General features: G+C 70.0%; 53 protein-coding genes, 2 tRNA genes and 1 riboswitch (2 of these 56 cut by a window edge). Of the genes, 30 read left to right on the top strand and 25 right to left on the bottom strand.

The window, feature by feature from the left end; translation table 11 throughout:
* A protein-coding gene (locus IH68_RS0105440) for a mycoredoxin (protein WP_030929162.1) crosses the window boundary here: on the bottom strand, positions 1-119 show its 5' end (the start). The gene continues 124 nt to the left of window position 1, outside the view; 119 of the gene's 243 nt are visible here — the first part of the coding sequence; it begins with the start codon at positions 117-119; its stop codon lies off the left edge, out of view.
* 183 nt (positions 120-302) lie between these two features.
* Here IH68_RS0105440 and IH68_RS0105435 point away from each other — a divergent pair, with 183 nt between their 5' ends.
* The 5 genes from IH68_RS0105435 to IH68_RS57830 all read left to right on the top strand — a co-directional run bounded on the left by IH68_RS0105435 (position 303) and on the right by IH68_RS57830 (position 4,218).
* The gene (locus IH68_RS0105435) at positions 303-2,525 is read left to right on the top strand and encodes an ATP-dependent DNA helicase UvrD2 (RefSeq protein WP_420718974.1); all 2,223 of its coding nucleotides are present in this window, start codon (positions 303-305) and stop codon (positions 2,523-2,525) included.
* Between the two features lie 166 nt (positions 2,526-2,691).
* Positions 2,692-3,009: a hypothetical protein gene (locus IH68_RS0105430; protein ID WP_420718973.1), complete on the top strand. Its 318-nt coding sequence runs from the start codon at positions 2,692-2,694 to the stop codon at positions 3,007-3,009.
* Between the two features lie 175 nt (positions 3,010-3,184).
* The gene (locus tag IH68_RS0105425; RefSeq protein WP_010984500.1) at positions 3,185-3,553 is read left to right on the top strand and encodes a WhiB family transcriptional regulator; all 369 of its coding nucleotides are present in this window, start codon (positions 3,185-3,187) and stop codon (positions 3,551-3,553) included.
* Positions 3,550-3,873: a hypothetical protein gene (locus IH68_RS0105420; protein ID WP_030929151.1), complete on the top strand. Its 324-nt coding sequence runs from the start codon at positions 3,550-3,552 to the stop codon at positions 3,871-3,873. Before IH68_RS0105425 ends, IH68_RS0105420 begins: the two co-directional genes overlap by 4 nt.
* A gap of 135 nt (positions 3,874-4,008) precedes the next feature.
* Positions 4,009-4,218 carry a hypothetical protein gene (locus IH68_RS57830; protein WP_078912325.1) on the top strand — a complete coding sequence of 70 codons (210 nt, stop codon included), beginning with the start codon at positions 4,009-4,011 and terminating at the stop codon, positions 4,216-4,218.
* A 151-nt stretch (positions 4,219-4,369) separates the two neighbouring features.
* Here the strand turns inward: IH68_RS57830 and IH68_RS0105415 are convergent, their stop codons facing one another.
* Together IH68_RS0105415 and IH68_RS0105410 are read right to left on the bottom strand one after the other, a co-directional pair.
* Positions 4,370-5,734, bottom strand: coding sequence for an ABC1 kinase family protein (locus IH68_RS0105415; RefSeq protein ID WP_030929148.1), 1,365 nt, complete (start codon positions 5,732-5,734; stop codon positions 4,370-4,372).
* Entirely contained in the window at positions 5,727-6,950 is a 1,224-nt protein-coding gene (locus IH68_RS0105410; RefSeq protein WP_037884622.1) for a TOMM precursor leader peptide-binding protein, read from the bottom strand. Before IH68_RS0105410 ends, IH68_RS0105415 begins: the two co-directional genes overlap by 8 nt.
* A gap of 261 nt (positions 6,951-7,211) precedes the next feature.
* Here IH68_RS0105410 and IH68_RS0105405 point away from each other — a divergent pair, with 261 nt between their 5' ends.
* From IH68_RS0105405 to IH68_RS0105390, 4 genes are all read left to right on the top strand, one after another.
* Entirely contained in the window at positions 7,212-7,808 is a 597-nt protein-coding gene (locus tag IH68_RS0105405; RefSeq protein ID WP_078912323.1) for a M48 family metallopeptidase, read from the top strand.
* Between the two features lie 117 nt (positions 7,809-7,925).
* Positions 7,926-9,566: a TerD family protein gene (locus IH68_RS0105400; protein ID WP_030929139.1), complete on the top strand. Its 1,641-nt coding sequence runs from the start codon at positions 7,926-7,928 to the stop codon at positions 9,564-9,566.
* 11 nt (positions 9,567-9,577) lie between these two features.
* Positions 9,578-10,258: an AIM24 family protein gene (locus tag IH68_RS0105395; protein ID WP_030929135.1), complete on the top strand. Its 681-nt coding sequence runs from the start codon at positions 9,578-9,580 to the stop codon at positions 10,256-10,258.
* Positions 10,259-10,276: 18 nt separating this feature from the next.
* A complete protein-coding gene (locus tag IH68_RS0105390; protein WP_030929133.1) occupies positions 10,277-11,032 on the top strand; it encodes an AIM24 family protein in 756 nt (251 codons plus the stop codon).
* Positions 11,033-11,113: 81 nt separating this feature from the next.
* Here IH68_RS0105390 and IH68_RS0105385 read toward each other — a convergent pair whose 3' ends face one another.
* Positions 11,114-11,635: an NUDIX hydrolase gene (locus tag IH68_RS0105385; protein ID WP_030929130.1), complete on the bottom strand. Its 522-nt coding sequence runs from the start codon at positions 11,633-11,635 to the stop codon at positions 11,114-11,116.
* Complete coding sequence (locus IH68_RS0105380; protein WP_030929127.1) at positions 11,632-13,095, bottom strand: zinc-dependent metalloprotease; 1,464 nt, start codon at positions 13,093-13,095, stop codon at positions 11,632-11,634. Before IH68_RS0105380 ends, IH68_RS0105385 begins: the two co-directional genes overlap by 4 nt.
* Positions 13,096-13,287: 192 nt before the next feature.
* Between IH68_RS0105380 and IH68_RS0105375 the strand changes: the two genes are divergently transcribed.
* The 4 genes from IH68_RS0105375 to IH68_RS0105360 all read left to right on the top strand — a co-directional run bounded on the left by IH68_RS0105375 (position 13,288) and on the right by IH68_RS0105360 (position 16,517).
* Positions 13,288-14,400, top strand: coding sequence for an SDR family oxidoreductase (locus IH68_RS0105375; protein ID WP_030929124.1), 1,113 nt, complete (start codon positions 13,288-13,290; stop codon positions 14,398-14,400).
* A 220-nt stretch (positions 14,401-14,620) separates the two neighbouring features.
* Entirely contained in the window at positions 14,621-15,082 is a 462-nt protein-coding gene (locus IH68_RS0105370; protein WP_030929122.1) for a molybdenum cofactor biosynthesis protein MoaE, read from the top strand.
* A 119-nt stretch (positions 15,083-15,201) separates the two neighbouring features.
* On the top strand, positions 15,202-15,366 hold the full coding sequence (locus IH68_RS56990; RefSeq protein WP_199931843.1) for a hypothetical protein: 165 nt from the start codon (positions 15,202-15,204) through the stop codon (positions 15,364-15,366).
* 56 nt (positions 15,367-15,422) lie between these two features.
* Entirely contained in the window at positions 15,423-16,517 is a 1,095-nt protein-coding gene (locus tag IH68_RS0105360) for a PDZ domain-containing protein (RefSeq protein ID WP_030929120.1), read from the top strand.
* 19 nt (positions 16,518-16,536) lie between these two features.
* Here the strand turns inward: IH68_RS0105360 and IH68_RS0105355 are convergent, their stop codons facing one another.
* The gene (locus tag IH68_RS0105355; protein WP_030929117.1) at positions 16,537-17,079 is read right to left on the bottom strand and encodes a PPA1309 family protein; all 543 of its coding nucleotides are present in this window, start codon (positions 17,077-17,079) and stop codon (positions 16,537-16,539) included.
* 166 nt (positions 17,080-17,245) lie between these two features.
* Here IH68_RS0105355 and IH68_RS0105350 point away from each other — a divergent pair, with 166 nt between their 5' ends.
* From IH68_RS0105350 to IH68_RS0105335, 4 genes are all read left to right on the top strand, one after another.
* Positions 17,246-20,182 (top strand): UPF0182 family protein, encoded by a 2,937-nt coding sequence (locus tag IH68_RS0105350; protein ID WP_234341260.1) that lies wholly within the window; start codon positions 17,246-17,248, stop codon positions 20,180-20,182.
* Between the two features lie 41 nt (positions 20,183-20,223).
* Positions 20,224-20,297, top strand: a tRNA-Met gene (locus IH68_RS0105345).
* A 204-nt stretch (positions 20,298-20,501) separates the two neighbouring features.
* Positions 20,502-22,313: a tetratricopeptide repeat protein gene (locus tag IH68_RS0105340; protein WP_030929114.1), complete on the top strand. Its 1,812-nt coding sequence runs from the start codon at positions 20,502-20,504 to the stop codon at positions 22,311-22,313.
* A gap of 169 nt (positions 22,314-22,482) precedes the next feature.
* Positions 22,483-22,556: transfer RNA gene (locus IH68_RS0105335), tRNA-Met, on the top strand.
* Between the two features lie 106 nt (positions 22,557-22,662).
* Here IH68_RS0105335 and IH68_RS0105330 read toward each other — a convergent pair.
* The 3 genes from IH68_RS0105330 to hisN all read right to left on the bottom strand — a co-directional run bounded on the left by IH68_RS0105330 (position 22,663) and on the right by hisN (position 24,537).
* Positions 22,663-23,079: a Fur family transcriptional regulator gene (locus tag IH68_RS0105330; protein WP_030929110.1), complete on the bottom strand. Its 417-nt coding sequence runs from the start codon at positions 23,077-23,079 to the stop codon at positions 22,663-22,665.
* A 106-nt stretch (positions 23,080-23,185) separates the two neighbouring features.
* Complete coding sequence (locus IH68_RS0105325; RefSeq protein ID WP_030929106.1) at positions 23,186-23,578, bottom strand: cyclic nucleotide-binding/CBS domain-containing protein; 393 nt, start codon at positions 23,576-23,578, stop codon at positions 23,186-23,188.
* Between the two features lie 158 nt (positions 23,579-23,736).
* The gene (gene hisN / locus IH68_RS0105320; protein WP_030929104.1) at positions 23,737-24,537 is read right to left on the bottom strand and encodes a histidinol-phosphatase; all 801 of its coding nucleotides are present in this window, start codon (positions 24,535-24,537) and stop codon (positions 23,737-23,739) included.
* Positions 24,538-24,724: 187 nt separating this feature from the next.
* On the opposite strand from hisN, the gene IH68_RS0105315 reads away from it, so the two are divergent.
* Complete coding sequence (locus IH68_RS0105315; protein ID WP_030929101.1) at positions 24,725-25,333, top strand: TetR/AcrR family transcriptional regulator; 609 nt, start codon at positions 24,725-24,727, stop codon at positions 25,331-25,333.
* Positions 25,334-25,476: 143 nt separating this feature from the next.
* Positions 25,477-25,716 (top strand): hypothetical protein, encoded by a 240-nt coding sequence (locus tag IH68_RS0105310; protein ID WP_159403645.1) that lies wholly within the window; start codon positions 25,477-25,479, stop codon positions 25,714-25,716.
* Here IH68_RS0105310 and IH68_RS0105305 read toward each other — a convergent pair.
* The 4 genes from IH68_RS0105305 to IH68_RS0105290 all read right to left on the bottom strand — a co-directional run bounded on the left by IH68_RS0105305 (position 25,713) and on the right by IH68_RS0105290 (position 29,304).
* Positions 25,713-26,036 (bottom strand): DMT family transporter, encoded by a 324-nt coding sequence (locus IH68_RS0105305; RefSeq protein ID WP_030929096.1) that lies wholly within the window; start codon positions 26,034-26,036, stop codon positions 25,713-25,715. The two genes, IH68_RS0105310 and IH68_RS0105305, sit on opposite strands and share 4 nt — an antisense overlap.
* Positions 26,037-26,112: 76 nt before the next feature.
* Positions 26,113-27,126 carry a ribosome small subunit-dependent GTPase A gene (gene rsgA / locus IH68_RS0105300; protein WP_030929093.1) on the bottom strand — a complete coding sequence of 338 codons (1,014 nt, stop codon included), beginning with the start codon at positions 27,124-27,126 and terminating at the stop codon, positions 26,113-26,115.
* 11 nt (positions 27,127-27,137) lie between these two features.
* On the bottom strand, positions 27,138-28,457 hold the full coding sequence (gene aroA / locus IH68_RS0105295) for a 3-phosphoshikimate 1-carboxyvinyltransferase (RefSeq protein WP_030929089.1): 1,320 nt from the start codon (positions 28,455-28,457) through the stop codon (positions 27,138-27,140).
* Positions 28,458-28,581: 124 nt separating this feature from the next.
* A complete protein-coding gene (locus IH68_RS0105290; RefSeq protein WP_030929087.1) occupies positions 28,582-29,304 on the bottom strand; it encodes a M50 family metallopeptidase in 723 nt (240 codons plus the stop codon).
* 50 nt (positions 29,305-29,354) lie between these two features.
* On the opposite strand from IH68_RS0105290, the gene IH68_RS0105285 reads away from it, so the two are divergent.
* From IH68_RS0105285 to def, 8 genes are all read left to right on the top strand, one after another.
* Positions 29,355-30,170 (top strand): SOS response-associated peptidase, encoded by an 816-nt coding sequence (locus IH68_RS0105285; protein ID WP_030929084.1) that lies wholly within the window; start codon positions 29,355-29,357, stop codon positions 30,168-30,170.
* Positions 30,171-30,189: 19 nt separating this feature from the next.
* The gene (locus IH68_RS0105280; protein WP_030929081.1) at positions 30,190-30,816 is read left to right on the top strand and encodes an alpha/beta family hydrolase; all 627 of its coding nucleotides are present in this window, start codon (positions 30,190-30,192) and stop codon (positions 30,814-30,816) included.
* A gap of 256 nt (positions 30,817-31,072) precedes the next feature.
* Complete coding sequence (sigR, locus tag IH68_RS0105275) at positions 31,073-31,756, top strand: RNA polymerase sigma factor SigR (protein ID WP_030929077.1); 684 nt, start codon at positions 31,073-31,075, stop codon at positions 31,754-31,756.
* A complete protein-coding gene (gene rsrA, locus IH68_RS0105270; protein WP_030929074.1) occupies positions 31,753-32,055 on the top strand; it encodes a mycothiol system anti-sigma-R factor in 303 nt (100 codons plus the stop codon). The genes sigR and rsrA overlap by 4 nt, the downstream gene beginning before the upstream one ends.
* Before the next feature lie 141 nt (positions 32,056-32,196).
* Complete coding sequence (locus IH68_RS0105265) at positions 32,197-33,507, top strand: HD-GYP domain-containing protein (RefSeq protein ID WP_030929071.1); 1,311 nt, start codon at positions 32,197-32,199, stop codon at positions 33,505-33,507.
* 166 nt (positions 33,508-33,673) lie between these two features.
* Positions 33,674-34,915 (top strand): HD-GYP domain-containing protein, encoded by a 1,242-nt coding sequence (locus tag IH68_RS0105260; protein ID WP_030929068.1) that lies wholly within the window; start codon positions 33,674-33,676, stop codon positions 34,913-34,915.
* Between the two features lie 107 nt (positions 34,916-35,022).
* Positions 35,023-36,003 carry a tetratricopeptide repeat protein gene (locus IH68_RS0105255; RefSeq protein ID WP_030929065.1) on the top strand — a complete coding sequence of 327 codons (981 nt, stop codon included), beginning with the start codon at positions 35,023-35,025 and terminating at the stop codon, positions 36,001-36,003.
* A gap of 184 nt (positions 36,004-36,187) precedes the next feature.
* Positions 36,188-36,838, top strand: coding sequence for a peptide deformylase (def, locus tag IH68_RS0105250; protein ID WP_030929062.1), 651 nt, complete (start codon positions 36,188-36,190; stop codon positions 36,836-36,838).
* A 15-nt stretch (positions 36,839-36,853) separates the two neighbouring features.
* Here def and IH68_RS0105245 read toward each other — a convergent pair whose 3' ends face one another.
* Complete coding sequence (locus IH68_RS0105245; RefSeq protein ID WP_030929058.1) at positions 36,854-37,819, bottom strand: GlxA family transcriptional regulator; 966 nt, start codon at positions 37,817-37,819, stop codon at positions 36,854-36,856.
* A 93-nt stretch (positions 37,820-37,912) separates the two neighbouring features.
* Between IH68_RS0105245 and IH68_RS0105240 the strand changes: the two genes are divergently transcribed.
* Positions 37,913-38,137, top strand: coding sequence for a hypothetical protein (locus IH68_RS0105240; protein ID WP_199931858.1), 225 nt, complete (start codon positions 37,913-37,915; stop codon positions 38,135-38,137).
* Here IH68_RS0105240 and IH68_RS0105235 read toward each other — a convergent pair.
* From IH68_RS0105235 to IH68_RS0105210, 6 genes are all read right to left on the bottom strand, one after another.
* Positions 38,104-38,589, bottom strand: a complete 486-nt coding sequence (locus tag IH68_RS0105235) for a hypothetical protein (RefSeq protein WP_030929052.1) — start codon at positions 38,587-38,589, stop codon at positions 38,104-38,106. The genes IH68_RS0105240 and IH68_RS0105235 overlap by 34 nt on opposite strands.
* 121 nt (positions 38,590-38,710) lie before the next feature.
* Positions 38,711-40,756 (bottom strand): S53 family peptidase, encoded by a 2,046-nt coding sequence (locus tag IH68_RS0105230; protein ID WP_030929049.1) that lies wholly within the window; start codon positions 40,754-40,756, stop codon positions 38,711-38,713.
* A gap of 237 nt (positions 40,757-40,993) precedes the next feature.
* Positions 40,994-41,614, bottom strand: coding sequence for a nucleotidyltransferase family protein (locus IH68_RS0105225; protein ID WP_030929046.1), 621 nt, complete (start codon positions 41,612-41,614; stop codon positions 40,994-40,996).
* Positions 41,615-41,641: 27 nt separating this feature from the next.
* A complete protein-coding gene (locus IH68_RS0105220; protein ID WP_030929043.1) occupies positions 41,642-42,661 on the bottom strand; it encodes a ribonucleotide-diphosphate reductase subunit beta in 1,020 nt (339 codons plus the stop codon).
* Positions 42,661-45,033 carry a ribonucleoside-diphosphate reductase subunit alpha gene (locus IH68_RS0105215; protein WP_030929039.1) on the bottom strand — a complete coding sequence of 791 codons (2,373 nt, stop codon included), beginning with the start codon at positions 45,031-45,033 and terminating at the stop codon, positions 42,661-42,663. Before IH68_RS0105215 ends, IH68_RS0105220 begins: the two co-directional genes overlap by 1 nt.
* 145 nt (positions 45,034-45,178) lie before the next feature.
* A riboswitch (cobalamin riboswitch) is annotated at positions 45,179-45,261 on the bottom strand.
* Positions 45,262-45,348: 87 nt separating this feature from the next.
* A complete protein-coding gene (locus tag IH68_RS0105210; RefSeq protein ID WP_030929036.1) occupies positions 45,349-45,855 on the bottom strand; it encodes a GNAT family N-acetyltransferase in 507 nt (168 codons plus the stop codon).
* A 148-nt stretch (positions 45,856-46,003) separates the two neighbouring features.
* Here IH68_RS0105210 and IH68_RS0105205 point away from each other — a divergent pair, with 148 nt between their 5' ends.
* Positions 46,004-49,615, top strand: coding sequence for an ATP-binding protein (locus IH68_RS0105205; RefSeq protein ID WP_030929033.1), 3,612 nt, complete (start codon positions 46,004-46,006; stop codon positions 49,613-49,615).
* 64 nt (positions 49,616-49,679) lie between these two features.
* On the opposite strand, the gene mctP is transcribed toward IH68_RS0105205, so the two are convergent.
* From mctP to IH68_RS0105180, 5 genes are all read right to left on the bottom strand, one after another.
* The gene (gene mctP / locus IH68_RS0105200; protein WP_030929030.1) at positions 49,680-51,299 is read right to left on the bottom strand and encodes a monocarboxylate uptake permease MctP; all 1,620 of its coding nucleotides are present in this window, start codon (positions 51,297-51,299) and stop codon (positions 49,680-49,682) included.
* A complete protein-coding gene (locus IH68_RS0105195) occupies positions 51,296-51,565 on the bottom strand; it encodes a DUF3311 domain-containing protein (RefSeq protein ID WP_030929027.1) in 270 nt (89 codons plus the stop codon). The genes mctP and IH68_RS0105195 overlap by 4 nt, the downstream gene beginning before the upstream one ends.
* A gap of 182 nt (positions 51,566-51,747) precedes the next feature.
* On the bottom strand, positions 51,748-51,954 hold the full coding sequence (locus IH68_RS0105190; RefSeq protein WP_030929024.1) for a YbdD/YjiX family protein: 207 nt from the start codon (positions 51,952-51,954) through the stop codon (positions 51,748-51,750).
* Entirely contained in the window at positions 51,920-54,064 is a 2,145-nt protein-coding gene (locus IH68_RS0105185) for a carbon starvation CstA family protein (RefSeq protein ID WP_030929019.1), read from the bottom strand. The genes IH68_RS0105190 and IH68_RS0105185 overlap by 35 nt, the downstream gene beginning before the upstream one ends.
* Before the next feature lie 205 nt (positions 54,065-54,269).
* Positions 54,270-55,034, bottom strand: coding sequence for a GntR family transcriptional regulator (locus IH68_RS0105180; RefSeq protein WP_030929017.1), 765 nt, complete (start codon positions 55,032-55,034; stop codon positions 54,270-54,272).
* 309 nt (positions 55,035-55,343) lie between these two features.
* Here IH68_RS0105180 and IH68_RS0105175 point away from each other — a divergent pair, with 309 nt between their 5' ends.
* Positions 55,344-55,957, top strand: the start of a protein-coding gene (locus tag IH68_RS0105175; protein ID WP_030929015.1) for an extracellular solute-binding protein. It continues 670 nt past the right edge of the window; 614 of the gene's 1,284 nt are visible here — the first part of the coding sequence; it begins with the start codon at positions 55,344-55,346; its stop codon lies off the right edge, out of view.

Raw genomic sequence — 55,957 nt, 5'->3', positions numbered from 1 at the left:
TCCGGGTCCTGCTCGATGTTGATCTCGTTGTACGTGATGCCCTCACGGTCCATCTGGCTCTTCAGCCGACGGCAGTAGCCACACCACGTGGTGCTGTACATCGTCACAGTGCCCGGCATGTCTCTCGCGCTCCTCAGCTGCTCGGGGATGCTTGGTCGCAGTGATGGAACGTACTTGAAAGAGCCACCATTCCCACACCCGGTACCGCACCGGACGTGACGCCTGCCGCATTAGTACGACTGCAGGTACCTGCCTGTGGACAACCGCCGCACCCGTCTCCGACGACCTGGCAGCATGGCCATGTGACAGCAGCAACGCACTCCACGCTCTTCCCGCGCGGCACCGGCAGCTCCCAGTACTCGGCTCCGCCGAGTGGACCCGATGCCGTGCTCGAAGGGCTCGACCCCGAGCAGCGCGAGGTGGCCACCGCCCTGCGCGGACCGGTGTGCGTACTGGCGGGCGCCGGAACCGGCAAGACCCGAGCGATCACCCACCGCATCGCCTACGGCGTACGCGCCGGAATCCTCCAGCCCTCCAGCGTGCTGGCCGTCACGTTCACCAACCGCGCCGCCGGCGAGATGCGCGGCCGGCTGCGCCACCTCGGCGCCGCCGGAGTCCAGGCCCGCACCTTCCACTCGGCCGCCCTGCGCCAGCTCCAGTACTTCTGGCCGAAAGCAGTCGGCGGCTCCATGCCCCGGCTCGTCGACCGCAAGATCCAACTCGTCGCCGACGCGGCCGCCGCCTGCCGCATCCGCCTCGACCGCGGCGAACTGCGCGACGTCACCGCCGAAATCGAATGGTCCAAGGTCACCCAGACCGTCCCCGCCGACTACGCCCCCGCCGCCGCCAAGGCCGGCCGCGACACCCCCCGCGACCCGGCCGAGATCGCTCAGCTCTACTCCGTCTACGAAGACCTCAAACGGGACCGCTCCGTGATCGACTTCGAGGACGTCCTGCTGCTCACCGTCGCCATCCTCCAGGACCGGCACGACATCGCCGACCAGGTCCGGTCCCAGTACCAGCACTTCGTCGTCGACGAGTACCAGGACGTCAGCCCCCTCCAGCAGCGTCTCCTCGAACTGTGGCTCGGCGAACGGGACAACCTGTGCGTTGTCGGCGACGCCAGCCAGACGATCTACTCGTTCACCGGAGCCACCCCCGACCACCTCCTCGACTTCCGCACCCGCCACCCCGGAGCCACCGTCGTCAAACTCGTCCGCGACTACCGCTCCACCCCCCAGGTCGTCCATCTCGCCAACGGACTCCTCGCCCAGGCCCGAGGCCGCGCAGCCGACCACCGCCTCGAACTGATCTCGCAACGCGACCCGGGCCCCGAACCCGGCTACACCGAGTACACCGACGAACCCGCCGAGGCCGAGGGCGCCGCCCGCCGCATCCGCGCACTCATGGACGCCGGCGTCCCCGCCAGCGAGATCGCCATCCTGTTCCGCACGAACTCCCAGTCAGAGACCTACGAACAGGCCCTCGCCGACGCCGGAGTCCCCTACCAGTTGCGCGGTGGCGAGCGGTTCTTCGACCGTCCCGAGGTGCGCAAGGCGGGCATCGCCCTGCGCGGCGCGGCCCGCTTCGGCGGCAACGACTCCCTCCTCGACGACGCCGTGGACCTGCCCTCCCAGGTCCGCGCCGTGCTGTCCGGGGAAGGCTGGACCCCTCAGCCCCCGGCAGGCTCCGGCGCGGTCCGAGAACGCTGGGAATCCCTCGCCGCCCTCGTGAACCTCGCGCACGACTTCGCCGCCGCCAAACCCGCCGCCACCCTCGGCGACCTCGTCGCCGAACTCGACGAGCGGGCCAACGCCCAGCACGCCCCCACCGTCCAGGGCGTCACCTTGGCCTCCCTGCACTCCGCCAAGGGCCTGGAGTGGGACGTCGTCTTCCTGGTCGGCGTCGCCGAGGGAATGATGCCGATCACCTACGCAAAGACCGACGAACAGATCGAGGAGGAACGCCGCCTCCTCTACGTCGGCGTCACCCGGGCCCGGGAACACCTCCACGTCTCCTGGTCACTGTCCCGCTCACCCGGCGGCCGCCCGAACCGTCGTCCCAGCCGCTTCCTGGACGGGCTGCGCCCGGGCTCCACCGCCACCGTCGGCCGCACCGCGGCCGGCAGCGCAGGGGGCGTCGAGCGGGGCTTCACGAGCAGGCCGGACGCCGTACCCCGGCGCACACAGCGCACCCCCGCCCGCTGCCGGGTGTGCGGGCGCACGCTCACCGACGCCGGCGAGATGAAACTGATGCGCTGCGAGGACTGCCCCTCCGACATGGACGAGGGCCTCTACGAGCGCCTGCGCGAGTGGCGCGCGGACCAGGCGCAGCGCAGCGGACAACCCGCGTTCTGCGTCTTCACCGACAAGACCCTGATGGCCATCGCCGAGGCCGCCCCCGACGAGGAGAGCGAACTGGCGCGCATCCCCGGGGTCGGAGTACGCAAGCTCAACCGCTACGGGGCCGATGTTCTGGCCCTGTGCGCAGGTCGTGAACCCGGAGAACAGGACGAAGAGGACTGATTCAAACTCGTCGAAAAAATAGTTTGCGCATGCCCCAGCAATCCCCATAGGTTCTTAGCCACGGGGACGGAGGCCTTCTCGGAGGCCCCGATTCCGTGTTCTACTTGCATATCCGTCGGACTGGTTCACCCCCAGTCCCCCGAGACGCCGAGAGGAGGCGATTGAAGTGATCAGCACCAGCACCATCAGCACCGCCAAACTGACCGATCGCTCGGTCGTCTCCACGTGCATGCTCGGCGCCTCGAACCAGGGCACCGGTATGTCCGGCATTCCTGCCGGTCGTCTGGCGTCCGCCCCCGTTTCTCTCGCGGGTCTTCCCATCCGTGAGCGCAATGAGCGACCGACCAAGGCGCTGGAAGCAGTAGTGGCACAGGCGAAGGCCTATGCCTTTACGGCGGCCGGTGCCGGAAGCCGGAAGCAGACGACGCAGCACCACCTGATGTGGGCCTTCCGTGGGCCAGAACCCTGGAGTGATCCAGCCTGATCGCCGATCAGGCCGGCGCCTTCAGGGCCGCGGAACCCCATCCGGGATCCGCGGCCCTTCTGTTTTCCCCGAACGGGGACGACGGAGCGAAGGGGCCTCGGGACAAGAGCTGAACCCGGTACCAGCCGCCACCCGGCCCAACAGGGCCGGAACGACCAGACGAGGAAGACGAACCGTGCAACTCGAAGCGCACGCCCCGTCCGTACCGCCTTCCGAAACGATCCCCCCGCCCGGCCTCACGGAGGACTCCACCTTGATCCCGCTCACTGCGCTCACCGCGCTCGACGACGCCATCGAGAACCTCGGCGTACCCGTCCCCTGCCGCTCCTACGACCCGGAGGTCTTCTTCGCCGAGTCGCCGGCCGACGTCGAGTACGCCAAGTCCCTCTGCCGCACCTGCCCGCTGATCGAGGCCTGCCTCGCCGGCGCCAAGGAGCGGCGTGAGCCCTGGGGCGTCTGGGGTGGCGAGCTGTTCGTCCAGGGTGTCGTCGTCGCCCGGAAGCGGCCGCGTGGCCGCCCGCGCAAGAACCCGGTCACAGCATGAACATCCCCGGAACCATCGACCGCCCCCTCACGAACGACCCCAAGAAGCAGGCCCCGATGAAGCCGTCCACCACCGAGCCCGCTGGCTCCGCGATCGAAGATTTCACCACCACAGGCGCGACGGGCTCGCGTCAGAACAGGACCCGAGAGATGCAACTCCTCCAAGAAGCCCTGGCTCGTGCGCATATGCACGACCGACTGCATGAGGCCGAGCGGGAACGCCAGGCAGTGCGCCTGGCGAGCGCCCGCCGGATGCAGCGCCGGGCCGAGCGCGCCTCGCGGCGCGCCCGCCGCGCGCTCGCCATGGCCGTCATGCAGTAACCGATCACACCTGAAGCGGTGGCCTCCCGACCCCGGGAGGCAGTAGCTCCCCGCGGGGGCCGGTCCGTCCGAACGGACCGGCCCCCGCGGTGCGTTGTGCCCGCGATCCACCCACCGCGGCGTTATCGTCACCGAGTGACGAGTCTTCCCGGAGGCAGTGACGACTCAGGCTCCCCCGCGGAGCCCCAACCTCTGGTGTGCGGCCGCTGCGGCGCCCGGGCGGGGGGTCCGCAGCCCACCTGGACCTTCTCCGTGGAAAACGGTGCCCGCCAGTATTTCTGCGACGCCTGTTCGCGGGAGAACCTCAGGGCTATCGAGGGGCGGCTGGACTCCGCCTGGTGGTGAGACTGTTCCTCTGGGGCCTCCCCCCCCCGCCCCACCCCCACCCTCACCCCTCGCACACGCAGCACGGCAGCGGCAGCCCACAGCCCAGCGGCCCACAACCCAGAGCTCGCAGCCCGCAGCAGCGCGGCGGCCCGCAGCCCGGTGCCCCCGATCAAGCCTCCGCGGCCGGCTCCTCGGCAGTGGCTTCCTCCGCGAACCCCGGAAGCCACTCCTCCAACTCCTCGCGCAGCCGCACCGTTGACCCCAGCTGGCACAGCACGCCGATTGTGCTCAATGTCACCCGGTGTATCAGGAGGTACGCCGGTGGCAGGTTCAGCTGCTTGCCCAGTTGGTAGGCGGGGGAGCGGGGGTCGGCGATGCGGGCCGCCTGGCTGCGCATCCAGCCGCGGGTGAAGGTGAACTCGTCGACCCGGGCCGGTTCGATGATCGGCAGGAGGTAGTCGAGGACGGCGCTCGGGTCCAGCTCGATCGATTCCTTGACGAAGCCCTCCGCGCAGAGGAGTTCGTAGACGGCCTCCGCCTCGCCGTCGAGGGTCATGCGCAGGGAGTCGCCGATGGGGGCCGGCAGGCCGCCCGACAGGCGGTCGACCGTGCCGAAGTCCAGGACGCCCAGACGCCAGTCGTCCTCACCTCCCGGGCCACCGGGCAGCAGCCGGAAATTGCCCGGGTGCGGGTCGGCGTGCAGCAGGCCGGTGCGGGCGGGGCCGGAGAAGAGGAAGCGGGCCAGGAGCTGACCGGCCCGGTCGCGCTGTTCCCGGGTGCCGTCCGAGATGATCTCCGAGAGAGGGATCCCGTCCATCCACTCGGTGATCAGGACCTGGTCGCACTGGTGGACCACACCCGGCACCACCACGTCCGGATCGTCAGTGAACTCCTCGGCATGCGCCTGCTGGGCCTGGGCCTCCAGACCATAGTCCAGTTCCTCCGAGACACGGTCCCTCAGTTCTGTGATCAGAGGCTTGATGTCCATGCCGGGGATCAGCGGACCCAGCAGGCGGGCGAAACGGCTCAACTGGTTCAGGTCCGAAAGGAGGGCCTCGCCGGCACCCGGGTACTGCACCTTGACCGCCACCTCGCGGCCGTCGTGCCACACCCCGCGGTGGACCTGTCCGATCGAGGCCGCGGCGGCGGGTTTGTCCTCGAACTCGAGGAACAGGTCGGGCCAGTTCTCGGCGAGCCGCTCGCCGAGTACGCGGTGCACGGTGCTGGTCGGCATCGGCGGCGCCGCCTCCTGCAGCTTCGTCAACGCTGCGCGGTAGGGGCCGGCGACCTCCTCGGGCAGTGCCGACTCGAAGACCGACAGGGCCTGGCCGAACTTCATCGCCCCGCCCTTGAGCTCGCCGAGCACCTTGAACAGCTGCTCTGCCGTGCGCTGTTGCAGCTCGCGGCCGACGATCTCCGCGGACTCGCCGACGATCCGCTTGCCCAGTCCCCAGGTCGCCCGTCCGGCGAAGCCGAGCGGGAGCGCGGCGAGCTTGGCGGTCCGGGTGACCGCCTTGCGGGGAAGATCAGACATGCGCCCTCCAAGTCCCTGCCGGCCGCGCCGCTGCTGCCGTACGGCACAGCTCCTTCGGCGACCGTTGCCCCGTCATTGTCTCGTGTGACTCCTCGTCCTCGGAGGTGTGTTCTCCCTTACCTTTCTCCGCGGCCCCGCACGGGCATGCCGGATGCGCCCACACCGGTCGCGCATGCCAGGTCAGAGCGGGCAGGGAGACTTCCCAACGGGCTCCGGCACTCGTCGGCATCCGGCCGTCCAGGAACGCGAGTGCGTGTGCGGCCGCCAGTCCGGCCACCGTAGTGGCCAGCGCCAGGTCGCAGGGCCGCGGCTGGCGCGGGGTGCCGGAGCGCCACTGCGCGACCAGCCGGGGCCAGGCCGGATCCCGTTCGGTGCGGCTTTCGTGCAGACAGCCTGCGCAGCCCGTCTCACCGGGCAGGACGAGGGGACCGACGACGCCGGTCGCCTCCACGACGCCGGTGTACAGATGCGGTGTACCCGAGGCGATGAGCGGTTCGGCGGTGGACGGTGCGGGGGCGTGGACGGCGACGTCGTCGCGTGGGGTGAGGATCACCAGGGAGAAGCCTGGCTCGCCGTCCGGGGGCGGAGCCGTGTTGCCGCGCCGTGGCGGGCGGTCCGGGGCGGACCGGCGTACGGCCTGCCGGGCGGCTTCGTCCCTGCGGTCACCGATGGACTCGGCGGGCAGCCCGCCCGGCGCCACGTCGCCTGCCTCGACCCGGCCGACGTCCCGTACGTCGACCTCCCCGATGCCGGCGCCCGCCAGCAGTGAGGCCAGCACCGAGCCCACCCGGCCCGCCCCCCGCACCTGCACCCGCAGTGAGCGGCGCGCGGCCAGGCGGCTGATCGCTTCGCCCGGTTCGGTGGTGGTCATGGACAGTGAGGCGAGGTCAGGGCGCAGCCGGGCGAGGACGTCCTTCTTGCCGCGCAGTGCGTCGGCGGCAGGCCCGCCGCCCTTTGCGTCGTCCAGGAGGCCGGCCCGTGCCAGCCGCTCCACCAGTCTGTCGACATGGCCGTCGGGCAGGTCCATACGGCGTCCCTCCTCGCGCAGGAGAGGCAGTCCGCGGGTGCCGTTGAGCAGGTCGAGAAAGCTGCCCGTTGCCGTGTCCACGGGCCCCAGTGTCAGCGCGTGCGCCGGTGCCATACCGAACTGCACGGTGTTGAGATCGCGCCAGCCGCGCCTGAGCGCGGGCTTCACCGCCGGTGCAAGCGGAACCATCGCATCCATGACAGGCCCCCGTAGCCCTCGTAGATCATTCCCGTCCGCCGGGTCAGCTCGGTCGGCGGCCGTCGATGGTCGGTCGACGGTCCGCCGCGGCTGTCCCGGTGAGAACCAGCATGCCCGGACGGGCGGACAGGTGCCGAAAGTTGTCCACAGGCGGTGGATATTCGTCGTACAAATCAAACGCTTGGTGGCGGATCGAGGCGGAACCGTCCAGGAGTCGGGACTTCCCCCGTGTGCAGCGGGTAACGTCGGGGCGTGCCCGCCGACCCACTGCACCGCGCCGGAATGCCACAGCGCAGCACGACGAGCCAGCCGCCGAGCGGCTCGGGGGCGAGCGCGATCGAGGTCCGCAGGAGCTCCCGTCGACGCAGGACGGTCTCCGCGTACCGCGAGGGCGATCGCACCGTCGTACTCATCCCTGCCCGGATGTCCGAGGCGGAGGAGCAGCGCTGGGTGACCGTCATGCTCGACAAGCTGGCCGCCCAGGAGAGCAAACGGGTCCTCGGTGACGACGAGCTGGCCGAGCGCGCCGAGCGGCTGTCGGTCCAGTACTTCGACGGCCGTGCCCGGCCCACCTCGGTGCGCTGGGTCACCAATCAGAACACGCGCTGGGGCTCGTGCACCCCGTCCGAAGGCAGTATCCGTCTGTCGCACCGGTTGCAGGGCATGCCCGAGTACGTCGTCGACTACGTCCTCCTCCACGAGTTGGCGCATCTGCTGGTGCCGGGACACGGTCCCCGCTTCTGGCGGCTCCTCGAGGCGTATCCCCGCACGGAACGGGCCCGGGGTTACCTCGAAGGAGTGGTCGCCGCCGAACGGTTGCCGCACCTGCCGGGGGCGCGCGGGGAGTGACGGCCGCCCTGGGGCGGTGGTTGTGTACCGGGTCTGTACCGACTTCTTCCGGTGTCCGAGTTAGCCGTTAACCTGGCGCGACGCACTCACATTCGGGATGGGGGACGGTCGTTACGCATGGCCAGGGAATTCCAACGCGGCCACAAGGCCAGGATCAGTGACCTCACCGCGGGCACCGATCTGTACGTAGGCGTGCAGATCAGTGGCCCCGGACTGACCTTCGACATCAGCTGCTTCGGCCTTGACGCCGACGAACGGCTCTCGGACGACCGCTACTTCGTCTTCTTCAACCAGCCGAAGTCCCCCGAGGAGTCCATTCAGCTCCTGGGCGGCCAGGCGGGCGACACGGAGGCCTTCCGGGTCACGCTCGACAAGATCCCGGCGCAGATCCAGAAGCTGTCGTTCACGGCGACGCTCGACGGTGCCGGGCAGATGTCGCAGATCGCCCCCGGATACATCCGCATCGTCGCGGGCGGCGAGGAGGTGGCCCGGTACGCCTTCAACGGCTCGGAGTTCTCCACCGAACGAGCCGTCATGCTGGGCGACTTCTACCTCAAGGACGTGTGGCGGTTCGCGGCCGTCGGGCAGGGCTTCGACGGCGGCCTCGAGGCGCTGCTGAAGAACTTCGGCGGCGAGGTCATGGAGGAGGAGGCACCTGCGGCGCCTGCTCCGCAGCAGCCCCAGACCGGAGCCGCTCCCGGCTTCGCCCCGCCCGCCTTCGGCGCCCCCGCCGCTCCGGCCCCCGCGCCCGCCCCGGCTCCGCAGGGCTTCGCCCCGCCCCCGGCACCGACTCCGCCGCCGGCACCCGCGCCCGCGCCGAATGTGCACGCCGCGCCCACCATCATCGCGCCCATGTCCCCACCCGGCGGCGGCCAGGTGCCGCCCCCCGCTCCGGCGCCCGCGCCCTACGGCCAGCCGCCCCAGCAGCAGCCGTACGGCCAGAGCGCACCGCCGCCGCCCGGCTACGCCCAGCCCCCGGCTCCGCAGGCCCCGCACGCCCCGGGCCCGCCGCCCGGCTACGGCCAGCAGCCGCCGTTCGGCCAGGTCCCGGGGCAGCAGGCGCCCTACGGTGCGCCTCAGGGCGCTCCCCAGGGCGGCGCCGGGGTGACCGCAGCGCTCCAGATGTTCAAGGAGACACCCACCGGGCAGCGCTGGACGCAGCAGAACAAGAAGCTGATCCGCGTCGACCTCGGCATCGGCGGGCAGCCCGTGCTCGCCCGGCAGGGCAGCATGGTGCTCTACCAGGGCAAGGTCGACTTCGGCTACAAGGGCGCGGGCTTCGCGGGCCGGATCGTGGGCAACGCGACCGGCCAGGAGATGCAGCTGATGCGCTGTACCGGCCAGGGCCAGGTGTTCCTCGCCGAGAACGCCACGCATCTGCACCCCGTCGAGCTCCAGGGCGACGCGATCTGCGTCTCCGCCGAGAGCGTCCTCGCCTTCGACGAGGGCCTCCAGTACGAGGTCCGCCGCATCGAGGGACACGGCATCCCCGGGGGCGCGCTGTTCACGATGCAGTTCCAGGGCACCGGCACGATCGTCGTCAAGACGCACGGCACGCCCGTGGTCCTGCCGGTCACGCCGACCACGTTCGCCGACGCCAACGCCGTCGTGGCATGGTCGGCCGCCTCTCAGGTGATCGTCTCCAGCCAGGTCCGCATGCGCCGCAACGCCTACCCCGGCGACACCGGCGAGAGCGTCAACCTGCAGTTCCGGGGCGCGCCCGGCAACTTCATCGTCGTCCAGCCGTACGAGGTCTGAGGGAGCCCGTCATGAACCAGCCACTCGCGGGCTACGCCCCCGCACCCGTCACCGCCCGTATGGAGAACCACGGCGACCACATGCTGAAGGTCGCCATGCAGACCGGAAACGACATCCTCGCGCGCGTGGGCTCGATGATCGCCTACGAGGGTTTCATCCAGTACGAGCCCAACCCGCCGGCCGTGCGCCAGATCGCCCGTGACTGGATCACCGGCGAGGGCGCGCCCCTGATGAAGTGCTCCGGCGACGGACTGCTCTACCTCGCCGACTACGGGGCGAACGTCGTCGTGATCAATCTCAACGGCGACGGGATCTCCGTCAACGCCACCAACCTGCTCGCCTTCGACGCCCACCTCACCTGGGGAGTCGAGCGGGTCAAGGGACTGGCGAAGTTCGCCGGCCAGGGCCTGTGGAACACCAAGATCTCCGGGCAGGGCTGGGTCGCGCTGACCTCCCGGGGCAAGCCGATCGTCGTCGACTGCGGCGGTGGCGAGGACGAGACGTACGTCGACCCGGACGCGCTCGTCGCCTGGTCCCCGAACCTCAAGGTGAAGGGCAAGCGCAGCTTCAAGGCGCAGTCGCTGATCGGCCGCGGCAGCGGCGAGGCCTACCAGATGGCCTTCTCCGGTCAGGGCATCGTCGTCGTCCAGCCCAGCGAGGACAGCACCGACCGCCTGCGGTTCCGGGGCTGAGGGGGAGCGAGAAACGTCATGCAGAGTCCGCTTTTCGCCTTCAACGACTCGCAGTCCCAGGAGCGCTACAGCCTGCAGAACAAGCAGATGCTGCGGGTCGCCCTGGAGGGCCACGACGACATCCTGGCCCGCAAGGGAACCATGGTCGCCTACCAGGGGCTCGTCGAGTTCGACGCCGAGTACCAGAGCAACAACCAGGCACGCGCGCGTGCGCACACCGGCGAGGGCCTCAGCCTGATGCGCTGCCACGGGCAGGGCACGGTCTACTTCGCCAACCTCGCCCAGCACATCCATCTGGTGGACGTGGAGCAGGACGGCCTGACCGTCGACAGCAGCTACGTCCTCGCGATGGATTCCTCGCTGCACCACGAGGTCATTGCCGTCGACAGCCTCTACGGCATCTCCGGCTCGGGGAAGTACCAGCTGAACATCACCGGCCGCGGCAAGGTCGCCCTGATGACCTCGGGTGCGCCGCTGATGATGCAGGTGACGCCCGACAAGTACGTCAACTGCGACGCCGACGCGATCGTCGCCTGGTCGACCGGGCTGCGCGTCCAGATGCAGGCCCAGACGCACTCCTCGGGCGTGTGGCGGCGCCGCGGCAACACCGGCGAGGGCTGGGAGCTCAGCTTCATGGGCAGCGGTTACGCGCTCGTGCAGCCGAGCGAGCTGCTGCCTCCGCAGAACGCCCAGATCGGCCAGGGCCTCGCCGCGCAGTACGGCATGGGTCAGCACGGGGCGCGGGCGCAGAACCAGGGGAACGTCTGGAGCTGAGCGTCCAGCAATCCAACGTAAGGGGCGCCCGCCGATGCGGGCGCCCCTTACGCGTCGCTGAGAGTTGCAGACTCCCGAAGCTCACAGCCTGGCGCGCGTCGCTTCCAGCAGCCGTACGACGGACTCGTCCGCCACGTCCGCCACCTCGTCGTAGGCGAACCAGCGCAGGTCGAGCGACTCGTCGCTGATCTCCTGGACAGCGCCGGACGGTGCCAGGACGGCGTACTGGACGTCGAAATGCCAGTGGCAGGGCGCCGGGATGGGGTGCCGGTCCAGCCGCACCGGGCCGCCCGCAAGCAGCGTCAGTCCCGCGATCCCGGACTCCTCGGTCGCCTCGCGCAGTGCCGCGGCCTCCACGGTGGCGTCCCCCGGCTCGCAGTGGCCGCCCATCTGCAGCCACATCCGCAGCTTCTTGTGGAGGGTCAACAGCACGCGTTCACGGGACGGGTCGATCACCAGGGCGCTCGCCGTGACATGACCCGCCTGACAGGCCTTCCACATGCCGTTCGGATGGGCCGCCAAGTGGTCCAGATACGCCTGGCGCAGCTCTTCCTGGTCCTCGTACCCCTTCAGGACGAGGACCGCGTCGTCGTACAGGCTCACTCGGTGTCGTCGCCCTTGTCGTCGCTCTTGTCGTCCTGGGAGGCGTCGTCCTTCTTCAGGTTCGGCTTCTGTGCCGAGCCGCCGCCCGCCGCCTCGCCGAGCATCTTGTCGAGCTCGGAGAAGTCCAGCTGCTCGCGGTGCACGAAGCCGTCCGGGTCGTCCAGGTCGGAGGCCGTCGGAAGCATGTCCGGGTGGGACCACAGCGCGTCCCGGCCGTCCACGCCGCGCGCGTCCGTGAGGGACGCCCACAGGCGGGACGCGTCGCGCAGGCGGCGCGGACGCAGCTCCAGGCCGATCAGCGTGGCGAACGTCTGCTCCGCGGGCCCGCCCGTCGCACGGCGGCGGCGCAGGGTCTCACGCAGCGCGTCCGCGGACGACAGACGCGGCTTCGCCGCCGCGTGCACCACCGCGTCCACCCAGCCCTCGACAAGCGCCAGAGCCGTCTCCAGACGGGCCAGGGCCGCCTTCTGCTCCGGGGTGTCCTCCGGCTGGAACATGCCCTGCTGGAGGGCGTCCTGCAGCTGCTCCGGGTTCTGCGGGTCGAACTGGCCGACCACGTCCTCCAGCTTGGCCGTGTCGACCTTGATCCCGCGCGCATACCCGTCGACCGCGCCGAACAGGTGCGAGCGCAGCCACGGCACATGCGCGAACAGGCGCTGGTGGGCGGCCTCGCGCAGGGCGAGATACAGCCGCACCTCCTCCTTCGGCACGCCCAGGTCCTTGCCGAACGCCTCGATGTTCACCGGCAGCAGCGCGGCCTTCCCGGCCGGGCTCAGCGGCAGGCCGATGTCGGTGGAACCGACGACCTCGCCCGCGAGCACACCGACGGCCTGCCCGATCTGCGTGCCGAACATCGCGCCGCCCATGGAGCGCATCATGCCGATCAGCGGGCCCGCCATGGCCTGCATCTCCTCGGGCAGGACATCGCCCATCGCCGCGCCGACACGCTCGGCGACCGGGTCGACGAGTTCCTGCCACGCGGGCAGGGTCGCCTCGACCCACTCCGCGCGGGACCACGCCACCGCGGAGCCGGCACCGGACGGCAGCGACGTCGCGTCGTCCAGCCACAGGTCGGCCAAGCGGACGGCCTCCTCGACCGCGGTGCGCTCGGCGGCGCCGACACTCGCGTCCTTGGTGCCGTCAGGGGTGCCCTGGGCGACCGTCTGGCGGGCGATCTGCTTGGCCATCTCCCAGTTCACCGGGCCGCCCTCGTACGAGAGCATCTGGCCCAGCTGCTGGAAGGCGGCGCCCAGATCGGTGGGGTTCAGCGAACCGAACATGGCAGCGAGCGGATTGTCCGCACCGGGGCCGCCGAAGCCTCCGGCCCCGGGCAGCCCGCCGAAACCGAACGGGTTGGCCGGTCCCTGACCACCACCGCTCTCCTGGTCCTTCTTCTTGCCCTCGTCGCCGTCTTCCGGCTCCTCCGGCGGAAGGCCGAATCCGAATGGGGTGTCACTCACGGGATTCCTCGGCTGGTAAGGCCGCCGGTTGTCTCCGACGGCACGACTGCCCGATAACACCACCCAGCGTAGACACCATGGGCGGTTCGGGCCTCGGTGCTTCGCCGACTCTTGGCCTGCGGCAGGATGGATGCCACCTGGTACGGACGCGTCACTCGCGTTCGTACTGAAGACAACCGCTGGAGACGCCCGGTGAGTTCCCCAGATCCGCAGGTTCGCGCAGCGCGAAACGAGTCAACCAATTCCGCCACGCGCGGGCCCGTCGTCGCGGTCACCGGCGCCGCCTCCGGCATCGGCGCGCTGCTCACCGAACGGCTCGTCGCCTCGGACGAGATCAAGCAGGTCATCGCCATCGACGAACGGCGCGGCGAGTGCGCGGGGGCGCAGTGGCACATCCTGGACGTACGGGATCCGGCCATCGCGGACAAGCTGCGGGGCGCCGACGTGGTGGTGCACCTGGCGCTCGATCTGGATCTGGAGACCGACGCTGCCGCCCGTACGGCCTACAACGTACGAGGGACGCAGACCGTGCTGACCGCGGCCGCCGCGGCCGGAGTCCACCGGGTCGTGCTGTGCACGTCCGCCATGGTGTACGGGGCGCTGCCGGACAACGAGCTGCCGCTGTCCGAGGACGCGGAGCTGCGGGCCACGGCCGAGGCCACCGGCGTAGGGGACCTCCTGGAGATCGAGCGGCTCGCCCGGCGCGCGCCGCGCGCCCACCCCGGACTCAATGTCACCGTTGTACGGCCCGCGGTACTCGTCGGAGGCACCGACACCGCGCTGACCAGGTACTTCGAGTCGCCCCGGCTGCTTGTCGTCGCCGGATCGCGCCCCGCCTGGCAGTTCTGCCACATCGAGGACCTGTGCAGCGCCCTGGAGTACGCCGTCCTGGAGAAGGTCGACGGGGAACTCACGGTGGGCTGCGACGGGTGGCTGGAGCAGGAGGAGGTCGAGGAGCTCAGCGGGATCCGGCGGATGGAGCTGCCGTCGGCTGTCGCCCTTGGTGCGGCGGCCCGGCTGCACCGGATCGGCCTGACACCGTCCCCGGCCGGGGACCTGGCGTACACGATGTACCCCTGGGTGGTCAGCGGAAGCCGCCTGCACGACGCGGGCTGGCGGCCGCAGTGGACCAACGAGGAAGTGCTCGCGGAGCTCCTGGAGGAGGTGTCCGGGCGGCACACGGTCGCGGGGCGGCGGCTCGGGCGGAAGGACGCGACTGCGGCGGGGGCCGCGGGTGCGACGGTGGCGCTGCTGGGGGCGGCGGCCGTGGTGCGGCGGGCGCGGAAGGCCCGGCGGCGCATCTGAGGGGGCTCCGGAAGGGTGCCCGGCATGGGGGGCTGGGCGCGGGTGAGGGTGCGCAGCCCGGCGCGGGCGGGGTGCCGCCTTTCTCTGGGTCGGGAGCCGCCCTGGGCGGCACGAATGCCCGCAGGCTCGGTGTGGCTGTAGGAGCCTCCAAAAGGGCACGCGCGTGTGCCTGGTGAAAGTTGTATTCCGGGTTGTCAGACGCGTGCGGCACGATGGAGGCATGACACCCACCAACGACCATCCCGGCGAGCAGGCCGCCCAGGACCCCATCAAGCTGATCGCCGTCCGTGAGACCGCGCTCTCCCTGGACGAGGTCTTCCAGGCCGTCGGGGACGACGCCGCCGGCGGCACCGCGCTGTTCGTGGGGACCGTGCGGAACCACGACGGGGGATCCGATGTGGACCGGCTCGGCTATTCGTGCCACCCCAGCGCCGAGGCCGAGATGCGGCGGATCGCCGAGAAGGTCGTGGCCGGACATCCGGTGCGTGCCCTGGCCGCCGTTCACCGGGTCGGTGACCTGGCCGTCGGGGATCTCGCCGTGGTCGTCGCCGTTTCGTGTCCGCACCGGGGCGAGGCCTTCGAGGCCTGCCGGAAGCTGATCGACGATCTCAAGCACGAGGTGCCGATCTGGAAGCACCAGACCTTCAGCGATGGCACGGAGGAATGGGTCGGGGCCTGCTGAACCCCTGCGCCACACCCAGGTTGCGTAACTGCACCCCTGCCGTCAGCGTTCTCAGTGTGGCTGGTTAATCTGCTGATCAGTCAGTTCTTGCGGTCGCTCACTGGGGTCGGGAGGTCGGCATGGGGGCGCTCCTGTGGTTGTTGATTCCGTTCATGGCAGCGATCGGCGCCGGTCTGTGGGGCAGTTGGGCCAACCGGACCCGCAAGGTCCGCGGGGACGGGCCCGAGCTCGACGGCTACGCCCGCTTCCGTGAGGCCATGGAGAAGCCCCACTCCGGTACGTGACATGACAGAGGTGGGGCTGACGGTGCGCTGACAGGACCTTCCCGTACTGTCTTGGCATGCCACGCCGCACCGCGACGATGCTCGCCTCCACCCTGATGCTGATCGCGCTCCTGTGCGCGGGAGTCTTCATTCCCGTGCCGTACTCGGAGATGTCTCCGGGACCCACGGTCAACACGCTCGGGAACCACGACGGCGAGCCGGTGCTGCAGATCTCGGGACGCAAGACCTATGCGGCCGACGGCCACCTGAACATGACCACCGTGCGGGTCACCAGCGCCGACTACAGGATGAACCTCGTCGAGGCCGTCTACGGCTGGCTGGCCCACGACAGCAAGGTCGTGCCGCACGACACGCTCTACCCGGACGGCAAGACCGAGGAGCAGTCGACCCAGGAGAACGCCGAGGAGTTCAGCCAGTCCCAGGAGAGCGCCAAGGTCGCCGCCCTGAAGGAACTCGGCATCCCGGTGAAGAGCTGGGTGATCGTCTCGACCGTGGTCAAGGGCTCGCCCGCGCAGGGCGAACTGCACGCCGGAGACGTGATCAAGGCCGTCGACGGTACGGCCGTGAAGCAGCCCGGCGACGTCGCCAGGCTCGTGACCAAGCACCGGCCCGGCCAGAAGGTCGACTTCACGATCGTGCCCGCCAAGGAGCAGGCCGCCGCCGAGAAGAAGAACACGACGGCCACGAAGACCCGGAACATCACGATCACGACCACCACCTCCGACGACAGCGGCAAGAAGCGCGCCATCGTCGGGATCTCCGCGGGAACCGATCACACCTTCCCGTTCACCATCGACATCAAGCTCGCCGACGTCGGCGGGCCGAGCGCCGGTCTGATGTTCGCGCTCGGCATCTACGACAAGCTCACCCCGGGCAACCTGACCGGCGGCAAGTTCGTGGCCGGCACCGGGACGATCGACGACAGCGGCAAGGTCGGCCCGATCGGCGGTATCGAGATGAAGACGGTCGGAGCACGCAACAAGGGCGCCCAGTACTTCCTCACGCCCGCCGAGAACTGCAAGGCTGCCGCCAAGGACACCCCCAGCGGGCTCACCCTGGTCAAGGTGAACACCATCGACGACGCCCTCGGCGCGCTGAAGGACCTCCGTACCGGAAAGACCGCCGACCTGCCGAAGTGCACGGCCAAGTAGCCCAAAGGGCTACGACCGCCTACTCCTCGAAGGTCGCGGCCAAGGCCTGAGCCAGGCCCGGGACCAGGTCGGAGCCCGTGAGGACCTCCGTGGGCGTGTCCTTGTCGCGCAGCCGCAGCGCCGAGTCGCGGGCACCGTCGCGCAGCACCGCCACCGTCATCCGGACCTCCTGACGGTCCGGGTGCCCGGCCACCCACTTCGCCAGCCCGGCCTCGTCCAGCCCCTCGGGGACCTGGGACTCGGCGGACGGCGGCAGCATCAGCCGCTCCACCGTGAGCGCGCAGCCGGCCACCGCGTCGGGCCAGGCGATCGTCGCCAGGAACTCGTCCAGCGGCTTGCCGGCCGGGATCTCGTCCTGCTCGACCGGGGTGAGACCGGTGGTGTCGGGCTCGTCCGCAAGACCCAGCTGAGCCGCGAGCGCGGGTTCCTGGGACCGCAGCCGAGCGGTGTCTACAAGGGCGAAGAGGCGGGCGGGCTGGTCCCAGCCGAGGCCGGAGGTGTACTCGTCGATCTCGAGTACGGCCCGGGTGAGCGGGCTCGCTGCCATGGGAGTGTTGGACATGGTCACAATCCTGCCTCGTTCATGGCCGGAATCGGGAACCGAGTAAACGGTGAGTAAGTTGCATAGGTGTGGGCCCGCGATCACGGGGGGCCACGGAGGGGCTCACGAACACGCGGGGGCCTGACGAACCGACAGCGACTTCGAGGTGCGCACCTTGGCTTTCCAGATGCCGGACCGCGGCGGAGGCCCGACGGGGCCACGGATCAGAGTGGGCCGCCCGTCCCGGCGAGTCCGGACCCTGCTCATGACACTGGGCGTCCTTGCCGTCCTCGGCATGGCGTTCACCATGTTCGCGGGCTTCTGGACGGACTGGCTCTGGTACCGCTCCGTGAAGTACTCGTCCGTCTTCACCACCACCCTGTGGACCAAGATCGGACTGTTCTTCGTCTTCGGTCTGCTGATGGCCCTCGCGGTCGGCTTCAACGTCTGGCTGGCACACCGGCTGCGACCGCCGCTGAGCGCCATGTCGATGGAGCAGCAGAGCCTCGACCGCTACCGGATGGGCATCGCACCGTACAAGACCTGGCTGTTGCTCGGGATCACCGCCCTGGTCGGTCTGATCGCCGGCGCCTCGGCGTCCAGCCAGTGGCGCACCTGGCTGATGTGGGTCAACGGCGTGCCCTTCCACCAGAAGGACCCGCAGTTCCACCTCGACGTCTCCTTCTACGCCTTCGACCTGCCCTGGTACCGCTTCCTGCTCGGCTTCGGCTTCGCCGCCGCGATCCTCTCCCTGATCGCCGCCGCGCTCACGCACTACCTGTACGGCGGCCTCAGGATCACCTCCCCGGGCGCGCGCGCCACCGCCGCCGCGACGGGCCATCTGTCGGTGCTGCTCGGCATCTTCGTGGCCCTGAAGGCGGTCGCCTACTGGCTCGACCGGTACGGCCTCGCTGTCAAGTCCAGCGACTTCAAGGCGACGGACAACTGGACGGGCCTCAGGTACGTCGACGCGAACGCCTACCTGCCGGCGAAGACGATCCTGTTCTGCATCGCCGTCATCTGCGCGCTGCTGTTCTTCGCCACCCTGTGGCGCCGCACCTGGCAGCTGCCCGTGATCGGCTTCGGCCTGATGGTGCTCTCGGCGATCCTCATCGGCGGGCTCTACCCGGCGATCGTCCAGAAGTTCCAGGTCCAGCCCAACGAGCAGGCCAAGGAAGCGCCGTACGTCCAGAAGAACCTCAAGGCGACCCGTGAGGCGTACGGCATCGACGACACCAAGGTGACCGACTACTCGGGGACGAGCACCACCAAGGACAAGTCCCAGCTGCGGGACGGCGTCGACGATGCGGCCAGCATCCGCATCCTGGACCCGAACATCGTCTCGCCCACCTTCCAGCAGCTCCAGCAGATCAGGAACTACTACGCGTTCCCGAACAACCTGGACGTCGACCGCTACAGCAAGGACGGCAAGGAGCAGGACACCGTCATCGGTCTGCGCGAGCTGAACCTCAACGGCATTCCGAAGAACAACTGGATCAACGACCACTTCCGCTACACCCACGGCTACGGTGTGGTCGCCGCCAAGGGCACCGAGGTCCAGGACGGCCAGCCCGTGTTCACCGAGTCCGACCTGCCGTCCACGGGTGACCTCGGGAAGTACAAGCAGCAGATCTACTACGGCGAGAAGACCACCACCTACTCGATCGTCGGCGGTCCCCAGCAGGAGATCGACTACTCCGACGACAGCGGCGAGAAGACCACCAGCTACAAGGGCAACAGCGGCGTCAACCTCGCCAACCCGATCAACCGCGCCGCCTACGCGGTCGCGTTCAACGAGCCGCAGATGCTCTACTCCGGGGCGATCGGCAAGGGTTCGCGGATCCTGTACAACCGCACTCCCAAGGAGCGCGTCGAGGCGGTGGCGCCCTGGCTGACCATCGACGGCGACGCCTATCCGGCGGTGGTGGACGGCCGTATCCAGTGGATCGTCGACGCTTACACGACGACCAACGGATACCCGTACGCCTCCCGGACGACCCTCGGCGACACCACCGCCGACTCGCTGACCGCGACCAACACCAACCGCGCGGTGGTGGCTCAGCAGAACCAGGTCAACTACATCCGCAACTCGGTGAAGGCGACCGTCGACGCGTACACCGGCGAGGTCAAGCTCTACCAGTGGGACACCGGTGACCCCGTCCTGAAGACGTGGATGAAGGCGTTCCCGGGCACGGTGAAGGCGAAGTCGGCCATCAAGCCCGAGCTGCAGGCCCACTTCCGTTACCCGCAGGACCTGTTCAAGGTCCAGCGCGAGCTGCTCAGCCGCTACCACGTGACGGACGCGCAGACCTTCCTCACGGGCAGCGAGGTGTGGCAGGTGCCGGACGACCCGACCAACAAGTCGGGCAACGCGGTGCCGCCGTACTACCTGAGCATGAAGATGCCCGGCCAGTCCTCGCAGGCGTTCTCGCTGACGACGACCTTCACGCCGAACGGACGGGACAACCTCAGTGCGTTCATGGCGGTCGACGCCGATGCGAGCACCAGTGACTACGGCAAGATCAGAATCCTGAAACTGCCGACGAGCACGACCGTCGACGGCCCCAAACAGGTACAGAGCAAGTTCAACTCCGAACAGGACATCGCCGCGGCGATCAAGCTCCTCAAGGGCGGCGACTCCGACATCGAGTACGGCAACCTGCTGACGATGCCGCTCGACGGAGGACTGCTTTACGTGGAGCCGGTCTACGTACGCGGTGGTGGACTCAAGTACCCGCTGCTGCGCAAGGTGCTGGTGACCTACGGAGGCAACACCGCCTTCGAGGACACCCTGGACGAGGCCCTCAACAAGGTCTTCGGAGCGGAGAGTTCGACCACACCGCCGTCGGACACGGGAACGACCCCACCGCCGACGTCCAGTAATCCCACGGTCCAACAGGCGCTGAACGACGCCCAGAAGGCCTTCGACGCCGGTCAGGAAGCCCTGAAGAAGGGCGACTGGCAGGCGTACGGCCAGGCGCAGAAGGACCTCCAGGACGCCCTCAAGCGGGCCGAGGACGCGCAGTCCAAGGCGGGCAAGACGGGTGGTGGCGGCAACAAGAGCAGCAGCAGCCCCGGTCCGAGCGGCAGTCCGAGCCCGAGCGGCAGCTCCGGCAGCGGCTGATCATGCCCGCCCCGCGTCGTGGTACGGTTGCCACACAACGACGCGGGGTGGAGCAGCTCGGTAGCTCGCTGGGCTCATAACCCAGAGGTCGCAGGTTCAAATCCTGTCCCCGCTACTGCAGTCGAAGGCCCGGATCCTCAAGGATCCGGGCCTTCGTGATGTGCGAACGCATGTGCCGGTCAGGGGGATCGTCATGCCGCCTCGGGGAGTTGGGACAACTGTGTTTGACTTGTCTCTCTGTGGGCATGTCGACAAAACGCTGAAGTGACCTCACTGGCTGCGGTATACCAGGTGTACCCAGGTTGCAGGTGGTGCGACGATGGACGTTATGGGGGACAAGGCAACTCTGTTCGAGACAGGGCGATTTGTGCAGCCTTCCGAACCGGGCGAAGCCGGGGAGGTGGCTGAGGAGGCCGTCGAGGAAGTTCGTCAGCGGCTCGCCGCCGAAGCCGGCGACGTCGAGGCGATGAGTGTCCTCGGGGCCATGCTGCTGCGCCGCGGTGATCTCGACGGAGCCGAGCCCTATCTGCGTGCCGCCACCGCCGCGGGGGACCGTGCCGCCGCCAACAACCTGGGAGTCCTTCTCCACCAGCGCGGATACGCCGACGACGCCGCCGGCTGGTGGCGCATCGCCGCCGTCGCCGGGTCCGCGGCGGCCGCACACGCACTGGGGCGTCATCACCGCGAGCGCGGGGACGAGCCCGCCGCCGAGTACTGGCTGCGGCAGTCCGCCGAACAGGGGCACGCCCTTGGCGCCTACGCGCTCGCCGATCTGCTGGAGCACCGCGGGGACACCGGCGCCGAGGCCTGGATGCGGGCCGCAGCGGAGCGCGGGCACCGGGAGGCGGCGTACCGCCTGGCGCGCGCGCTCGACCGCAAGGCGGCCGGCCAGGGCGAGGACGGGGCTGACAACGGTGTCGAACTGCTGGCCCAGGCCGAGCAGTTCTACCGACAGGCCGCCGCGCGGGGCCACCGGCGGGCCGCCCTGCACCTCGGCGCGATCCTGGAGAAGCGCGGTGAGCTCAAGGAGGCCGGGCGCTGGTATCTGACGTCCGCCAAGGACGGCGAGGCGCGCGCCGCCTGCGCGCTGGGCTTCCTGCTGCGGGACGCCGGCGACACCGAGAGCGCCGCCGTGTGGTGGCTCAGGGCCGCGCAGGACGGGGACGGCAATGCCGCCAACGCGCTCGGCGCCCTCCACGCCGAGCGCGGGGAGACGCAGACCGCCGAGCGCTGGTACCGGGCGGCGATGGACGCCGGTGACGACAACGGCGCCTACAACCTCGGGCTGCTCTGCGCCGAACAGGGGAGGACCGCACAGGCCGAGCAGTGGTACCGCCGCGCCGCGTACGCCGGCCACCGCGAGGCGGCGAACGCGCTGGCCATCCTGCTGCTCCAGGGCGGCGACACGACCGGCGCCGAGCCGTGGTTCTCCAAGGCCGCGGAGGCCGGGAGCGTGGACGCCGCGTTCAACCTGGGGATCCTCCACGCCGGGCGCGCCGAGGACGACGTCGCGCTGCGCTGGTACGAGCGTGCTGCGGCCGCCGGGCACACGGAGGCGGCGCTGCAGGTCGGCATGGCGCGGCTGCGGGGCGGGGACGAGCGCGCGGCGGAGCGGCATCTGCGTTGCGCGGCAGGAGGCGGCAGCGCGGAGGCCGCGTACCGGCTGGCGACCGTCCTGGACGCCCGGCGGCCGCCTGCGCCCGCGCATGAGCTCGGGGAGTCCGCGCACGAGAAGACCGAGTGCGAGGAGTGGTACGAGCGCGCGGCTTCCCAGGGGCACCGGCGGGCGCAGGTGCGGGTCGGGATGATGTCCGCCGCCCGGGGGGACGTGGTGGAGGCGGCGCGCTGGTACCGGGCGGCCGCGGAGGCCGGGTCCCGCAACGGCGCCTTCAACCTCGGGCTGCTGCTGGCCCGCGAGGGGAGCGAGCCGGAGGCGGCCGTGTGGTGGAAGCGGGCCGCCGACGCGGGGCACGGGCGGGCCGCACTGCGGCTGGCCCTGGTCTACGCGCGTCGGGGTGAGCTGGCGGAGGGGCAGCGGTGGGCGGAGCGGGCGGTGACGCTGGGACCGGTGGCTGTTTCGGAGCGGGCGACTCGGTTGCGGGATGCGCTGCGGGAGGAGCTGTCGGCGTAGGGGTGCCGTGGCGAGCCCCGGGTGTTCCCGCCCCCTACCCGTCCCGTCCCCAGGGGCTCTGCCCCTCGACCCCGTTCGGCCCGAAGGGCTTCGTCCTCGAACGCCGGACGGGCTGAAAGGAAGCGATTTGCCATTGCCGTCGTCACTGACGTAACGTTGCGTTCATCGACGCGGGGTGGAGCAGCTCGGTAGCTCGCTGGGCTCATAACCCAGAGGTCGCAGGTTCAAATCCTGTCCCCGCTACTGAAGGCCGAGGGCCGGAATCCAGTGAATGGATTCCGGCCCTCGGTGTTTCCAGAATTGCCGGCGTGCGGTCGGGCGGCGGAGCCCGCCGCCCACGAGAAGGTGGTTACGCCGCCGCGCAGTTCGGGCAGATTCCGCGGTACGTGACCTCGACGTCCGAGACGGTGAAGCCGAAGCGCTCCGTGTCGGGGAGGTCGGCGAGCGGGTTGCCGCTCGGGTGGACGTCGCGGATCGCGCCGCACTGGGCGCAGACCAGGTGGTGGTGCGGCCGGTGCGCGTTCGGGTCGTACCGCTTGGCGCGCTTGTCGGTGGAGACCTCGAGCACCTCGCCGAGGGAGACCAGCTCGCCCAGCGTGTTGTAGACGGTCGCGCGGGAGATCTCGGGCAGCTTGGTGACGGCCCGGGAGTGGACCTCGTCGGCGGTCAGATGCACGTGCTCGCCATCGAGAACCTCGGCCACGACGCGCCGCTGCGCGGTCATCCGCCATCCGCGTCCGCGCAGCCGTTCCAGAAGGTCGCTCATAAAATCCAGCCTAACAGCAGGGGGACCATTTTCCGAACAGGTGTGACTTTGGATCGATGCTGGACTTGGACTTAGTCCAAATATGGCCTCTGGTCCCCCTGCGGCGTCAGGCGGGCACGTGCTGCCGTACCGGTGCCCAGCAGCGGATGATGTCGCGGACCGAGACGATGCCGGCCGGCTCGCCATGGTCGAGGACGATGAGGTGGCGGAAGCCGCCGTGGGCCATGGCGCGGGCCGCCTCCTCCAGCGTCCAGGACGGGGCGGCGAAGACGACGTCGTTGGTGGTGTGGTCGTGGGCTCGCTCGGTGTCGGGGCTCTGGCCGAGGCCGACGGAGTTGAGGATGTCGCGTTCGGTGAGAATGCCGATACCGCCGGCGTCCGGGTCGAGGACCACGGCTGCGCCGACACGGCGGGCGGACATCAGGGCTGCGGCCTGGCGGAGGGTGTGGGCGGGGCCGATGGTGAGGACCACTGTGCTCATGGCGTCGCGGACGAGCATGGGATGGAGCCACCTCCAAAGGAATCCGTCTAGTGCAAGGATTCACAAGTTCACAAGTGGGGGGACTCTCAGAGTCGCAGGTAAAGCGGGGGTCAACAAGAGGGCGCGTGCGGCCAATTGAGGGCGCACGCGCTCATCTGTGCTTTTGTGGGTGCTCCTCAGTAGCGCTCGTTGAGATAACCCAGCAACTCGTCGTGCAGCAGGCCGTTCGAGGCGGCCGCGTTGCCGCTGTGCGGGCCCGGGCGGCCGTCGAGGCCGGTGAAGGCGCCGCCGGCCTCGGTGACGATGATCGTGTTGGCGGCCATGTCCCAGAGGGAGAGCTCCGGCTCGGCGCAGATGTCGACGGCGCCCTCGGCGACCAGCATGTAGGGCCAGAAGTCGCCGTACGCGCGCGTGCGCCACACCTCGCGGGTCAGATCCAGGAAGCCGCCCAGCCGGCCCTGGTCCTCCCAGCCCGTCAGGGAGGAGTACGCGAACGAGGCGTCCGACAGCTTTGCGACGCGGGAGACCTGCAGACGGGAGGCGGAGGAAAGGCTGCGGCCGGTGAAGGCGCCGTGGCCCTTCGCGGCCCACCAGCGGCGGCCCAGGGCGGGGGCGGAGACGACACCGACGACCGGCTCGAAGCCGGTCTCGCCCGCCTCCATCAGGGAGATCAGAGTGGCCCACACCGGGACACCGCGCACGTAGTTCTTGGTGCCGTCGATCGGGTCGACCACCCAGCGGCGGGGGCCCGTGCCCTCCAGGCCGTACTCCTCGCCGAGGACCGCGTCGCGGGGGCGGGCGCGCTGGAGCTGGCCGCGGATGAGCTCCTCCGCCGCCTTGTCCGCTTCACTCACCGGGGTCATGTCCGGTTTCGTCTCGACCTTGAGGTCGAGCGCCTTGAAGCGGGACATCGTTGCCGCGTCGGCGGCGTCCGCGAGGACGTGGGCGAAACGGAGATCGTCGAGGTAGTCCGGCATGGAACGAACGCTATCCGGCGAGGTCGCGATGGGGCCACCAGGCCATGCTCACGGTTTGGCGGCACATTGCCGCCCCGGGGGACGGCACACGGCGGCCGGGGGGCGCCCCCGCGTGCGCTCGCGAACCCTTGACAGTGCCCTTGTGCGCGTCAAATCTGGGCGCAGAGCCGCTCGCCCCAGGGAGGCGATGATGCCTGCAGCGCGGGAATCCCTACTGGACGCCGCGTACACGGCGCTGGCGCGCCGACCGTGGTCCGCCGTACGGATGGTGGACGTCGCCTCGGCCGCCGGAGTGTCCCGGCAGACCCTCTACAACGAGTTCGGCAGCAAGGAGGGGCTCGCCAGGGCGCTTGTGAGAAGGGAGGCGGACGGCTACCTCGCCGGGGTCGAACGCGCGCTCGCCACCCACAGCGACGCCCGCGACCGGCTCACCGCGACCGCCGAATGGACCGCGTCGACGGCGCGCGAGAACGCACTCGTACGGGCCATGCTGACCGGCTGCTGGAGTGAACGGCTGCCCTCGCCGACGCTGTCCGCGGTGCCGTCCTCCTCCGCGGTGCCGGCGCAGCGGCGGGCGGACGGTCCGCTGCCGTCGCCCGGCGACTTCGTGGCGATCGTCCGGGACCGGGCCGTGGCGGTGCTGTCGAAGCCGGGGGCGGTCAAGTCGGACACGGCGGATCTGGCGCGCTCCTGTGAGCTGGTCGTGCGGCTCGCCCTGTCCTGCGTGGCGGCGCCGCCGGGCGAGGGCGGGGTGGCGGACCTGGTCCGCACGGCCCTGCCCCGGCAGGCGGTGTGAGGGGTTGCTTCAGTCGGCCGAGCTTCTTGTGGCCGATGCGCGCGAGGCCGAGCTTCCAGGAGCCGACCTCACGCTGCAGCGCGGCGAAGTGCTGGGGCTGGTCGGCGAGTCGGGGGTCCGGGAAGTCGTCGACCGTGCCGGCCGTGCTCGGAACGCGGACGTGCTGGGGTCGGTACGGCTCGACCGGGCGGGAGCTCGTCGGCGCCGGGGCACGGGAGTTGACGCATGTTCCGCGCCAGGACGTGACCCGCGAACAGGCGCTGGAACGCGCCGTCGAACTGCTCGACCTCGTCGGCGTCCCCGAACTCGCCCTCCGCTCACGGGCGTTCTCGTACGAGATGGCCGACCAGGTCCTCCTCGCGCGCGTACGGGAGGTCGTCTAGTGGGCCGATCCGGAGAGCTGGAGGCCGATCACGCCCACGATGACCAGGCTGATCGAGACGAGCTTCAGCGTGGACACCAGGTCGCCGAGGAAGATCATGCCGTAGATCGCGGTGCCCGCCGCGCCGATGCCGGTCCACACCGCGTAGGCGGGGCCGACGTCCAGCTTCCTCAGGGACAGGGTGAGGAGGCCGAAGCTGCCGAGGGCGAAGACGCAGAACGCGATCGTCGGCCACAGGCGGGTGAAACCGTGGGAGAGCTTGAGGCACACGGCGAAACCCGTCTCGAGCAACCCGGCCACCACTACCAGCAGCCACGCCATGTGCTGTCCTCCCGTATGTCCGGCTCGGTGCGATTATGCACTTACCGGGCTCGGCGCCTCACAAACAACGCAGAGGTCAGTCGCCCTCCGTGCGTTCCCGCGTGGCCAGCAGTCGGCGCAGCGAATAGAGCCGGGCCGGGTCGGCGTGGCCCTCGGCCACCCACTCGTCCAGCGCGCAGTCCGGCTCGTCGTGGCTGCATGCGCGCGGGCAGCCCTCCGTGCCCGGTTCCAGGTCGGGGAAGGCATGGATGACACGGGACGGATCGATGTGGTGCAGGCCGAAGGACCGTACGCCCGGGGTGTCGATCACCCAGCCGTCGTCGCTGTCCGCGAGCGGCAGGGCGAGCGCCGAGGTGGTGGTGTGGCGGCCGCGGCCCGTCACCGCGTTCACATGTCCGGTCGAACGCCGCTGTTCCAGTGGGACCAGCGCGTTGACCAGGGTCGTCTTGCCGACGCCCGAGTGACCGACGAACGCCGTGATCTTGCCGTCGAGTTGCTCGCGCACGCGGGCGACCGCGCTGCCGTTCTCCAGCTCCTCACGGCTGGTCACGACGTACGGGATGTCGAGGGCGCCGTACAGCTCGAGGAGCTTGTCGGGCGGGGCGAGGTCCGACTTCGTCAGCACCAGCAGCGGGGTCAGTCCGCCGTCGAACGCCGCGACCAGGCAGCGGTCGATCAGACGGGGGCGCGGCTCGGGGTCGGCCAGGGCCGTGACGATCGCCAGCTGGTCGGCGTTGGCGACGACCACGCGTTCGTACGGGTCGTCGTCGTCGGCGGTGCGGCGCAGGACCGAGGTGCGCTTCTCGATGCGGACGATGCGCGCGAGGGTGTCCTTCTTGCCGGACAGGTCGCCGACGAGGGCCACCCGGTCGCCGACGATCGCCGCCTTGCGGCCCAGTTCGCGGGCCTTCATCGCCAGCACGATCCGGTCGTCGACGAGGACGGTCAGCCGGCCCCGGTCGACGGTGAGGACCATGCCCTCGGCCGCGTCCTCGTGCGCGGGGCGGATGTTCGTACGGGGCCGGGTGCCCTTGCGGTTCGGGCGGCTGCGGATGTCGTCCTCGTCGGTGTGCTTGCCGTAGCGGCGCATGGCGTGAGTCCCTACGCTCCGAGCATCCCGGCCCACATGTCGGGGAAGTCCGGCAGGGTCTTCGCCGTCGTCGCCACGTTCTCGATCTGCACGCCCTCGACCGCGAGGCCGATGATCGCGCCGGCCGTCGCCATGCGGTGGTCCTCGTACGTGTGGAAGATCCCGCCGTGCAGCTTGCGCGGGCGGATGTGCAGGCCGTCGGCGGTCTCGGTGACGTCACCGCCGAGCTCGTTGATCTCCTTGGTGAGCGCGGCCAGCCGGTCCGTCTCGTGCAGCCGCAGATGGGCCACGCCGCGGAGGGTGGAGGGGGAGTCCGCGAGGGCTGCGACCGCCGCGATGCCAGGAGTCAGCTCGCCGACCTCGCCCAGGTCCACGTCGATACCGCGGATCACGCCCGAACCGGTGAACTCGAGGCCGTACTCGGTCAGTTCGCAGGTACCGCCCATCTCGGTGAAGATCTCCCGCAGCTTGTCGCCGGGCTGGGTGGTACGGGACGGCCAGTCGGGGACGACGACCTTGCCGCCGGTCACCAGGGCGGCCGCCAGGAACGGCTGCGCGTTGGACAGGTCCGGCTCGATCGTCAGGTCCCGGCCGAGCAGCGCGCCCGGCGTCACCCGCCACACGTTGGGCTCGCCGCCCGACTCCGGGGTGTCCACCTGGGCGCCGACCGCGCGCAGCATGTCGACGGTCATGCGGATGTGCGGGAGGGAGGGCAGGGAGCTGCCGATGTGACGGACCTCGACGCCCTGGTTGAAGCGCGGGCCGGAGAGCAGCAGGGCGCTCACGAACTGGGAGGACGACGAGGCGTCGATCTCCACCGGGCCGCCGTCCAGGGCGCCCCCGCCATGCACCGTCAGGGGCAGTGCGCCGCGGCCGTCGTCGTCGATGCGGGCGCCGAGCACGCGCAGGGCGTCGATCACGCCGTTCAGGGGACGCTCGTACGACCTCGGGTCGCCGTCGAAGCGGATGGGGCCGTCGGCGAGCGCGGCCACCGGGGGCAGGAAGCGCATCACCGTGCCGGCGTTGCCGACGTCGACCGTGGCCGGGCCGTGCAGTCCGGTGGGGAGCACCCGCCAGGTCTCGCCGCTGCCGTCGGGGCCCACGCCCTCCTCGATGCCGACGCCCATCGCGCGGAGCGCTGCCGCCATGAGCAGGGTGTCGCGGGAGCGCAGGGGGCGGCGCAGCCAGCCCGGTTCGCTGGCGAGAGCCGCGAGTACCAGGGCGCGGTTGGTGACCGACTTGGACCCCGGCACGTGGACCGTCGCGTCGACGGCTCCGCTCGCGAGGGGGGCGGGCCAGAGGGCGGTGTGTGCGGCGGGGTTTTGGGCCATGGGTTCACTTTATAAGGAGGCGGTCGTTCGGCTGCGGCGCCGTTGGGGCTGGTGGCGCCCCGCGGCGGAGCCGCTGATCGATACAACCCCGCGCCCCTGTGTGACTCGCCCCTTCGGGGCTGCATCACACCTCAAGCAACCAGCGACCCCCACCTATCAGCGAGCACAGGCTCACCGCATGGAACAGGAACAGCCACAGCCCCGCCGGCACATGCGTCAACCGCGACAGCTGATCCGCGTCCGAGTCCCCGGCACCCCCTCGCATCCGCTTCGCCTGCAGCTCGAACGCCGGGCGTACCCCGCCCACCAGCAGGAACCACACCACCGCATACGCGAACGCGGCCTGTACCTGGGGGCCCGCCAGCCACGACACCAGCAGGAATGCGCCGCCGGTCAGGACCACCGTCAGGGCGCCGTACGCGTTGCGGATCATCACCAGCATGGCGACGAGCAGGGCTGTCGCCAGCCACAGCAGCAGGGTGATGTGGCCGGCGGCGAGCAGGGCCGCGCCGCCCAGACCGAGGAGCGGGGGAGCGGTGTAGCCGGCGGCCGCGGTGAGGATCATGCCGAGGCCGTGCGGCTTGCCGCGGCTGACGGTGAGGCCGCTGGTGTCGGAGTGCAGCCGTATGCCCGTCAGCTGCCGGCCCGTGAGCAGGGCGATCAGGCCGTGGCCGCCTTCGTGGGCGATGGTGATGGCGTTGCGCGAGATGCGCCAGACACCCTGCGGGACGATCGCGGCGAGCGCCGCGACGAGCGTCGCGATCACCACCCACATGTCGGGGTCGGGCTGGTCTCCGAAGACCCGGTCCCAGAGGGAGGCGAGCGAGGCGATAGCGAGGCTGTCCATTGTCGGCGGTGGCTCCCATGGGTCTCGTCGAATCTGGCAGTGTGGCACGTATGTGCGGACGGTATGCAGCGAGTCGTAGGCCCGAGGATCTCGCAGGAATCTTTGAGATCGAGAAGTGGGAACCCGAGGAGACCCTGGCACCCGACTACAACGTGGCCCCCACCAAGGAGGTCTACGCCGTCCTGGACCGCCCTCTTAAGGACGTCGACGACCGGCGGCCGGTTCGGCAGCTGCGCAAGCTGAAGTGGGGCCTGGTGCCGTCCTGGTCGAAGACCCCGGAGGGCGGGGCGCGGATGATCAACGCGCGTGCCGAGACCGTCCATGAGAAGCCGTCGTACAAGCGGGCCTTCTCCTCCCGGCGCTGCATCATCCCCGCCGACGGCTACTACGAGTGGGTCACCGGCCAGGGGGAGCGGGACCTGGAGGTCGAGGGGAAGAAGAAGCGGCCCCGCAAGCAGCCGTACTTCGTGCTGCCCGCCGACGGGTCGGTCTTCGCGATGGCCGGGCTGTACGAGTTCTGGCGGGACAAGACCCTGCCGGACGACCACCCGCAGGCCTGGTGGGTGACCTGCTCGGTGATCACGACCGAGGCGGAGACGACACCGCTCGCCGTCGCCCCGGCCGAGGGCCCGCACGCGCTCGCCGACATCCACCCCCGGATGCCGCTGATGCTCACCCCGGACCGCTGGGACGCCTGGCTCGACCCGGCCCGCACCGACCCCGAGGACCTGCGGTCGCTCCTGGAGCCGCCGCCCGCCGGACTGATGCGCGCCTACCCCGTGTCCACCGCGGTCAGCAACGTCCGCAACAACGGACCGGAGCTGCTGAAGGAACTCGAGGGCCCCGAAGAAGGCACACTCTTCTGATGTGACAGAGCTGACAGAAGTGACACAGGACGTCGACACCGGTGCCGGTCCGGCCCGCATCACCTGGCGCCACGCTGCGCAGCCGCGGCTCGTCCTCGCCGTCAGTCACGGCGCCGGCGGCGGTATCGAGGCACGGGACCTGCAGGCCCTCGCCCAGGTCCTGCCCCGACACGGAGTGACGGTCGCCCTCGTCGAACAGCCCTGGCGGGTGGCCGGCAAGAAGCTGGCGCCCGCCCCGAAGACGCTCGACCTCGGGTGGCGCGGGATCTGGCCCGCGCTCGCCGAGCCCGGACTGCCGGTGATCTCGGGCGGACGGAGCGCGGGGGCCCGGGTCGCCTGTCGTACGGCCGTCGAGCTCGGCGCGCGTGCCGTCCTCGCCCTCAGCTTCCCGCTGCATCCGCCGGGCAGGCCCGAGAAGTCCCGCGCCGAGGAACTGCTCGGCTCCGGGGTGCCCACCCTCGTCGTACAGGGCGGGAACGACCCCTTCGGGAAGCCCGAGGAGTTCCCGAAAGGGACGTACGAGCTGGTCGAGGTGGAGTACGGCGATCACGGGTTCGCCGTGCCCAAGCGGGCGGAGATCACGCAGGAGCAGGCGCTGGAGATCATCACGGACGCCGTCACCCGGTGGACCGCGTCACTCGGGTGACGGCGGGGAATGCCGGGCGGGCGGCCACTGTTGAGGCGGACAGAAGTGCTGGAGAGCAGCACAGATCGTCGTGGGAGAGGAAGTCCGCCGCATGGGTTCGACCGTATGCCCGAGCCGCAGCAGCCGCACTGACCTGGACTGGACGGTGCTGACTGCGGCCAAGACCACCCCTATTCGAGGGGCGGCGGGGACGGGTCGTCGTCTATCCTCCGATTCTGGCGACACCGGTTTCGGTGCTGCCCGCAATCTTGAGGAGGTGGGTCCGGTCACCGGTACCGACGCAGGGACCGACAACGGCCAGGCGGAGCTGCCCGAGGGCCAGGGCATCAGCGCGGAGTCGACCGCGGAGCGCACCGCGCGCTTCGAGCGGGACGCGCTCGAATTCCTCGACCAGATGTACTCCGCCGCGCTGCGCATGACGCGCAACCCGGCCGACGCCGAGGACCTGGTGCAGGAGACGTACGCGAAGGCGTACGCGTCCTTCCACCAGTTCCGTGAAGGCACCAATCTCAAGGCGTGGCTGTACCGGATCCTCACCAACACCTTCATCAACTCGTACCGCAAGAAGCAGCGCGAACCCCAGCGCTCCGCGGCCGAGGAGATCGAGGACTGGCAGCTCGCCCGCGCCGAGTCGCACATGTCGACCGGTCTGCGCTCCGCGGAGTCGCAGGCGCTCGACCACCTGCCCGACTCGGACGTGAAGGAAGCACTCCAGGCGATCCCCGAGGAGTTCCGCATCGCCGTGTACCTCGCAGACGTCGAGGGCTTTGCGTACAAGGAGATCGCGGACATCATGGGGACACCCATCGGTACGGTGATGTCCCGGCTGCACCGGGGCCGCCGTCAGCTGCGCGGCATGCTCGAGGACTACGCGCGCGAGCGCGGGCTGGTCCCGGCCGGCGCCGGAGAGTCGGACGAAGCGAAAGGCTCGGGCTCATGAGCTGCGGAGAGCCGCACGAGACGGACTGCAGTGAGGTCCTCGACCATCTCTACGAGTTCCTCGACAGTGAGATGCCGGACGTCGATCGCGACAAGTTCAAGCAGCACTTCCAGGAGTGCTCGCCGTGCCTGGAGAAGTACGGCCTGGAGCAGGCCGTGAAGAAGCTGGTCAAGCGGTGCTGCGGCCATGACGACGTACCGACCGACCTGCGCGCCAAGGTCCTGGGGCGGCTCGACCTGATCCGCTCCGGGCAGGCCGTTCCCGAGCACGACATCACCGCGACCCCGCAGGAATCCTGAACTCCCCCGGACCTTCGTCCGGAATGCCGGGAACGGGCTGTCGTCACTCGAACGTGCTAATCCGCGGTTCATAAGCCCGCGGAGTCCCCCCGGGCCGCCCTAGTCTCCTCAGCCGGAGCAGGTTCGGCCGGGAGGGGCGTGATGGAGGCGGTTCCGGGACGGGCACGCGCGTACGTCGCCTGTACGGCCCTCGGCGCGCTGCTCTGCCTGCTTCCGCTGCTCGCCGTCCACACCTCCTGGCGGGCGGTCGCCCTGCTCGCCCTGCTGTACGCGGGCTGCGAGCAGGCCGCCACCCGATGGCGCTTTGCCGGAACGTTCTACCCGGTGCTGCTCGCCGGTGCCTTCCTGCTGCCGCCCCCGGCCGCCGCCCTGGTCGTGCTGCCGGGGGCGCTGCTCTCCCGGGTCGACCAGCGGCCGCGCAGGCTGCGGCGGAGCTGGCGGGCCGCCCAGCTGGTCCTCGGCGTATGGGCCGCCGGCCGGGTGCACTGGTCGCTGGGCGGGCGGGACGCGGTCGTGGCCTCCGACTTCCCGTACGCGCTCGTGCCCGCGGGCGCCGCGGTGCTGGCGTTCTGCCTGGTGCTGACCGCCCTCGACGGCGGGATCCGCGCGCTGGCCGAGCGGGTACCGGTGCGGCGGGCCTGGCGCGGGCTGTTCGTACGGTCCCTCGCACCGGTCGTCGTGCACGGCCTCGCCGGGCTGATGATGGCCGTCCTGTGGCGCAGCCCGTACGGCCCCGTCGCCGCGCTGCTGGTGCTGCTGCCGATGTGCGTGTCCTGGTGGGTGTTCACGCAGTACCACCGGGAGCGCGCCGCCCACCAGGCGACGATCCGGGCGCTGGTGCAGGCCGTCGACATCAAGGACGAGTACACACGCGGCCACAGCGAGCGGGTCGGTCAGGCCTCCATGATGATCGCCCGGGAACTCGGCATGGACGACGAGCGCGTCGAGGTCCTCCGCTTCGCCGGAATCCTGCACGACGTGGGCAAACTCGGCGTCCCCACACGGCTGTTGAGGAAAGACGGGCCGCTGACCCCCGAGGAACGCCGGGTGATCGAGCTGCATCCCGAGTACGGCCACGAAATGGTGCGCGGAATCGGTTTTCTGGGCGAGGCCCGGGCCGCCGTGCTCCACCATCACGAACGCCTTGACGGCAGCGGATACCCGTACGGGCTGCGCGGAAGCCAGATCCCCGAATCGGCGCGGGTCGTGGCCGTCGCGGACGCCTTCGACGCGATGACGTCCACGCGCTGCTACCGGCGCGCCCGGCCCGTCCCGGTGGCACTGGAGGAGCTGGAGCGGTGTGCGGGGGCGCAGTTCGACCCCCGCATGGTCGCGGCACTGGTGCAGGCGCTCGGCCGGTGCGGCTGGCATCCCGCGGTCACCGCGGAGGAGCAACCCCGCCTCCCCGCACCCACCGCGGCCGTCTCCAGCCGGCCGGGAGCGCGCGGATGAGCGCCCGGTGGTCGTGGCGGTGGAGCAACTCTGCCTGCTCGCACCCGCAGCGGCTGTTTCCAGTCGGCCGGGGGCCTGCGGGTGAGCGCCCGGTGGTCGTGGCGGAGGAGCAACCCCGCCTCCCCGCACCCACCGCGGCCGTCTCCAGCCGGCCGGGAGCGCGCGGATGAGCGCCCGGCCGCCGCTGACGCTCCTCATCCACGCCTGTGCCGCCCTCCTCGCCGCCGTCTCCCTCGCCGTCACCCACCGGACCGGCCTGGAGGAGCGCCCCACGGCCCTCGCCTTCGGCCTGCTCGTCACCATCGGCGAACTCAGCCGCTGGACCGGCGCCCGGGTCCGGGAGGCCGCGCCGCTCGGGGCCGCCGGCGCGATGTCGTACGCCCTGCTCGGGGAGGACGCCGGACAGCCCACCCACCACGGCGTCACCCAGGTCGTCGCCGTCGTCCTCGCCGCCGCCCTCATCGGCAGTGTGCCGCACATCGCCTGCGGACGCGGACCTGTGCTCGACCACCTCGCGCGCCGCGTGCTCACCGTCGGATTCGCCGCCGTCTGCTTCCAACCCCTGTACAACCGGGGGGCGTTCGGTGAATGGCGCGGCCCCGCCTACGCCCTGCTGCTCCTGGCCCTCCTCGCGCTCACCGCGCTGTGCGACGCCGTGCTCGCCGCAGCACTCGCCCACTCCCGAACCCAGTGGCCCTTCGGCCCGCTGCTGCGGGACGAACTGCACGCCCTCCTCGGCATCGGCTCCGCCGTGTGCGCCACGGGCGCGGTGATGGCACTCGCGGTCGCCGTCGTCGGGCTGTGGGCGCTGCCCGTGTTCTCGCTGCCGCTGCTGCTGACCCAGCTGTCCTTCAAGCGGTACGCGGCCGTACGGACCACCTACCGGCAGACCATCACCTCCCTCGCCCGCGCCACCGAGATCGCCGGGTACACCCCCGCCGGGCACGCCCGTCGGGTGGCCGCCCTCAGCCGTGCCGTCGGACGTGACCTCGGACTCACCCGGCCCGAACTGACCGTGCTGGAGTACGCCGCCCTCATGCACGACATCGGACAGCTGAGCCTGGTCGACCCGGTGCCGGCGGGCGCCACCGCCGGCCTGCCCACGGCCGAGCAGCGCCGCATCGCCCTGCTCGGCGGGGCCGTCGTACGCCAGACCGGGGTCGATGCGGCGGTCGCCGTGGTCGTCGAGCGGCAGGCCGACCCCTACCGGGAGCAGCCGCTCGCCGCCCGGATCGTGCGGGCCGTCAACGCGTACGACGAGAAAGCACGTGACGCCGGGCCCGGCGGGCCCCTCACGGCGCTGGAGGAGCTGCGGCTCGGCACCGCCGGGGACTATGCGCCCGAAGTGGTGGAATCGCTGGCCCGGGTCCTCGCACGGGACTGTCTGACCCTGCCTGCGGCTGGGTAACCCATGGGTAATGAGCGCCCTTCCAGCCGTACGTGGTTGGATGCGAATGAGAGGGTGTGTCCGGGGGCAGCACTAGCCAGCCCACTCCACGGAACTGGCAGGGAATCGTGAGGATCTTCGGCAAGGGACGGCACCGGCCCTCCGCCTCCTGGCGGCAGGCCACCGACCGCGCGTTCACGCTGATCGGCGACGGCCGGTACGAGGACGCGGGAGCGCTGCTGACCCGCGCCGCCGACCTGGAGCCCTGGCTGTCCGAGTCCTGGTTCAACCTCGCCCTGCTGCACAAGTTCCGGCACGACTGGGAGCAGGCCCGCGCCGCAGGCCTGCGCGCCGTCGCGCTGCTCGACCGGCAGACCGGCGCCCCCGACTGGTGGAACGTGGGCATCGCGGCCACCGCCCTGCAGGACTGGCCGCTGGCCCGGCGGGCCTGGCAGGCGTACGGGCTGCGGGTGCCGGGGGCTGCCGCGGCGAACGGCGAGCCCGTCGGGATGGAGCTGGGCAGCGCTGCGGTACGGCTGTCCCCGGAGGGGGAGGCCGAGGTGGTGTGGGGGCGGCGGCTGGACCCCGCGCGCATGGAGGTGCTGTCGATTCCGCTGCCGTCGTCCGGGCGCCGGTGGGGTGAGGTCGTGCTGCACGACGGGGTGCCCCATGGGGAGCGGACCACCGCCGCCGGGCACGCCTACCCGGTGTTCGACGAGATAGAGCTGTGGGCGCCGTCGCCGGTGCCTACGTGGGTGGTGCTGCTTGAGGCTGCCACCGAGGCGGATCGGGATGCGTTGGAGCAGCTTGCCGCGGATGCGGGGTTTGCTGCGGAGGACTGGTCGTCTTCCGTACGCCTGCTTTGTCGTATGTGCTCGGAGTCTCGGATGCCGTCGGATGAGGGCGATGGGGAGCACCTGGATCCGCATGATCACAGTGAGCCGGGGCATCCCGGGCCGCTGGGGCATCGGACCGATGGGCAGCTTTGGGTGCCTGAGCGGGAGTGTGGGGTGGCGGCCCCGGCTTCCCTGGTCAGGGGGTTGTTGGACGGGTGGGTTGCCGACAGCCCGGACTCGCGGGACTGGCGGGATCTCGAAGAGGTTTGCTAGGACCGTTGCCGACTGCGGGTCCGTTGTGGCTGGTCGCTCCCCCACTCTCGGCTTCGCTCGAGCGGGGGGACCCCCATCGCGGCGGAGCCGCATATCGACACAGTCCCGCGCCCCTGTCGGGGCACTACCCGTACCCTGTATCCGCATCGCACCCCTGTTTTTCTGAGGAAGGCATACGTCGGTCATGGCGCAGCAGGACACCGATCAGCAGCACGTGGGCGTGCTCCCCGTGGACGACGAGGGCTTCGTCATCGACACCGAGGAGACCGAGGAGCGCGAGAACGCCTGGCGTGAGCGGGGCACCTCGCGGCCGATCACCGTCGTCGGGAACCCGGTGCTGCACAAGGAGTGCAAGGACGTCACCGAGTTCGGCGAGGAGCTGCAGCAGCTGGTCGCGGACATGTTCGCCTCGCAGCGCACCGCCGAGGGTGTGGGCCTGGCCGCCAACCAGATCGGCGTCGACCTGAAGGTCTTCGTCTACGACTGCGGCGACGACGAGGGTGCCCGGCACGTCGGTGTCGTCTGCAATCCCAAGCTGGTCGACCTGCCCGCCGAGCGGCGCCGCCTGGACGACAGCAACGAGGGCTGTCTGTCCGTGCCCACCGCGTATGCGCCGCTCGCCCGTCCCGACTACGCCGAGGTGACCGGCCAGGACGAGAAGGGCAACCCGATCAAGGTCCGGGGCACCGGCTACTTCGCCCGGTGTCTGCAGCACGAGACCGACCACCTGTACGGCTACCTGTACATCGACCGCCTGTCCAAGCGTGAGCGCAAGGACGCGCTGCGGCAGATGGCCGAGAACGAGCCGCGCTACCCCGTCGTCGCCAACGACTGAGGCGCCCGGCTTGGGTCAGGCGGCCGCCTCGGGGCCTCTGAAGGTGCGCCGGTAGGCGTTCGGGGTCGTTCCGATCGCCTGGACGAACTGGTGGCGCAGTGCGGCTGCGTTGCCGAACCCCGCCCGGCCCGCGATCGCGTCCACCGTCTCGTCCGTCCCCTCCAGCAACCGCTGGGCCAGCAGCACGCGTTGCCGCAGGATCCACCGGTAGGGAGTCGTCCCCGTCTCCTGCTGGAAGCGGCGGGCGAAGGTGCGCGGCGACATGTGGGCGCGGTCGGCGAGCTGCTCGACCGTGACCTCATCGTCGAGGTGCCGCTCCATCCACACCAGCACCTCGGCGACGGTGTCGCCGTGCGAGCGGGGCAGCGGGCGCTCGATGTACTGGGCCTGCCCGCCGTCCCGGTGCGGTGGCACCACCATCCGCCGGGCGATCCGGTTGGCCACCTCCGGGCCCTGCTCCTTGCGCACGATGTGCAGACAGGCGTCGATGCCGGCGGCGGTGCCCGCGGAGGTGATCACCGGGTCCTCGTCGACGTACAGGACGTCGGGTTCGACCGTCAGCTGCGGATACGCCCGCGCCAGCTCCTCCGCGTGGTGCCAGTGCACGGCACAGCGCCGGCCGTCGAGCAGCCCGGCCGCGGCGACCACGAAGACGCCGGAGCAGACGCTGAGGATGCGGGCGCCCCGGTCGGCCGCGCGCCGCAGCGCGTCCAGCAGCCCGGGCGGGAACTCCCGGGTCTCGAAGCGGGCGCCGGCCGGCACGGCGATGAGGTCGGCCTCCTCCAGCCGCTCCAGACCGTGCTCGACGTTCATGGAGAATCCCGCGCGCGTGCTCAGCACCGGACCCTCGGCCGAGGCGACCGCGAAGTCGTAGACGGGCAGTCCGTCGTCGCTGCGGTCGGTGCCGAACACCTCGCAGACGACGGCCAGTTCGAAGGGATTCACGCCGTCCAGGACGACGGCGGCAACGTTCTGCAGCATGTCACCAGTGTGCCCCGCCATTGGCAGTATTTCGAGGGTCTACGGCAGTCCTGCCACTGTTTGTCAGGAGCTATCGGCGCGACAGTGGTGTCCATGGATACGGCACACCTCGAAGGACTGATCGGAATGCTGACCGTTCTCGCCATCCTCGTTCTCCTGGTCCTCCCGTCCGTGCTCGGTATCGCGCGCGACCGTCGCATCGACCGGCAGATCCGCGAGGCCGAGCAGGCCCGCCGGGAGGCCGAGGGCCTCGGCCCCGCCCGGCGTCCCGCCCGCCGGCAGCGCTACTTCACCACCACGGTGACCCACCACTCCTGAATCCCCAGGCACGAGACCCGGCCGGTCTGGGCGGCGCACAGCGGCCGCGTGGACTGCAGCCGGGTCTTCCCGTCCGCCACGGCCTTGAAGGCGGCGCTCGCATCGCCGGGTTGCAGGACGAAGCCGCTGTTGGCGGCCTCCAGGACGGAGCCGCTTGCGGTGACCGGTTTCCAGGGGCGCTTCGCGGTTCCGTCCAGGCTGATCCGGACGGTGTCGCCCACCGCCAGACAGACCGTACGGCCGCTGTCGGCGGCACCGAGCGTCGACGCCGTCGTGCAGCCGCCCGTGGGACTCGGCGTCGGGCTTGCGGGCGGGCTCTTCCTGGGGGTGGGGGAGGACGACACGCTGTTGCTGTCGCCGCCCTTGCCGCTGTCGGTCTGGTTGCCGCAGCCGGCCAGGGTGAGGGTGAGTGCCGCGAGGGCGAGGATCGTGTGGTGGATCGTTCGGCGCATGGGGGGGCCTCCTCACCTCTGTGACGTGTGACCCCCGTGTCCGGATCCACACCGGAGCCCCGGCCGCGAAGATCGCGGCCGGGGCTCCAGGGACGAACGGGATCGAACGGTATCGAACGGATCAGCTGGTCGTCACGGCAGTGTCGTCGAGGACGAAGCTGGTCTGGAGCGAGGAGTCCTCGACACCGCTGAACTTCAGGGTGACGGTCGAGCCGGCGTACGAGGACAGGTCGAGGGACTTCTGGGCGTAGCCGGAAGCCGCGTTGACGTTGGAGTAGGTGGCCAGGGTGGTCGAACCGGCGCTGACCGTCAGCTTGTCGTACGCGGTGCTGCCGGTCTCGGCGGTGTCGATGTGCAGGTAGAAGGTGAAGGTGGCCTTGCAGCCGCTCGGCACGGTCACCGACTGGGACAGCGTGTCGGTGTGCGAGGAGCCGTAGCCGTCCAGCCAGGCGTAGTACGAACCGGCGTGCGCCGACTCACTGCTGGAGTTGGTGATGACACCGCTGGACGCGGTCCAGGTGGTGCTGCCCGACTCGAAGCCGGGGTTGCCCAGCAGCTGCGAGGAGGTGCAGGTGCCGCCGCTGGAGCCGACCGTCCAGGTGAAGGAGGTCGAACCGGAGGCGCCGGTCGAGTCCTTGGCGGTGACGGTGACCTGGTAGGTGCCCGCGGTGGAGGCCGTACCGGAGATCAGGCCGCTGGAGCTGCTGATGGACAGCCCGGTCGGCAGGCCGCTCGCGCTGTAGGTGAGCGTCGCGCCCGCGCTGTCGCTCGCGCTGATCTGCAGGCTGACGGAGCCGCCGGTCGTCGTCGACTGGCTGCCCGGGTTGGTGACGGTCACCGTGTTGCCGGAGGTGCTGCCCGAGGTGAAGGCGGTGGTGCCGTTGGGGGTGCCCCAGCCGGTGGGGCCGTCGTAGCCGGTCCCGGCGGTGCAGAAGTACGCCGTGGAGCAGGAGCCGTTGTTGCCGCTGGTCACGTCGTACAGGTTGCTGGTGTGGCTGTAGGGGTACTTCGCCGGGTAGTCGCTGGAGCCCGGGGTGCCGGCGAGGGCGTACACGCCCGCGATGATCGGGGCCGAGGCGCTGGTGCCGCCGTAGACCGCCCAGCCGGAGCCGCCGTAGGTGTCGTACACCGCGACGCCGGTGGCCGGGTCGGCGACGGCGGAGACGTCGGCCTCCATGCGCTTGCTGCAGCCGCTGTCGGTCTGCCAGCTCGGCTTCGGGTCGTACGCGGAGCAGCCGGAGCCGGTGCCCTCGGTGGAGCTGGTGTGCCACACGGACTCGGACCAGCCGCGGGAGTTGGAGGAGGTGGAGAGCGCCGTACCGCCGACCGCCGTCACGTACTGCGAGGTCGCCGGGTACTCGGCGCCGTAGGCGGAGTCACCGGCGGAGACGGTGATCGCGACACCCGGGTGCTTGAAGTACGAGGTGTCCTCGCTGGTCTGGGACGAGGACTCGGAGCCGCCCCAGCTGTTGGAGACGAACTTCGCGCCGAGCGACACGGCCTCGTTCTCGGCGATGCCGAGGTCGGTGTCGTTCGCGGAGTTCGCCTCGACGAGGATGATGTTGCAGTTCGGGCAGACCGCGCTGACCATGTCGAGGTCCAGCGCCTCTTCACCCGCCCAGCCGGTGTCGTTGGTGGGCAGCGAGGTCGTGGAACCGGTCTGGCTGACCTGCTTGAAACAGCCGTTGGCCTTGGTGCAGGAGGACAGGCCGTACGTCGAGCGGTAAGTGGCCAGATCCGACTCGGCGTTGGGGTCGTTGTAGGCGTCCACCACGGCAACGGTCAGGCCCGAGCCGCCCGTTGACGGCAGGTTGTAGGCGCTGTGCAGGTTGGCCGGGCTGAGGCCGGAGGGCGCGGCGGCGGCGACCGCGGAGGCCAGCCGCTGCTTGATGTCGGTACGGCGCTGGGCGAAGCAGGACGCGTGACCCGGGGCGGCGGTGGCGCACAGGTGCGTGGTCGGCACCTTCTGGCCGGCCTTGCCGGTCGAGTGGAACGTCTGCCGCTCGGGGGAGGTGAGGGCCTTGGCGTTCTGGGCGGTGCGGGTGGTGTGCGTCGCCGCGGGCGCAGCATGTGCCGGTGCGGCCACGAGACCGGCGAGGCCGAGGGCGAGGGCGGGTATGGCGGTGGCCAGGAGTCTTCGCAGGCTCCGTCTGGGCTTCTCACGCATGGGGGTACTGCCTCCGTCGTTGGAGTGGGGTTCTCGACGCTGGTGGCAGGCCTGTGACGCGCGTAGCGGCGGCGGTGCGCGATGCCGTCATGGGCATGACACTTAAAACATCCTGTGCCGGTGTTGTGTGTACATGGCAGGACGGCCAGAAAGTAGCGGGAGGCGAGCAGCCCGGAATAGATGGGCAGGAAGAACTTTGCCGCTCCGTGGGAGGTCCATGGCCGTCCCATGGAGGCCCTATGGATGCTCCATGGACGAGTCCCGGCGAGGCCAGTCCAGCACGGTCAAATCCGGCCACTGCTCGCGCCAGCGCGCCGACTTGGCTTCGTATACGGACCGTGGCGCGAGTACGGGGTTGGGCCGCACGACGAGGTTGAAGACGTCGGAGAGACCGTGCGGTGCGTAGACCCGCCATCGGCCGCCGGCCTCCAGCCGTACGCCGAGGCAGCAGGTCGTGGCGGCGAAGCTGTCGATCGCCGCCTCGCTCGACTCGTACGGCGGACACGGCACGCCGAACTTGTCCTCGTACCAGAGGTGCACGCGTGCCTCGTTGCGGATCTCGACCTCGGCCGGGAGATCCGCGAAGATCTCCCGGCCGGCCTTGATCACTGCATCCTCGGCCTCCCAGGACAGGTCGCCGGCATCGAAGTAGAAGACGTCGTAGTCCTTGATGCCGGCGGCGGGCGGCCGGTCGGTGACGACGTTCCAGACGGTCTGGAAGAGGCACCCGGCGGTGAGATACCAGCCGGGCAGCGCCATCGTCGCGGTCCGCTCCAGCACCTCGGTCAGGACGCTGTTGCGGGACAACACCGCACGCAGGGAGTCGAGTTGGTCATCGAGAGGGAGGCGGCTGATCACCCTCCCGGCATATCACAGCCGGGGCCGTCAGAAGTCCTCGTCGAGGTCGACCGTCCCCTCCACCGCCACCTGGTACGCCGAAGGGCGGCGCTCGAAGAAGTTGGTCAGTTCCTGGACGCCCTGCAACTCCATGAAGGAGAAGGGGTTTTCGGAGCCGTACACCGGGGCGAAGCCGAGGCGGGTGAGGCGCTGGTCGGCGACGCACTCCAGGTACTGGCGCATCGACTCCGTGTTCATGCCGGGCAGACCGTCCCCGCACAGGTCGCGGCCGAACTGCAGCTCGGCCTCGACGGCTTCCCTCAGCATGTCCGTCACCTGCTGCCGGAGCTCGTCGTCGAAGAGCTCCGGCTCCTCCTTGCGGACGGTGTCGACCACGTCGAACGCGAAGGACATGTGCATGGTCTCGTCGCGGAAGACCCAGTTGGTGCCCGTCGCCAGCCCGTGCAGGAGGCCCCGGCTGCGGAACCAGTAGACGTACGCGAAGGCGCCGTAGAAGAACAGGCCCTCGATGCAGGCGGCGAAGCAGATCAGGTTGAGCAGGAAGCGGCGGCGGTCGGCCTTGGACTCCAGGCGGTCGAGCTTGTCCACGGAGTCGATCCACTTGAAGCAGAACTGGGCCTTCTCGCGGATGGAGGGGATGTTCTCCACGGCCGCGAAGGCGGCGGCGCGGTCCTCCGGGTCGGGGAGGTAGGTGTCCAGGAGGGTCAGATAGAACTGGACGTGCACTGCCTCCTCGAACAGCTGGCGCGAAAGGTACAGGCGCGCCTCCGGGGAGTTGATGTGCTTGTACAGGGTCAGGACCAGGTTGTTCGCCACGATCGAGTCGCCCGTCGCGAAGAACGCGACCAGGCGGCCGATCAGGTGCTGCTCGGCGGGCGTGAGCTTCGCGAGGTCGGAGACGTCCGAGTGGAGGTCGACCTCCTCCACGGTCCAGGTGTTCTTGATGGCGTCCCGGTAGCGCTCGTAGAAGTCCGGGTAGCGCATGGGGCGCAGGGTCAGCTCGAAGCCCGGGTCGAGAAGGTTCTGGGTACGGGTGGTGCTGGTCATTACTGGCAGGCCTCGCAGGACTCGGGGTTTTCCAGGGAGCAGGCGACCGCATCGGGGTCGGCCGTCTGCTGGGCGGGGACGGTGGCTTGGGCGGCGCGGGCGATCCGGGTCGCCGGGCGGGAGCGCAGGTAGTACGTCGTCTTCAGACCCTGTTTCCAGGCGTACGCGTACATCGAGGAGAGCTTGCCGATGGTCGGCGTCTCCAGGAACAGGTTCAGGGACTGGGACTGGTCCAGATACGGGGTGCGGGCCGCCGCCATGTCGATCAGGCCGCGCTGCGGGATCTCCCACGCCGTGCGGTACAGGGCGCGTACGTCGGCCGGGATCCAGGCGAAGTCCTGCACCGAGCCGTTCGCCTCGCGCAGGGCCTCGCGGGTGCGGGCGTCCCAGACGCCGAGTGCCTTGAGGTCCTTCACCAGGTACGAGTTGACCTGGAGGAACTCGCCGGAGAGGGTCTCGCGCTTGAAGAGGTTGGAGACCTGCGGCTCGATGCACTCGTACACGCCCGCGATCGACGCGATGGTGGCGGTGGGGGCGATCGCGAGGAGGAGCGAGTTGCGCATGCCGACGGCGGCGATGCGGTCCCGGAGGGCTGCCCAGCGCTCCGGCCAGGTGAGTTCGGTGTCGTAGTGGTCGGGGTGCAGGACGCCGCGGGCCGTACGGGTCTTCTCCCAGGCCGGCAGCGGGCCGTTGCGCTCGGCGAGGTCCGCGGAGGCCTCGTACGCGGCGAGCATGATGCGCTCGGCGATCCGGGTGGAGAGGGCCCTGGCCTCGGGGGAGTCGAAGGGCAGACGGAGCTTGAAGAAGACGTCCTGGAGGCCCATCGCGCCGAGGCCGACGGGGCGCCAGCGGGCGTTCGACCGGCCTGCCTGCTCGGTGGGGTAGAAGTTGATGTCGACCACACGGTCCAGGAAGGTCACGGCCGTGCGGACCGTCTCGTCCAGCCGTTCCCAGTCCACATCACCGTTGACGACGAACGCTCCCAGGTTCACCGACCCCAGGTTGCACACCGCCGTCTCCCCGTCGTTCGTGACCTCCAGGATCTCCGTGCAGAGGTTGGAGGAGTGGACGACGTGGCCCGGCTCGGCCGTCTGGTTGGCGGTGCGGTTGGCGGCGTCCTTGAAGGTCATCCAGCCGTTGCCGGTCTGGGCGAGGGTGCGCATCATGCGGCCGTAGAGGTCGCGGGCCGGGATGGTCTTCTTCGCGAGTCCCGCCTCCTCTGCCTTGCGGTAGGCGGCATCGAACTCCTCGCCCCACAGGTCGACCAGCTCGGGCACGTCCGAGGGCGAGAACAGGGACCACACGGCGTCCTCGTTGACCCGGCGCATGAACTCGTCCGGGACCCAGTGCGCGAGGTTCAGGTTGTGCGTACGGCGGGCGTCCTCACCGGTGTTGTCGCGCAGCTCCAGGAACTCCTCGATGTCGGAGTGCCAGGTCTCCAGGTAGACGGCGGCCGCGCCCTTGCGCCGGCCGCCCTGGTTCACGGCGGCGACCGAGGCGTCGAGGGTCTTCAGGAACGGGACGATGCCGTTGGAATGGCCGTTGGTGCCGCGGATGAGGGAGCCGCGGGCGCGGATCCGGCTGTACGACAGGCCGATGCCGCCGGCGTGCTTCGAGAGGCGGGCGACCTGGTGGTAGCGGTCGTAGATGGAGTCCAGCTCGTCCAGCGGGGAGTCGAGGAGGTAGCAGGACGACATCTGGGGGTGCCGGGTGCCGGAGTTGAAGAGGGTGGGGGAGGAGGGGAGGTAGTCGAGGCGGCTCATCAGGCCGTAGAGCGCTGCGACCTCGTCCACGGACCGGCTCCCGGTCTTTGAATCGGACACAGCGTCCTCGGCCAGTCCGCTCGCCACCCTCAGCATGAAGTGCTGGGGCGTCTCGATGACCTTGCGGGTGATCGGGTGCCGCAGGAGGTAGCGGCTGTGGAGCGTGCGAAGGCCGAAGTAGCCGAAGCGGTCGTCGCCCTGGGCGTCGATCAGCGCGTCGAGCCGGGTCGCGTGGACGCGGACGAACTCCGCTGTGCGATCGGCGATGAGCCCCTCGCGGTGCCCGACGGCGACGGACTCCGTGAAGGACGTGACGCCTTGTGAGGCGGCCTCCGCGGCGATGCCGATCGTCAGCAGACGCGCGGCCAGCCGCGAGTAGGCGGGGTCATCCGAGATCAGACCGGCGGCCGCCTCCGTGGCCAGTTCGCGCAGCTCCGTCTCGTCCGCACGGGCGGACCGGCCGCGCAGCGCGGCGGCGGCGACCCGGCCGGGGTCGGCGTCGGGGAGGTCGGCGGTCAGCTCGGTCAGGGTCCGCAGCAGCGCGGCTCCGGGACCGGCGTCGGCCACGACGGCGTTTGCTGAAACCGGGTCTGCTGGCGCGATGGTCACGTGAGGCTCTCCCTCGCTCGGCACGGGGGCCTTGCGGAGGGCAGGGGGCAGTCACGAGCGCGCACGGCGTCGCGTCCACCGACCCACTCCACGAGGCCCGGACGTCAAAGCACCCGGGCCGGACGGGCCGGGCGCACTGTCGACAGGTCCTCGGACTGACGCCCATATGTGTGCGAACACGTATGGGTACACCGTTGCGGGACAGTTCCGGATTCGCACCGGATTCCCCTGCGGCGACAGCGAGCATGAGCATACATCTTGTGCCGGGTGAGGACAGCACCCCCATATGTTGTGTCGTGGTGACTTCGGAGCGTGTCAGAACGTCAACTGATAGGTGAGCAGCCGGATGTCGTCGTTCCCCGGAACCGGATGCCAGTCGCGCTCGGGGACGCGGACGAAGCCCAGCCGTTCGTAGATCCGGTGGGCGGCACGCATCGAGCCCTGGGTCGACAGGACCACGCCCGTGCGGCCGGTCGTGGCCCGGGAGCGGTCGATGCAGGCGCGCACGAGAGCCTCGCCGATGCCCCGGCCGCGGGCCGCCGGGGCGACGGCGAGCATGCGTATCTCGGTCTCCGAGGGCCCGGCCGTCTCGGACATGGGGCCGCCGGACGGCACGAAGGTCACGCCCCCGAGGACCCGGTCTTTCTCCACGGCGACCAGGACCTGAGCGTGGGCCGCCCGCTTGGCGACGTCCTTCAGCTCGCCGAGGTACCAGTCGCTGCCTTCGAAATCGAGCAGCCCGTCGCCGAGGTAGGCCTGGGCGGTGATCTCGCCGAGGGTCTCGTACTCGCCGGGCTCCGCCTGCCGGATCACGATGTCCATGGCACCGAGTCTGCCGGAGGGGTACGACAACGGGCCTCGGATTTCCGGGCCCGGTTGCGCAGTTCGCGGAGAGTGATTCCATGGAGGTAGGCAGCGGCGCCCGCGTGGTCCTCCGTCCCGAGAACCGATCTCGGAGGGAGAACGCACGATGACGAGGGTCGTCCGTCACCCGCCCGGCAGGGAGCGACCGCGCAACGCGCCGATGGCGACGCTGGATCTGAGACGGGCGGGGGGCCGGGTCAGGCAGGACCTGCTCGGCCACTGGCACGCCCTGACGATCCGTCTGGAGGCCCGCCGCGGCGCCCCTCGCCCCAGGAAGTGGCGCAGATGGTTCTCCTACACCAATGTCACCAGGGTTGTGTGGCTGGTCGCCGCCCTCTCCGTGCTCGCCTGGTGCGGGGAGGGCGTGTACATCCTGCTCGAGAGCGAATCGACCGGGTTCGAAAAGTGGCGAAACGATAACAACGGGTTCAAGACCCTCCTCCAGTTCCTCGGCCCCGTCCTCACCGCCTCCATCGCCGCCGCGCTCTTCCTGTTCTGCTGGTACGGCTGGACCAAGCGCCGTTACCTCGCCAAGGCGCGCCGTGATCCCCACAGACTCGTACTCACCGCCGGGCAGGGCAATGCCGAGATCGTGGGCCGCGAGGACGTCGCCCAGGTCATCGCGGAGCGGCTGCGGGAGCGCGACACCCGTCGGCCGTATCTCCTCGTCGGCGGTGTCGGCGTGGGGAAGACGGCCGTCCTCGTACGGCTCACCGAACTCCTGGCCCGGCAGCACGCCGTGCCCGTGCCGGTGCGGCTGAGGGACGCCGACGGCGCCGATCTGGACTTCGAGCACATGGCCAGGCGGCGGTTCGCCGAAGAGTCGCCCCAAGGCATTCTGGCGCGCAGCAAGACCGAGCGGGTCTGGCAGCAACTGCTCGCCGACGACAAGCCGGTCGTCATCGCCGACGGACTGGAGGAGGCCCTCCAGGACGAGGGTCTCCAGCAGGACCGGGACAACATCATCCGGCGGGCCATCGAGCGTGCCCGCGAGGAGAAGCTGCCGCTGGTCATCGCCTCCCGGCCGCACAGCCCACTGGAGAGCACCTGCGCCGCGATCGTGGAACTGGAGCCGCTGAGCGAGGAGGAGGCCCTGCACTTCGTCGAGGCGCATGTGCCGGAGACCGACGAGCGCCGGGTGGACTGGATCGTGGAGACGGCGGAGGTCACCGAGTCACCCGTCTATCTGCAGATCGCCCGTGAACTCCACTGCCACGGAGCCCTGGAGCACGACCGCCCGGACGACGATCCGCAGCACATGAACACACGCAGCCAGGATCGCGCGACGCTCAGGCTCTGGCTGCTGGAGACCTGGGCCGAGGCCCTGTGCGAGGGCAGGCTGCGTCAGGACGTTGCACTGACTCCGCGGGAGCGGCGCGACACCCTGGAAGTGGTGTCCGCCCTGGCCTGCATCGGACTGCTCCAGGACAACCTGGAGGTCGGTTTCGCGGAACTGCTCGACAGGGACGTACACGGAGGTCCGACCCAGCGCGTGAGGGTCCGGGCGGAGCACCTGTGGGCGACCCGGCGTGGCTTCGACCGGTACGGCAAGCACGGGAACGTCTTCTCCGGGTGGCACCGGCGGCAGATCTGGGACGCGCTCTGCGAGCGGCTCAGCGACGGGGGGAGCAGGCGGCTGCGCGAGGGAAACATGGACCAGTGCAACGCCGCCCTGGCCCGCTTCGTGGGCAACGCGGACAAGCTCGGGCTCGTCGAGGGCTTCGCGAAGAGAGTCCGGTTCCCGCACAGCATCATCCAGGCCTACCTGGGCTACCGCGTGCTGAACCACCTGGGCGAGCGGGGTGCGGGGGAACTGGTCGAGGAGGCGCTGCAACCGCCCGGTCCCAGCCGCGAACTGCTCATCGCCCTGGTGCTGTCGTCCCGTCGGCGGGCGGCGCAACGCACGCCCGGCGGAGGCGGGGTCCGGGCCGAGGTGAAGAAGGGGATCGAGGAACTGGTGCGGCAGTCACCCGTGCGGGGACGCACACTGGCCCACCGGCTCTGGACGGCCGCGAAGCGCCGCACGGACGACCCCAAGGCCCTCGACCTCTACGCGGCGGCCCTGGAGATCGAGAGCGCGGAGGCCCCCCCGAGACTGCTGAGCGACATCGTCACAACGGTGCGCCGCCGCTGGGCCGACTCCAAGGGAGACCAGCGCACCATCGAGGACGCGAAGCTGAGGCTGCTCAAGCAACTCGGCGCGGCGCTGCGGAAGGTCTCCGGCAGGATCGACACCACGCCGCTGTACTGGGAGCTCTTCCAGCTGGGCGTCGAAGAGCCGTCGTACTCCATACGTCTGGCCGTCGCCCAGGAGTTCGGCACCGGCGGCAACGAGGCGTTCGCCGCGATCCGTAAGGAGATCGGTCTGAACAGCGACCCCGAGAAGGAGTACGAGAAGAAGCTCTCCGACCTGAAAGCGGAGAAGAGACAGGCGTACAAGGAATGGAACGAGAGCATGGGGCAGGCGAGGGCCGCCGGCGCGACCTCACGGGCTGCCTCGTCCGAGCGCATCAGGCAGCTGCAGCAGAAGCGGCAGGAGAACAACCAGCGGTACCGGAACCAACGGATCGCCCTCTTCAGGCAGTTCGCGATGCGGGCACGGATGGTCCCCATGCTGCTGGGCTCGGTCGACGAGGCCCACCGTGACGAGGCCCGGGAGCGCCTCACCAAGTGGCTGCGCCATCTGGACCCGAAGTTCACCGGCGGCCCCCCTGACCTGCCGCTCGCCCTTGAGGCCGCGCTGGCCCAGGGCTTCAAGTACGCGGCCAACCGGCGCAAACGGCACCCGCACGCGTATCCGGGCGGTCGCGCGGACCTGATCCGGCAGGCGGAGACCGTGCTGCAGCAGTCCCGGAGCTGGTATGCGCAGCTGACCCTGCTCCAGGCGCTGTGCCTGTGGGAGCTCCCGGACAGCGTGGGCAGCCATGACCACGACCGTGCAGATCAGGATGGCGATCACGGCGGCACGCATGAGCCGTCCCGGACGATCGGCGGGGCGATGGCCGTGCAGACAGTGGGGCGCTGGCTGTCGATGGCGGGCACGGTGAACGCGGCGCCCGGCCGGTCCGGCGCGGACGGCGCCTCGACCCGCCGGTGCCTGCATCCGTTCGTCGCCGAGGCCGGCGACCTGGCGGCCCTCGCCCTGGAGACCGGGCAGCCCGAGCGCTTCCTCTGGATCGACGAGAAGGGTGTCGCCGACACCATCGGTTCCCGCACCACCAACTCCGCGGGATACCGCAAGCACAATCTGTGGATCCCGCCCTCGGCCGGGTGGAGCACCCTGGACCCGCGCGCCCAGCGCCTCGTCGCCGACGTCCTGGTCATGCTCAACCTCATCGAACGGGACGGGCACCCGGACGAGGTCGAGGAGCGCCTGGCCCGCGCCGAGCAGGCCGGCATGCCGCTCCCGCCGTGCATCCGTACGAACCGCGAGCCGCTGCAGCCCGGAATGAGGGCCGGTACTTCGGTGCCGCCCACACCCGGCAGCACCTGTCTGCCGGACTGCAAGTTCCAGCTGTGCCCGTACCCGCCCCGGGGCTGTGTCCCTCGGGGAGAGATCCGCGAGCCGTTCTGCCGCCAGCAGCAGGCCCTGCTGCCCGGGCGGGTGCGCCGTCTCCTCCCCAGGGGGCTGCGCAGGAAGACCCCACACTGGGTGGGCATGCGGGTGCGGGAACTGGATCGGTTCTGGGGCGAGATGGCCAAGCGCACACGCGGCTGACCGCCGTGCGGGTACGACAACGGGCCGCCGGATTTCTCCGACGGCCCGCTGATCGCCGTAACCGCTAGTGGGACGCCCCGGCGGTCGCCGGCGGGAGCTCCACCTGGACGCCCGGGTCGCCCGCGTCCGCCGTGTAGTCCTGCGGCTTCGTCTCGTCGACGCCCTCGGGGGCCTTCAGCGCCTTCAGGACGAACGTGAGAACCACCGTCACCAGCACGTTCAGCACGAACGACGTCAGGCCGATGTAGCCGATCTGGCCGATACCGGGGATCTCCGCGTTGGAGCCGCCGAAGTGCTTCTGGCCCGGGTTGGTCGGGGAGGCGACGCCGTACGCGGCGACCGTCCCGTAGACCATGCCGACCGCCCAGCCGGCGAGCAGCGCCCAGCGGTGGAACCAGCGCGTGAACAGGCCGCCGACCAGGGCCGGGAACGTCTGCAGGATCCAGATTCCGCCCAGCAGCTGGAAGTTGATCGCGACCGTCTTGTCCATCGTGAGGACGAAGACCAGGGCGCCGACCTTCACCAGCAGGGACACGAGCTTTGAGACCTTGGTCTCCTGCTCCGGCGTCGCGTCCGGCTTGATGAAGTCCTTGTAGATGTTGCGGGTGAAGAGGTTCGCGGCCGCGATGGACATGATGGCCGCGGGGACGAGTGCGCCGATGCCGATCGCCGCGAAGGCCACGCCCGCGAACCACGACGGGAACATGTTCTCGAACAACTGCGGAATGGCCAGCTGCCCGTTGGCGACCTTGACCCCGGCCGCGATCGCCATGAAGCCGAGCAGCGCAAGCAGGCCCAGCATCAGCGAGTACAGCGGAAGGATGGTGGTGTTGCGGCGGATCACGTCACGGCTCTTCGAGGAGAGGGTCGCGGTGATCGAGTGCGGGTACATGAACAGCGCGAGCGCGGAGCCCAACGCCAGCGTGGCGTACGTCCATTGGTTCGCCTCGGCCGGGACCAGTCCGCCCGCACCGGCCGCCGTGTACTTCCCGGCCGCCTTGGAGAAGATCTCGTCGAAGCCGCCGAGCTTGGTCGGGATGTAGATGATCGCGACGGCGATGACGATGTAGATCAGTGCGTCCTTGACGAACGCGATCAGCGCGGGCGCGCGCAGGCCCGACGAGTACGTGTACGCCGCCAGCACACCGAAGGCGATCAGCAACGGCAGGTCCTTCACGAACCAGTTGGAGTTCGCACTGCCGCCGACGCCCATGACGTCGAGGACCGCCTGGATGCCCACCAGCTGCAGGGCGATGTACGGCATCGTCGCCAGGATGCCGGTCACGGCCACCGCCAGCGACAGGCCCTTCGAGCCGAAGCGGCCGCGCACGAAGTCCGACGTGGTCACGTACCCGTGCCGGTGCGAGACCGACCACAGACGGGGCAGGAACGTGAAGATCAGCGGGTACACCAGGATCGTGTAGGGCACGGCGAAGAACCCGGCCGCGCCCGCCGCGTAGATCGCCGCGGGTACGGCGACGAAGGTGTACGCCGTGTACAGGTCGCCGCCGAGCAGGAACCAGGTGATCCAGGTGCCGAACGACCGGCCGCCCAGGCCCCATTCGTCGAGGCTCTGCTCGTTCTCGGCCTTGCGCCAGCGCGCGGCCAGGAAGCCCATGACCGTGACGGCCAGGAAGAAGAAGATGAAGACGCCGAGTGCGACGCCGTTCACGCCGTTGTTCATTCCGACGCACCGCCCTTCTGCGAGGCGGCGGCGCGGGCCCGCTGGTCACGCTGCCACAGCTTGTACGCCGTCATGGTCAGCGCCGTGGAGATCAGCACCCACAGCATCTGGTACCAGTAGAAGAACGGGATGCCGCCGAGCGCCGGGTCCGTCTTGGCGTAGGAGCCGACCCAGAGCATCGCCACGAAGGGCGCCACGAGACAGAGGGCGATGACCACGCGGACCGGTGTCACCACCGGTGGTCTCGCCTCGGACACATCTGACATAGCGGCTCCGTCCCCTCACCGATCACCTGTACCGATCACCTGTGATCACCTCTACTGATCACCTGTGTAACGCGCAGGCAATCTAGGTCACGGTGTCGCGAGAGCGGAAGACCTCGTCCGCATATCGGTATGTCGATTCTGTGAAGACCCGACATCGGTGCGACATCGGCCCGACATCGCTGTCAGCAGCAACGGAAACCCTGCCGCGGATCCTCCTCCTGACGGTCCGTCCGCATCCGCTCGAACTCGCGTCGGGACGGCACCTCCGTGCCCGGACGGGTCTTGCGCAGATGCGCGACATAACGGTCGTACGCAGACTCGTCCGTCAGCTCCCGCACATACCAGCGCACACTCCTAATCGCCCGGCGCAGCAGTACCGACGACCGCACGGCGCTCCTCCTCCTTCTCCTCCCGGGTGGGGATCAGCCCCGCCGGGGCGGTGATCCGCGACTCGACGTACGGCGACTCGCTCAGCGAGGAGAGGGCCGGCCGACGGATGTGCCGGATGCAGACCCGCAGCGCGTCCGCGATCACCACGACGATCAGGACGGCCAGGACCGCCGAAAGGACGCCGTCCACCGTGGAGTTGGTGACCACGGTGTGCATGTCGTCCAAGCTCTTGGCGGGCGGCAGCACCTTCCCGGCGTCGATCGCGTCCTGGAACACGGACCGCTGCTTGAAGAACCCGACCTTGGGATCGCTGGAGAACACCTTCTGGTAGCTGGCCGTCAATGTCACGGTCGCGTCCCAGGCCAGCGGAATGCCGGTGATCCAGGCCCACTTGAGGCGTCCCGACTTCACCAGCAGGGTCGTGCAGACGGCCAGCGCGACCGCGGCGAGCAGCTGGTTGGAGATGCCGAAGATCGGGAACAGCTGGTTGATGCCGCCGAGGGGCTCGTGCACGCCCACCCACAGGAAGTACCCCCACAGCGCGCACACGGCCGCGCTGGTGATGACCAGGCCCGGCTTCCAACTCACGTTCCTGAACGGCCGGATGACGTTGCCCAGCATGTCCTGCAGCATGAACCGGCCCACCCGCGTACCGGCATCCAGCGCGGTCAGGATGAACAGCGCCTCGAACATGATCGCGAAGTGGTACCAGAAGGCCCTGAGGCTCCCGCCGGTGACCTTGGAGAAGATCTCCGAGACACCGATGGCAAGCGTGGGCGCGCCGCCGGTGCGGGAGAGCAGGGTCGACTCCTCGACGTTCTTCGCGGCCTGGGCGAGGTCGGCGGGGGAGATGTGGTAGCCCCAGCCGGTCACCACCTGCGAGGCGTTCTGCACGGTGGTGCCGATCGCGCCGGACGGTGCGTTCATCGCGAAGTACAGCCCCGGATCGATGATGCTCGCCGCGACCAGCGCCATGATCGCGACCGACGACTCCATCAGCATGGAGCCGTAGCCGATCATCCGGACCTGCGTCTCCTTCTGGATCATCTTCGGCGTCGTGCCGGAGGAGATGAGGGAGTGGAAGCCCGACAGGGCCCCGCAGGCGATGGTGATGAAGACGAAGGGGAACAGGGACCCCGCGAAGACCGGGCCGTCGCCGCGCGAGGCGAAGTCCGTCACCGCGTCCATCTTCAGCGTCGGCAGGGCGACGACCACACCCAGGGCCAGCAGCGCGATTGTGCCGATCTTCATGAAGGTGGACAGGTAGTCGCGGGGCGCGAGCAGCATCCACACCGGCAGGATCGAGGCGATGAAGCCGTACGCCACCAGCCAGACGACCAGGGTCGAGGGCGCGAGGGTGAACGTGCCGGCCCACGACGACTCGGCGACCCAGCGTCCCGCGACCAGCGCGAGCAGCAGCAGGGCCACCCCGATCAGGGAGACCTCGGCGACCCGGCCGGGGCGAAGTACCCGCAGATAGAAGCCCATCAGCAGGGCGATCGGGATGGTCATCGCGATGGAGAAGGTGCCCCACGGCGAGGCGGCGAGGGCGTTGACGATGACCAGCGCCAGCACCCCCAGCAGGATGATCATGATGGCGAAGGCGGCGATCAGCGCGGCCGCCCCGCCGAAGGGGCCGATCTCCTCGCGGGCCATCTGACCGAGCGAACGGCCGTCCCTGCGCGTGGAGAAGAACAGCACCACCATGTCCTGGACCGCGCCCGCGAAGACGACGCCGGCGATGATCCAGATGGTGCCGGGCAGATAGCCCATCTGCGCGGCCAGCACCGGTCCGACCAGGGGTCCGGCACCGGCGATCGCCGCGAAGTGGTGGCCGAGCAGGACGCGGCGGTCGGTGGGGTGGAAGTCGATGCCGTTGTCGAGGCGTTCGGCCGGGGTGGCCCGGGTGCCGTCGACCTTGAGCACCTTGTGCGCGATGAACTTCGCGTAGAAGCGGTAGGCGATCGCGTACGAGCCGAGGGCGGCCGCGACCATCCAGGCGGCCGAGACGTTCTCGCCCCGGGAGAGCGCGAGCACGGACCAGCCCGCCGCTGCGACCAGGGCGACGAGGGTCCAGATGACGATGGAGCGGACGTTCGCGGTACGCACGAGGCGGTCCTCCCGTCCAGACGGAGTCGGGAGGACCGTAGAACAGGAGCGGCGACAGCGCTACACCGCGTGCAGTGCGCTCCGCTGGGGGCGCCGTGGGGTTGTTGTGCGTCTGCGGCGCCGTTGTGGCTGGTCGCGCCCACGCGGCGGAGCCGCATATCGGACACAGGCCCGCGCCCCTCTGGGGCGCTGCCCTGCCCCAGGGTCAGTCGGCAGGGCGCTTCAGCCGGGCCACGAACTTGTACCGGTCCCCCCGGTACACCGACCGCACCCACTCCACCGGCTCGCCCGTCTTGTCGTACGAGTGGCGGGAGAGCATCAGCATCGGCAGGCCCACGTCCGTGCCGAGCAGGCCCGCCTCGCGCGGGGTGGCCAGGGAGGTCTCGATGGTCTCCTCGGCCTCGGCGAGATGGACGTCGTAGACCTCGGCCAACGCCGTGTAGAGGGACGTGTACTTCACCAGCGAGCGGCGCAGGGCCGGGAAGCGCTTGGCGGAGAGGTGGGTCGTCTCGATGGCCATCGGCTCGGCGTTGGCCATGCGCAGGCGTTCGATACGGAGCACCCGGCCGCCGGCCGTGATGTCGAGGAGCTCGGCGAGGCGGTCGTCGGCGGTGATGTAGCCGATGTCCAGCAGCTGCGAGGTGGGCTCCAGGCCCTGGGCGCGCATGTCCTCGGTGTACGAGGTGAGTTGGAGCGCCTGGGACACCTTCGGCTTGGCGACGAAGGTGCCCTTGCCCTGGATGCGTTCGAGGCGGCCCTCGACGACGAGCTCCTGCAGGGCCTGCCGCACCGTCGTGCGCGAGGTGTCGAACTCGGCGGCGAGGGTGCGCTCGGGCGGTACCGGGGTGCCGGGCGACTGCGTCTCCGTCATGTCGAGCAGATGCTTCTTCAGGCGGTAGTACTTGGGCACGCGCGCGGTACGGACACCTGCCCCGCCCTCGGTCTCCGCACTGCTGACGTCGCTGCTCATGCTCTGCCTTCCCGGCTCCGGATGCGGGTCACTTCGTGATCCCTTCTGTATACCGTCGCCAGCTCTTTTGGTCTAGTCCACGGAGGGCCAAGTGGTCTAGCGGACGAGAGTACTCCGGCACCGCTGATTTCGCTGCCTTCTTACTTAAAGGTTCCTGCATATGTAGGTCGCATAACGGCTGGTCAGAGCCGTTTCGAGCACCCTTGACAGGCTCCCTGGTCTGGTCCAAGCTCCCGGTACTGGTCTACACCATTGGTTCAGGTCCCGGCGCATGAGCGGGGAGGTGTGGGCATCCCTGAGGAGGGTGGCGTGAAGCGCAAGCTCATAGCCGCGATCGGTATCGCGGGCATGATGGTCTCCATCGCGGCGTGTGGCAGCAGCGACGGCAAGGGTTCTTCCAACAGCGGCGCGGACGCCAAGGAGCTGACCGTCTGGCTCACCGTCGACGCCCAGAACAACTGGCCGAACCTGGTGAAGGCCGCCGACGCGGCCGTCCAGAAGAAGCACCCCGGCATCAAGATCAACCACGAGTACTACGGCTGGCCGGACAAGAACACCAAGCTCGACGCGGTCCTCGCCACCGACAAGGCCCCCGACGTGGTCGAGATGGGCAACACCGAGATGCTGGGCTACATGGTCAAGGGCGCCTTCGCCCCCCTGGACCCGGCGAAGTTCACCAACTCCGCCGCCTGGCTGGACGGCCTCAAGGCCTCGGTGACCTACGGCGGCAAGACCTACGGCGTGCCGTACTACGCGGGCGGCCGGGTCGGCAACTGGCGCAAGGACGTCTTCGCCTCGGCGGGCGTCAAGTCCACGCCGAAGACGTACGCCGAGCTCACCGCCGACCTCGACAAGGTGCAGAAGAAGGAGGGGAACAAGTTCTCCGCCTGGTACCAGCCCACCCGTGACTGGTACGCGGCCAT

This window comes from Streptomyces sp. NRRL S-646, assembly GCF_000720765.1.
Lineage (GTDB): Bacteria > Actinomycetota > Actinomycetes > Streptomycetales > Streptomycetaceae > Streptomyces.
Note: the sequence above shows the minus strand (reverse complement) of the source record. Positions and strands in the feature narration are given on the sequence as shown.

Excerpts from the sequence above, each read along its gene's own strand:
- IH68_RS0105420 (WP_030929151.1), top strand. The coding sequence starts at position 3,550 with ATGAACATCCCCGGAACCATCGACCGCCCCCTCACGAACGACCCCAAG.
- IH68_RS0105415 (WP_030929148.1), bottom strand. The coding sequence starts at position 5,734 with ATGTCTGATCTTCCCCGCAAGGCGGTCACCCGGACCGCCAAGCTCGCC.
- IH68_RS0105410 (WP_037884622.1), bottom strand. The coding sequence starts at position 6,950 with ATGGTTCCGCTTGCACCGGCGGTGAAGCCCGCGCTCAGGCGCGGCTGG.
- IH68_RS0105400 (WP_030929139.1), top strand. The coding sequence starts at position 7,926 with ATGGCCAGGGAATTCCAACGCGGCCACAAGGCCAGGATCAGTGACCTC.
- IH68_RS0105395 (WP_030929135.1), top strand. The coding sequence starts at position 9,578 with ATGAACCAGCCACTCGCGGGCTACGCCCCCGCACCCGTCACCGCCCGT.
- IH68_RS0105390 (WP_030929133.1), top strand. The coding sequence starts at position 10,277 with ATGCAGAGTCCGCTTTTCGCCTTCAACGACTCGCAGTCCCAGGAGCGC.
- IH68_RS0105370 (WP_030929122.1), top strand. The coding sequence starts at position 14,621 with ATGACACCCACCAACGACCATCCCGGCGAGCAGGCCGCCCAGGACCCC.
- IH68_RS56990 (WP_199931843.1), top strand. The coding sequence starts at position 15,202 with ATGGGGGCGCTCCTGTGGTTGTTGATTCCGTTCATGGCAGCGATCGGC.
- IH68_RS0105360 (WP_030929120.1), top strand. The coding sequence starts at position 15,423 with ATGCCACGCCGCACCGCGACGATGCTCGCCTCCACCCTGATGCTGATC.
- IH68_RS0105355 (WP_030929117.1), bottom strand. The coding sequence starts at position 17,079 with ATGTCCAACACTCCCATGGCAGCGAGCCCGCTCACCCGGGCCGTACTC.
- IH68_RS0105350 (WP_234341260.1), top strand. The coding sequence starts at position 17,246 with ATGCCGGACCGCGGCGGAGGCCCGACGGGGCCACGGATCAGAGTGGGC.
- IH68_RS0105340 (WP_030929114.1), top strand. The coding sequence starts at position 20,502 with ATGGACGTTATGGGGGACAAGGCAACTCTGTTCGAGACAGGGCGATTT.
- IH68_RS0105330 (WP_030929110.1), bottom strand. The coding sequence starts at position 23,079 with ATGAGCGACCTTCTGGAACGGCTGCGCGGACGCGGATGGCGGATGACC.
- IH68_RS0105325 (WP_030929106.1), bottom strand. The coding sequence starts at position 23,578 with ATGCTCGTCCGCGACGCCATGAGCACAGTGGTCCTCACCATCGGCCCC.
- hisN (WP_030929104.1), bottom strand. The coding sequence starts at position 24,537 with ATGCCGGACTACCTCGACGATCTCCGTTTCGCCCACGTCCTCGCGGAC.
- IH68_RS0105315 (WP_030929101.1), top strand. The coding sequence starts at position 24,725 with ATGATGCCTGCAGCGCGGGAATCCCTACTGGACGCCGCGTACACGGCG.
- IH68_RS0105305 (WP_030929096.1), bottom strand. The coding sequence starts at position 26,036 with ATGGCGTGGCTGCTGGTAGTGGTGGCCGGGTTGCTCGAGACGGGTTTC.
- rsgA (WP_030929093.1), bottom strand. The coding sequence starts at position 27,126 with ATGCGCCGCTACGGCAAGCACACCGACGAGGACGACATCCGCAGCCGC.
- aroA (WP_030929089.1), bottom strand. The coding sequence starts at position 28,457 with ATGGCCCAAAACCCCGCCGCACACACCGCCCTCTGGCCCGCCCCCCTC.
- IH68_RS0105290 (WP_030929087.1), bottom strand. The coding sequence starts at position 29,304 with ATGGACAGCCTCGCTATCGCCTCGCTCGCCTCCCTCTGGGACCGGGTC.
- IH68_RS0105285 (WP_030929084.1), top strand. The coding sequence starts at position 29,355 with ATGTGCGGACGGTATGCAGCGAGTCGTAGGCCCGAGGATCTCGCAGGA.
- rsrA (WP_030929074.1), top strand. The coding sequence starts at position 31,753 with ATGAGCTGCGGAGAGCCGCACGAGACGGACTGCAGTGAGGTCCTCGAC.
- IH68_RS0105265 (WP_030929071.1), top strand. The coding sequence starts at position 32,197 with ATGGAGGCGGTTCCGGGACGGGCACGCGCGTACGTCGCCTGTACGGCC.
- IH68_RS0105260 (WP_030929068.1), top strand. The coding sequence starts at position 33,674 with ATGAGCGCCCGGCCGCCGCTGACGCTCCTCATCCACGCCTGTGCCGCC.
- def (WP_030929062.1), top strand. The coding sequence starts at position 36,188 with ATGGCGCAGCAGGACACCGATCAGCAGCACGTGGGCGTGCTCCCCGTG.
- IH68_RS0105245 (WP_030929058.1), bottom strand. The coding sequence starts at position 37,819 with ATGCTGCAGAACGTTGCCGCCGTCGTCCTGGACGGCGTGAATCCCTTC.
- IH68_RS0105240 (WP_199931858.1), top strand. The coding sequence starts at position 37,913 with ATGGATACGGCACACCTCGAAGGACTGATCGGAATGCTGACCGTTCTC.
- IH68_RS0105235 (WP_030929052.1), bottom strand. The coding sequence starts at position 38,589 with ATGCGCCGAACGATCCACCACACGATCCTCGCCCTCGCGGCACTCACC.
- IH68_RS0105230 (WP_030929049.1), bottom strand. The coding sequence starts at position 40,756 with ATGCGTGAGAAGCCCAGACGGAGCCTGCGAAGACTCCTGGCCACCGCC.
- IH68_RS0105220 (WP_030929043.1), bottom strand. The coding sequence starts at position 42,661 with ATGACCAGCACCACCCGTACCCAGAACCTTCTCGACCCGGGCTTCGAG.
- IH68_RS0105210 (WP_030929036.1), bottom strand. The coding sequence starts at position 45,855 with ATGGACATCGTGATCCGGCAGGCGGAGCCCGGCGAGTACGAGACCCTC.
- IH68_RS0105205 (WP_030929033.1), top strand. The coding sequence starts at position 46,004 with ATGACGAGGGTCGTCCGTCACCCGCCCGGCAGGGAGCGACCGCGCAAC.
- mctP (WP_030929030.1), bottom strand. The coding sequence starts at position 51,299 with ATGAACAACGGCGTGAACGGCGTCGCACTCGGCGTCTTCATCTTCTTC.
- IH68_RS0105195 (WP_030929027.1), bottom strand. The coding sequence starts at position 51,565 with ATGTCAGATGTGTCCGAGGCGAGACCACCGGTGGTGACACCGGTCCGC.
- IH68_RS0105180 (WP_030929017.1), bottom strand. The coding sequence starts at position 55,034 with ATGAGCAGCGACGTCAGCAGTGCGGAGACCGAGGGCGGGGCAGGTGTC.